Source organism: Algoriphagus hitonicola, from assembly GCF_900113375.1.
Classification (GTDB): Bacteria; Bacteroidota; Bacteroidia; order Cytophagales; family Cyclobacteriaceae; genus Algoriphagus; species Algoriphagus hitonicola.
Genome location: NZ_FOPC01000006.1, coordinates 204,473 through 262,143 on the forward strand (window position 1 = coordinate 204,473; position 57,671 = coordinate 262,143).

The 57,671-nt window shown below is 42.1% G+C and carries 53 protein-coding genes (2 of these 53 running past the window's edge); 20 read left to right on the forward strand and 33 right to left on the reverse strand.

Features of this window, described 5'->3' with window-relative positions; genetic code table 11:
* On the reverse strand, positions 1-497 hold the 5' end (the start) of the coding sequence (locus BM043_RS10170; protein WP_245753015.1) for a BamA/TamA family outer membrane protein. 916 nt of this gene lie to the left of the window's left edge; 497 of the gene's 1,413 nt are visible here — the first part of the coding sequence; it begins with the start codon at positions 495-497; its stop codon lies beyond the left edge, outside the window.
* An 89-nt stretch (positions 498-586) separates the two neighbouring features.
* On the opposite strand from BM043_RS10170, the gene yidD reads away from it, so the two are divergent.
* On the forward strand, positions 587-811 hold the full coding sequence (gene yidD, locus BM043_RS10175; protein WP_092791283.1) for a membrane protein insertion efficiency factor YidD: 225 nt from the start codon (positions 587-589) through the stop codon (positions 809-811).
* On the opposite strand, the gene BM043_RS10180 is transcribed toward yidD, so the two are convergent.
* The 5 genes from BM043_RS10180 to BM043_RS10200 are packed head-to-tail and all read right to left on the reverse strand — an operon-like array spanning position 808 to position 6,020.
* On the reverse strand, positions 808-1,914 hold the full coding sequence (locus BM043_RS10180) for a prolipoprotein diacylglyceryl transferase (protein ID WP_092791284.1): 1,107 nt from the start codon (positions 1,912-1,914) through the stop codon (positions 808-810). The two genes, yidD and BM043_RS10180, sit on opposite strands and share 4 nt — an antisense overlap.
* Positions 1,915-1,924: 10 nt before the next feature.
* Positions 1,925-3,754: an NAD(+) synthase gene (nadE, locus tag BM043_RS10185; protein WP_092791424.1), complete on the reverse strand. Its 1,830-nt coding sequence runs from the start codon at positions 3,752-3,754 to the stop codon at positions 1,925-1,927.
* An 11-nt stretch (positions 3,755-3,765) separates the two neighbouring features.
* On the reverse strand, positions 3,766-4,506 hold the full coding sequence (gene rnc, locus BM043_RS10190) for a ribonuclease III (RefSeq protein ID WP_245753016.1): 741 nt from the start codon (positions 4,504-4,506) through the stop codon (positions 3,766-3,768).
* A 7-nt stretch (positions 4,507-4,513) separates the two neighbouring features.
* Positions 4,514-5,764 (reverse strand): beta-ketoacyl-ACP synthase II, encoded by a 1,251-nt coding sequence (gene fabF, locus BM043_RS10195; RefSeq protein ID WP_092791286.1) that lies wholly within the window; start codon positions 5,762-5,764, stop codon positions 4,514-4,516.
* Positions 5,765-5,783: 19 nt separating this feature from the next.
* Positions 5,784-6,020 carry an acyl carrier protein gene (locus BM043_RS10200; protein WP_092791287.1) on the reverse strand — a complete coding sequence of 79 codons (237 nt, stop codon included), beginning with the start codon at positions 6,018-6,020 and terminating at the stop codon, positions 5,784-5,786.
* Positions 6,021-6,171: 151 nt separating this feature from the next.
* Between BM043_RS10200 and BM043_RS10205 the strand changes: the two genes are divergently transcribed.
* The 6 genes from BM043_RS10205 to BM043_RS10230 all read left to right on the forward strand — a co-directional run bounded on the left by BM043_RS10205 (position 6,172) and on the right by BM043_RS10230 (position 12,865).
* Positions 6,172-6,600: an IPExxxVDY family protein gene (locus BM043_RS10205; RefSeq protein WP_092791289.1), complete on the forward strand. Its 429-nt coding sequence runs from the start codon at positions 6,172-6,174 to the stop codon at positions 6,598-6,600.
* A gap of 3 nt (positions 6,601-6,603) precedes the next feature.
* Positions 6,604-8,028, forward strand: coding sequence for a pyruvate kinase (gene pyk / locus BM043_RS10210; RefSeq protein WP_092791290.1), 1,425 nt, complete (start codon positions 6,604-6,606; stop codon positions 8,026-8,028).
* 256 nt (positions 8,029-8,284) lie between these two features.
* Positions 8,285-10,591 (forward strand): fasciclin domain-containing protein, encoded by a 2,307-nt coding sequence (locus tag BM043_RS19365; protein ID WP_143189511.1) that lies wholly within the window; start codon positions 8,285-8,287, stop codon positions 10,589-10,591.
* Between the two features lie 135 nt (positions 10,592-10,726).
* Positions 10,727-11,755, forward strand: a complete 1,029-nt coding sequence (locus BM043_RS10220) for a sensor histidine kinase (RefSeq protein ID WP_092791292.1) — start codon at positions 10,727-10,729, stop codon at positions 11,753-11,755.
* Positions 11,730-12,500 carry a LytR/AlgR family response regulator transcription factor gene (locus tag BM043_RS10225; RefSeq protein ID WP_092791293.1) on the forward strand — a complete coding sequence of 257 codons (771 nt, stop codon included), beginning with the start codon at positions 11,730-11,732 and terminating at the stop codon, positions 12,498-12,500. Before BM043_RS10220 ends, BM043_RS10225 begins: the two co-directional genes overlap by 26 nt.
* Positions 12,501-12,502: 2 nt before the next feature.
* Positions 12,503-12,865 (forward strand): hypothetical protein, encoded by a 363-nt coding sequence (locus BM043_RS10230; protein WP_092791295.1) that lies wholly within the window; start codon positions 12,503-12,505, stop codon positions 12,863-12,865.
* On the opposite strand, the gene BM043_RS10235 is transcribed toward BM043_RS10230, so the two are convergent.
* Genes BM043_RS10235 through BM043_RS10255 form a run of 5 tightly spaced genes read right to left on the reverse strand, consistent with a single transcriptional unit; the run spans position 12,866 to position 16,619 of the window.
* On the reverse strand, positions 12,866-14,443 hold the full coding sequence (locus BM043_RS10235; protein ID WP_092791297.1) for an NFACT RNA binding domain-containing protein: 1,578 nt from the start codon (positions 14,441-14,443) through the stop codon (positions 12,866-12,868). It lies immediately after the preceding gene.
* The gene (locus BM043_RS10240; protein WP_092791299.1) at positions 14,443-15,207 is read right to left on the reverse strand and encodes an MBL fold metallo-hydrolase; all 765 of its coding nucleotides are present in this window, start codon (positions 15,205-15,207) and stop codon (positions 14,443-14,445) included. Before BM043_RS10240 ends, BM043_RS10235 begins: the two co-directional genes overlap by 1 nt.
* Entirely contained in the window at positions 15,204-15,482 is a 279-nt protein-coding gene (locus BM043_RS10245) for a hypothetical protein (RefSeq protein WP_092791302.1), read from the reverse strand. Before BM043_RS10245 ends, BM043_RS10240 begins: the two co-directional genes overlap by 4 nt.
* Before the next feature lie 4 nt (positions 15,483-15,486).
* Positions 15,487-15,867, reverse strand: coding sequence for a response regulator (locus BM043_RS10250; RefSeq protein ID WP_092791304.1), 381 nt, complete (start codon positions 15,865-15,867; stop codon positions 15,487-15,489).
* Positions 15,864-16,619, reverse strand: a complete 756-nt coding sequence (locus BM043_RS10255; protein WP_092791306.1) for a response regulator — start codon at positions 16,617-16,619, stop codon at positions 15,864-15,866. The genes BM043_RS10250 and BM043_RS10255 overlap by 4 nt, the downstream gene beginning before the upstream one ends.
* A gap of 44 nt (positions 16,620-16,663) precedes the next feature.
* Here BM043_RS10255 and miaA point away from each other — a divergent pair, with 44 nt between their 5' ends.
* Positions 16,664-17,572, forward strand: a complete 909-nt coding sequence (gene miaA, locus BM043_RS10260) for a tRNA (adenosine(37)-N6)-dimethylallyltransferase MiaA (RefSeq protein WP_092791428.1) — start codon at positions 16,664-16,666, stop codon at positions 17,570-17,572.
* Here miaA and BM043_RS10265 read toward each other — a convergent pair.
* Positions 17,560-17,895: a hypothetical protein gene (locus tag BM043_RS10265; RefSeq protein ID WP_092791308.1), complete on the reverse strand. Its 336-nt coding sequence runs from the start codon at positions 17,893-17,895 to the stop codon at positions 17,560-17,562. The two genes, miaA and BM043_RS10265, sit on opposite strands and share 13 nt — an antisense overlap.
* Before the next feature lie 4 nt (positions 17,896-17,899).
* Entirely contained in the window at positions 17,900-18,874 is a 975-nt protein-coding gene (pfkA, locus tag BM043_RS10270; RefSeq protein ID WP_092791310.1) for a 6-phosphofructokinase, read from the reverse strand.
* Between the two features lie 358 nt (positions 18,875-19,232).
* Here pfkA and BM043_RS10275 point away from each other — a divergent pair, with 358 nt between their 5' ends.
* Both BM043_RS10275 and BM043_RS10280 read left to right on the forward strand, forming a co-directional pair.
* Positions 19,233-20,123, forward strand: coding sequence for an aldo/keto reductase (locus BM043_RS10275; protein ID WP_092791312.1), 891 nt, complete (start codon positions 19,233-19,235; stop codon positions 20,121-20,123).
* Positions 20,124-20,196: 73 nt separating this feature from the next.
* Positions 20,197-22,374, forward strand: coding sequence for an acylase (locus BM043_RS10280; RefSeq protein WP_092791314.1), 2,178 nt, complete (start codon positions 20,197-20,199; stop codon positions 22,372-22,374).
* 32 nt (positions 22,375-22,406) lie between these two features.
* Here BM043_RS10280 and BM043_RS10285 read toward each other — a convergent pair whose 3' ends face one another.
* Entirely contained in the window at positions 22,407-22,925 is a 519-nt protein-coding gene (locus tag BM043_RS10285; RefSeq protein WP_092791316.1) for a hypothetical protein, read from the reverse strand.
* A 266-nt stretch (positions 22,926-23,191) separates the two neighbouring features.
* On the opposite strand from BM043_RS10285, the gene BM043_RS10290 reads away from it, so the two are divergent.
* Positions 23,192-23,875, forward strand: coding sequence for a head GIN domain-containing protein (locus tag BM043_RS10290; protein WP_177188458.1), 684 nt, complete (start codon positions 23,192-23,194; stop codon positions 23,873-23,875).
* A gap of 60 nt (positions 23,876-23,935) precedes the next feature.
* On the opposite strand, the gene BM043_RS10295 is transcribed toward BM043_RS10290, so the two are convergent.
* The gene (locus tag BM043_RS10295) at positions 23,936-24,922 is read right to left on the reverse strand and encodes a bestrophin family protein (protein ID WP_092791320.1); all 987 of its coding nucleotides are present in this window, start codon (positions 24,920-24,922) and stop codon (positions 23,936-23,938) included.
* 61 nt (positions 24,923-24,983) lie between these two features.
* On the reverse strand, positions 24,984-25,643 hold the full coding sequence (locus BM043_RS10300; RefSeq protein ID WP_092791321.1) for a metal-dependent transcriptional regulator: 660 nt from the start codon (positions 25,641-25,643) through the stop codon (positions 24,984-24,986).
* A 143-nt stretch (positions 25,644-25,786) separates the two neighbouring features.
* On the opposite strand from BM043_RS10300, the gene BM043_RS10305 reads away from it, so the two are divergent.
* Entirely contained in the window at positions 25,787-28,069 is a 2,283-nt protein-coding gene (locus BM043_RS10305) for a TonB-dependent receptor (protein ID WP_092791323.1), read from the forward strand.
* Here the strand turns inward: BM043_RS10305 and BM043_RS10310 are convergent.
* The 12 genes from BM043_RS10310 to sdaAB all read right to left on the reverse strand — a co-directional run bounded on the left by BM043_RS10310 (position 28,066) and on the right by sdaAB (position 43,890).
* Positions 28,066-28,512: a CHY zinc finger protein gene (locus BM043_RS10310; RefSeq protein ID WP_092791325.1), complete on the reverse strand. Its 447-nt coding sequence runs from the start codon at positions 28,510-28,512 to the stop codon at positions 28,066-28,068. The two genes, BM043_RS10305 and BM043_RS10310, sit on opposite strands and share 4 nt — an antisense overlap.
* A gap of 52 nt (positions 28,513-28,564) precedes the next feature.
* Entirely contained in the window at positions 28,565-29,137 is a 573-nt protein-coding gene (locus tag BM043_RS10315) for a DUF3347 domain-containing protein (RefSeq protein ID WP_092791327.1), read from the reverse strand.
* Positions 29,138-29,176: 39 nt separating this feature from the next.
* Complete coding sequence (locus BM043_RS10320) at positions 29,177-30,943, reverse strand: efflux RND transporter periplasmic adaptor subunit (protein WP_092791329.1); 1,767 nt, start codon at positions 30,941-30,943, stop codon at positions 29,177-29,179.
* Positions 30,940-32,400 (reverse strand): TolC family protein, encoded by a 1,461-nt coding sequence (locus BM043_RS10325; protein ID WP_177188459.1) that lies wholly within the window; start codon positions 32,398-32,400, stop codon positions 30,940-30,942. The genes BM043_RS10320 and BM043_RS10325 overlap by 4 nt, the downstream gene beginning before the upstream one ends.
* A gap of 46 nt (positions 32,401-32,446) precedes the next feature.
* Positions 32,447-36,277 carry an efflux RND transporter permease subunit gene (locus tag BM043_RS10330; protein WP_092791333.1) on the reverse strand — a complete coding sequence of 1,277 codons (3,831 nt, stop codon included), beginning with the start codon at positions 36,275-36,277 and terminating at the stop codon, positions 32,447-32,449.
* A gap of 95 nt (positions 36,278-36,372) precedes the next feature.
* The gene (locus BM043_RS10335; RefSeq protein ID WP_092791335.1) at positions 36,373-36,789 is read right to left on the reverse strand and encodes an HYC_CC_PP family protein; all 417 of its coding nucleotides are present in this window, start codon (positions 36,787-36,789) and stop codon (positions 36,373-36,375) included.
* A gap of 92 nt (positions 36,790-36,881) precedes the next feature.
* Positions 36,882-37,091: a heavy-metal-associated domain-containing protein gene (locus BM043_RS10340; protein WP_092791337.1), complete on the reverse strand. Its 210-nt coding sequence runs from the start codon at positions 37,089-37,091 to the stop codon at positions 36,882-36,884.
* Positions 37,092-37,209: 118 nt separating this feature from the next.
* Positions 37,210-39,459 carry a heavy metal translocating P-type ATPase gene (locus BM043_RS10345; protein ID WP_092791339.1) on the reverse strand — a complete coding sequence of 750 codons (2,250 nt, stop codon included), beginning with the start codon at positions 39,457-39,459 and terminating at the stop codon, positions 37,210-37,212.
* 82 nt (positions 39,460-39,541) lie between these two features.
* A complete protein-coding gene (locus BM043_RS10350; RefSeq protein WP_177188460.1) occupies positions 39,542-40,111 on the reverse strand; it encodes a helix-turn-helix domain-containing protein in 570 nt (189 codons plus the stop codon).
* Between the two features lie 435 nt (positions 40,112-40,546).
* On the reverse strand, positions 40,547-41,857 hold the full coding sequence (locus BM043_RS10355) for an efflux RND transporter periplasmic adaptor subunit (protein ID WP_092791341.1): 1,311 nt from the start codon (positions 41,855-41,857) through the stop codon (positions 40,547-40,549).
* A 3-nt stretch (positions 41,858-41,860) separates the two neighbouring features.
* Complete coding sequence (locus BM043_RS10360) at positions 41,861-43,204, reverse strand: TolC family protein (protein ID WP_092791343.1); 1,344 nt, start codon at positions 43,202-43,204, stop codon at positions 41,861-41,863.
* Between the two features lie 8 nt (positions 43,205-43,212).
* On the reverse strand, positions 43,213-43,890 hold the full coding sequence (gene sdaAB, locus BM043_RS10365; RefSeq protein WP_092791345.1) for an L-serine ammonia-lyase, iron-sulfur-dependent subunit beta: 678 nt from the start codon (positions 43,888-43,890) through the stop codon (positions 43,213-43,215).
* Positions 43,891-44,053: 163 nt separating this feature from the next.
* Here sdaAB and BM043_RS10370 point away from each other — a divergent pair, with 163 nt between their 5' ends.
* The 5 genes from BM043_RS10370 (at position 44,054) to BM043_RS10390 (ending at position 51,579) form a co-directional block, all read left to right on the forward strand.
* Positions 44,054-44,854, forward strand: a complete 801-nt coding sequence (locus BM043_RS10370; RefSeq protein WP_092791347.1) for an aminotransferase class IV — start codon at positions 44,054-44,056, stop codon at positions 44,852-44,854.
* 127 nt (positions 44,855-44,981) lie between these two features.
* Positions 44,982-46,625: a sodium/sugar symporter gene (locus tag BM043_RS10375; RefSeq protein ID WP_092791349.1), complete on the forward strand. Its 1,644-nt coding sequence runs from the start codon at positions 44,982-44,984 to the stop codon at positions 46,623-46,625.
* A gap of 2 nt (positions 46,626-46,627) precedes the next feature.
* Positions 46,628-48,130, forward strand: coding sequence for a xylulokinase (locus BM043_RS10380; RefSeq protein ID WP_092791431.1), 1,503 nt, complete (start codon positions 46,628-46,630; stop codon positions 48,128-48,130).
* Between the two features lie 38 nt (positions 48,131-48,168).
* Entirely contained in the window at positions 48,169-49,482 is a 1,314-nt protein-coding gene (gene xylA, locus BM043_RS10385; protein WP_092791351.1) for a xylose isomerase, read from the forward strand.
* 192 nt (positions 49,483-49,674) lie between these two features.
* Positions 49,675-51,579: a sialate O-acetylesterase gene (locus tag BM043_RS10390; RefSeq protein ID WP_092791353.1), complete on the forward strand. Its 1,905-nt coding sequence runs from the start codon at positions 49,675-49,677 to the stop codon at positions 51,577-51,579.
* Positions 51,580-51,582: 3 nt separating this feature from the next.
* Here BM043_RS10390 and BM043_RS10395 read toward each other — a convergent pair whose 3' ends face one another.
* Together BM043_RS10395 and BM043_RS10400 are read right to left on the reverse strand one after the other, a co-directional pair.
* Positions 51,583-52,653: an alpha/beta hydrolase gene (locus tag BM043_RS10395; protein ID WP_092791355.1), complete on the reverse strand. Its 1,071-nt coding sequence runs from the start codon at positions 52,651-52,653 to the stop codon at positions 51,583-51,585.
* A 5-nt stretch (positions 52,654-52,658) separates the two neighbouring features.
* Positions 52,659-53,246, reverse strand: a complete 588-nt coding sequence (locus tag BM043_RS10400; RefSeq protein ID WP_092791357.1) for a hypothetical protein — start codon at positions 53,244-53,246, stop codon at positions 52,659-52,661.
* Between the two features lie 147 nt (positions 53,247-53,393).
* On the opposite strand from BM043_RS10400, the gene BM043_RS10405 reads away from it, so the two are divergent.
* Positions 53,394-53,960, forward strand: coding sequence for a hypothetical protein (locus tag BM043_RS10405; RefSeq protein WP_245753017.1), 567 nt, complete (start codon positions 53,394-53,396; stop codon positions 53,958-53,960).
* A gap of 18 nt (positions 53,961-53,978) precedes the next feature.
* The gene (locus BM043_RS10410; protein WP_092791359.1) at positions 53,979-54,476 is read left to right on the forward strand and encodes a hypothetical protein; all 498 of its coding nucleotides are present in this window, start codon (positions 53,979-53,981) and stop codon (positions 54,474-54,476) included.
* On the opposite strand, the gene BM043_RS10415 is transcribed toward BM043_RS10410, so the two are convergent.
* From BM043_RS10415 to BM043_RS10425, 3 genes are all read right to left on the reverse strand, one after another.
* Positions 54,473-54,799: an antibiotic biosynthesis monooxygenase family protein gene (locus BM043_RS10415; RefSeq protein WP_092791361.1), complete on the reverse strand. Its 327-nt coding sequence runs from the start codon at positions 54,797-54,799 to the stop codon at positions 54,473-54,475. The genes BM043_RS10410 and BM043_RS10415 overlap by 4 nt on opposite strands.
* Positions 54,796-55,389: a DJ-1/PfpI family protein gene (locus BM043_RS10420; protein ID WP_092791363.1), complete on the reverse strand. Its 594-nt coding sequence runs from the start codon at positions 55,387-55,389 to the stop codon at positions 54,796-54,798. Before BM043_RS10420 ends, BM043_RS10415 begins: the two co-directional genes overlap by 4 nt.
* Positions 55,390-55,676: 287 nt before the next feature.
* Positions 55,677-56,891, reverse strand: coding sequence for a serine hydrolase domain-containing protein (locus tag BM043_RS10425; RefSeq protein ID WP_092791365.1), 1,215 nt, complete (start codon positions 56,889-56,891; stop codon positions 55,677-55,679).
* 309 nt (positions 56,892-57,200) lie between these two features.
* Between BM043_RS10425 and BM043_RS10430 the strand changes: the two genes are divergently transcribed.
* On the forward strand, positions 57,201-57,671 hold the 5' portion of the coding sequence (locus BM043_RS10430) for an NAD(P)/FAD-dependent oxidoreductase (RefSeq protein WP_092791367.1). Its footprint extends 777 nt past the window's final position; 471 of the gene's 1,248 nt are visible here — the first part of the coding sequence; it begins with the start codon at positions 57,201-57,203; its stop codon lies off the right edge, out of view.

Here is a 57,671-nt window from a genome sequence, read left to right on the forward strand (position 1 = left end):
AGTGCTTTGGTAAATCCCAACTGCCCTGCAAATTTTAATTTTTCATTTCTTCCACCCACATTGGCGTGAGAGATTCGGGCTCCGTAATTGACCCGGGAAAAATCCCGCTGTTGATTGGTCCACCACTCAGAGAAGTTTCGGTCAGCTAAAGCAAAAATGATTGAAGGCACCACGTACCATCGCTCCTTTACTGCAATCAAAACTTCTACTTCATCAGTTCCAGTCAAAAGCGGGGTGATTTCCACCGTAGTAAATAGCCGGAGATTGTAGATTTTTTGGCGATCCGATTGGATAATCTGTAAAAAAGTATCCCAATCATAATAGAAGTCTGTAGTAAAATCGAGTTCTCGGAGAATGATATCCTTTTGGGTTTTTTCATTTCCGATAATAAAAATATTATTGACCTTTATGCTGTCAGGCGTATCCAGTTTCATCGGGGCATAACTAGTATCTTGTCCCAGTACTTGCTGGGAAAAACCGACCCAAATGAGTCCCAAAATAAATATATGTTTGATCCTGACTTTCAATTGGAATTTTGTCTCAAATCCTTTGGTTTATTTCTTGAGTGTCATTAGTCAAAAACGGTATGTTTAAATCCTTTTTTAGAAAATTAGCCATCTTTCCGATTTTGGTTTATCAATACACCATTTCACCACTTTTTCCATCTACTTGTCGCTATACGCCTACTTGTAGCCAATATACGAAGGAAGCCATTCAAAAGTATGGACCTATCAAAGGTGGATGGTTGGGGATCAAGCGAATTGCGAGTTGTCATCCTTGGGGTGGTCACGGTCACGATCCTGTTCCTTAAACGTTTTGGGGAGGTTTCAACCCGGATTTCAAAGCTCTGACTACCAGAAATACCCCTCCGATGACTAAGGGTATACTCAAGATCTGTCCCATATTATAAGTCATCGTCTCTTCAAATTCTACCTGATTTTCTTTGAGAAATTCCCAAATAAAGCGCATTCCAAAGACCGAAATCAGGAAAATACCCAAAAGTAATCCCTCTGGAACGCGATCTTTATATTTCAACCAGATTGCCAACAAAATCAGGAAAATCGCAAAATAGGAGAGTGACTCATAGATCTGTGTGGGGTATTTAGCTCGACCAAAAGTCTCTACTGTAGCAATGAATTTATCGGATTGTTCCTCAAGAGTCAATCTCAACTCGGACTCAGGTTCTTCTGCAAAGTACGTTTTGGTGGAGTTAAATTGGGTCAGCGCGTATTTGATATCACTTCGAAGCGTGGATTCTAAGGTTTCTTCGGTAAAGTTACCTTTGGAAATTTGAAGTTCTATATTGACAGGTACGATTCCATTTCCCTGAAGTTCTTCAGTGCGATCTTCCGGTTTGTACGCTTCGATGGATTCAAGTGGCACCTTGAGTGACTGCAAGACCTCCTCTGCAGAATAGGCATACACAAAACCAGAATCTGTCCCGGTGTCTTTTCCTCCGATTTCTGAGTTCATCAAGTTACCCAATCTAATCAAGGCTCCTGTCAGAGCAGTGACAATGACGATCCGATCTACGACCCAAAGGTAGCTCTGCCCGGGTGTGCGTTTGGCATAGAGCCACAAAGCAAATAAAATTGCGATAGCCGCTCCGTGTGAGGCTAGACCACCTTCCCAGACTTTTAGAATGTCGATGGGATTGCTGAGATAGCGCTCCGGTTCATAGAATAACACGTGTCCCAATCGGGCTCCGATGATCGTGGACAAAACCATGTATATGGTCAATTTGTCCACCAATTCCTCTTTTTGACCTTCTTTTCGGAAAAAATAAACCATAATCTGCTGGGAAATAATAAATCCCAAGGCAAACAATAAACTGTACCATCTCAATCGATCAAAGCCGGAAAATACTGCAGGATTTGGGTCCCACACGACATAATTCAAAAAAGAATCAATCATAATTTATGCGTCAAATTTGTTCTAGTTGTGCTAATTCCTCTGAAAATCCCCCGGAAAGAATGGGGAAACGACACCAGGTTTTCGGGTCTACGTTAAATTGATCCAAGTGGAAGGCTGGCGCATATCGCTCGCGTTTCCATTGGTTTCGAGCCCAAAGTTGAAAGAATTTTTTGATATACCCTTTCAATAATTGCTTTTCTATGTCCATCTCATCGCTTAGAATTATAAAAATATCCAAAGGAGAACGTCTGTCCCGAATTGCGAGCTTTTCGATTTCTAAAATCAAATCATAAGGCATTAAATCCTTCTCATCGGTTTGCGACCGCTCCTGAGGTCTTAGCTCTGCGGATGGCTGCAATGAGTTGACCCATGAGAGGCCTGGTCGATTCAGATTTTTCTCTGCCCATCTGAGCCAGTTTAAAATAAAAAACTTATCCACCCCTGCGATAGGAGAAATACTTCCGCTCGTATCTCCGTCCATGGTAGCATAGCCTACATCTCCTTCGCTTCGATTGGAAGTAGAGAGCAGTAGGGCATTATTGAGGTTTGCCAGCATCCAAATAATAGGGGAGCGGGAGCGGGCCTGAATGTTTTGCAAGGTAATATCGTCCTGCTCCCAAGTCAATTCCCTTCCCATTACTTTTTCAATCTTTTGGATGTAGGAATCCACTTCCTCATCTATGGTCCAATGGTGAAATTTTGCACCTAGACTTTCAGCCAGCATTTTGGCACTTTCAAACGTTTCCTGAGAAGAATTTTTGGTTCCTTGATAGGCCGTGGTCAACAGCTTATTGACCAGCTTCTTTTCATTTTGATGCTCAGAAGAAATAGTTAGCCTTCGGCAAAATTCATCCAAGCCCAATTCCTCGAGTCCTCTACGGACCATCTCAGCGACCAAAACCGCAATGGTGGAAGAATCCGCCCCTCCAGAAAGCGACAAGACGAATCCCCCGCTTTTGCTTTTGCGCAGGTAATCGTAAAGCCCTAACGAAGATGCTTGAACAAACTCCCATTCTTTTTCTAGCGTAGGAGCGATAGATTGCTCTTGGGGCGAAAGTTCAAAGTCGATGACTTGAAAATGTTGAAAAGAGAGCAGTTGATTTCGGCTTAGGATATTCCCTTTATTTGCTAGGACGCATTCACCGTCAAAAATCATCCGGCCCGCTTCATTTCCCAAAAGGTTGACATAGCAATAATAGCAGTCAAAAGTCTTGCTGCTGAATTCGATAAGTTCTCGACGTTCTTGGGTTTTGCCCATAGCAAAATGGCTTGCACTCGGGCAAAAAATCAAGTCTATTCCTCGTTTTTGAAGTCTATAGCCGGGCCTGCTTGTTCCTCTCCAGGCATCTTCGCAGATTTCAAAGCCGTATCTGATTGTTTTGTGGGTTAAAATCTGATCTCCAAAAGGTACTTTTTCTCCGAAAAAATCAAAATCAATCAAGCGATTGGCTTCCCAAGGGGTAAACCAGCGAAATTCATAATGAACTCCATCGAGGGCCATAAATTGCTTCGGTACAAATCCTATTAATTTCCCGTCTTCGATTATGGCCATGGTATTGTACACCTGGTTTTCGAGACGAACCGGCACCCCAACTGCCACCGTGATATCTTCGCAGTGAGGGACGAGTGCCTTTACTTGCTCCAGGGCTTTTTTAGGAAACCATATGCTCAGGAATAGATCTTCTGATCCATATCCAGTAATCGCCAATTCGGGTAAGCAAAGAATTTCGACTTGTCGTGAACGGGCTTCTTGGATGGCTAGGATTATCCGTGAAAGATTTCCTTCCCAGTCTAGGGGTGTTTGATTTACAGGAGCGCCGGCAATTTTAATAGCAGCCATCATTTTTTTTATTAGGTCGGGATATTTAAATGGATGCAGGCATTGCTGGAAGCTTCCTGCTCAGCTTTTTTCTTGGTTGGGCCTTTGCCTTGCGCTAATTCTACCCCATCCACTTCCAGAGCAACAACAAATTCCTTGAAACGTTGGTTGCCACTGACCTGTAATACTTTGTATTCAACCTGTTTGTTTTCTCGCTGAGACCATTCAATGATTTTTGACTTATAATTGGTGGTTGCAGCAATCATTTCATCCAAATCAAAGTGCAGGAGTATTCGTTTGAGAATGAATTTCTTGGTAAACGTGTACCCTTTATCTAGGTAAACTGCCCCGATAAATGCCTCTAGAATATCTCCGTAGAGTGATTTGTGCCCATGAAAATTTCGTTCTCCAATTACTTGATCGAGCACATTTCGAAGCCCGATTTTTATTCCTGCTTCATTGAGGCTTTCCCGGTTGACGAGTTTGGAGCGAGATTCGGTTAAAAAGCCTTCATCTCGAAAGGGATACTTTTGGAAAAGATGCTCGGCGATTACCGTTCCAAGCACCGCATCTCCCAAAAACTCCAATCGTTCGTTGGACATTTTGAATCCCTTGGAGTTTTCCTCGCCCAAGCCGGCAGGGGTGAGGGCAAGTTTGTAAAGGGAAATGTTAAAAGGCTTGCTACCCGTCATCATCTTGATGGAGGCAGCAAGCCTTTTTTCATAATTACTCAGGAATAGATTTTGAAATCCTAGTTTCTGAAAGAGTTTCAAACCCTGATCAGTTATATTTTTTGAAAATGAGGGAGCAGTTATGTCCACCAAATCCAAAGGTATTACTTAGCGCATAGTTTATATCGCGGGACTGCGCCTGATTGAATGTCAGATTCAATTTAGGATCAATCACTTCATCATCGGTAAAATGATTGATCGTCGGCGGAACCAAGCTGTTTTGTATAGCGAGAATACATGCGATAGCCTCAATAGCTCCCGTAGCTCCCAGCAAGTGACCGGTCATAGACTTGGTGCTGCTGATATTGAGATTGTAGGCATGATCACCGAATACGTTTTGAATCGCTTTGATTTCAGACAAATCACCCAATGGTGTCGAAGTACCGTGAACATTGATGTAATCGATAACATTCGGAGAAAGGTTGGCATCGCTTAGTGCTTCTGTCATCACGCTGCTCGCTCCAAGTCCTTCAGGATGTGGAGCGGTAATGTGATTCGCATCGGCTGACATACCGCCACCCACGATTTCTGCATATATTTTAGCTCCACGAGCTAGTGCATGCTCATATTCTTCCAAAATCAACGCACCGGCACCTTCACCAAGTACGAATCCGTCTCGATCTTTGTCAAAAGGGCGAGAAGCCGTAGCTGGAGAGTCATTTCGTTGAGAAAGTGCCTTCATGGCATTGAAACCACCAACTCCTGCTTCGGTAACCGTTGCCTCAGAACCCCCGCTGATGAAAATGTCAGCTTTGCCTAATCGGATGTAATTAAATGCATCGATCAGGGCATTGGTTGCAGAAGCGCATGCTGATACCGTACAGAAATTTGGGCCTCTAAATCCATATTTGATGGAAATAAACCCAGCACTGATATCAGCAATCATTTTAGGGATAAAGAACGGATTGAATCGTGGGACACCATCGCCTTTTGCAAAATCGGTGACTTCATCCTGAAACGTCCGTAATCCACCTATACCGGATCCCCAAATCACACCAGCACGGGCTTTGTTGATTTTTTCAAGATCCAGACCTGAATCTGTCATGGCCTCATCCACAGAGATCATGGCGTATTGGGTGAACGGATCCATCTTTCTTGCTTCTTTTCGATCAATAAACTGCTCGACATCAAGATTTTTGACCTCGCAGGCAAATTGAGTTTTGAATTTTGAAGCGTCGAATTTTGTGATTGGTGCAGCACCACTTACACCCGTAGCCAAACCTCTCCAGAATTCATCTGCAGTATTGCCTATGGGCGTAAGGGCACCTATACCAGTTACAACAACTCTTTTTAAATTCATAGAATGAATTTAGGGGTTATTATTTTACGTTAGCCTCAAGATAGGAAACGGCCTGTCCAACCGTACCGATTTGCTCAGCCTGATCATCTGGGATGGAGATGTTGAATTCTTTTTCGAATTCCATGATTAGTTCTACAGTATCCAAAGAATCAGCTCCCAAATCATTGGTAAAGCTTGCCTCTAGGGTTACTTCAGACTCTTCAACGCCCAGTTTGTCAACGATGATGGCTTTTACTTTTTGTGCAATTTCAGACATTTTGTGATCAGTTTAGTTAATAACACTCCGCAAAGAAATATATTTAATAGCTAATTGACAAAGAAATGGCAGAAGTAAATTTTTGAGCACTTGTTCTTTTCGTTGAGTTGAATTTTTATTTCTACCTTTGTTTTGCTCCATATCCGGCTCCATGAAGAAGGTAAAACTACAGATTGACCATACCTATGATTTCGAAATTTTAGGCCTCGTGTCTCCGGTTAAGGATTATAAAATGGCTTGGCTGGTCAATCGCGAATTAGATTTGGATTTGATGAAAACCGATGATCTGGAAATTGAGTTTGTTTCGGATCCATTGATGAAAATTTCTCAATATTTCCTTTCTTTACCACATGGATATGTCCAATTGCTGAAAAACAAGGCGGTCAATTCCACCCATCAGGTCGCTTATTTAATCCCCGAGCTGAAATACATGGATTATTTTCTATTAGTTCAGGACGGTACCTTTCAAATCAATATAAATACATTTGTTTCCAAATTGGCAAAAGTACCTTTTATCCAAAATGTCATGAAGCTGGATGTCACCAAACTAAAATCAAAAGAAAACCTATTAACCTATTAATCAATGAGTCATTTTAATAAAACCAAAATACTGGCCACTATAGGACCTGCTTCCAATAATTACGAGACGATCAAAAGTCTTGCAGCTGCAGGTGCGAATGTGTTTAGACTGAATTTTTCTCATGGCACCCATGATATTCATCGGGAAGTGGTTCAGATCATCCGAAGAATAAATAAAGAATTGGACATCAATCTGGGAATTCTTCAAGATCTTCAGGGGCCAAAAATCAGGGTAGGAGAAGTAGAAAATAATGGTGTGGAAATTAATCCCGGAGACCAAATCACCATCACCAATGATCCTGTGGTCGGTACCAAATCCTTGGTCAGCACCGTTTACCAAAATCTCCCCAATGATGTGGTCGAAGGTGATCGGATTTTGATTGATGATGGTAATCTCGAATTGGTGGTGAATTCCACCGATGGAAAAAATGTAAACTGCACGGTAATTCATGGGGGAATTCTAAAATCCCGAAAAGGAATTAACCTGCCCAATACGAAGGTTTCTGCTCCCTCTCTTACGGAAAAAGATTTGGAAGATTTAGAATTTGGATTGGAACAGGATGTAGACTGGATTGCGCTTTCATTCGTTCGCTCAGCCGATGATATTCACGACTTGAGAAACCGAATCCAGCAGGCTGGTAAATCGTGTAAAATTGTTGCGAAAATCGAAAAGCCTGAGGCGTTGGAAAATATCGATGCGATCATCGAAGCGACTGATGCGATCATGGTTGCCCGTGGAGATTTGGGAGTGGAAGTTCCCATGGAAATTGTCCCACTTTGGCAAAAACGGATGGTCGCAAAATGCAAGTTAGCCTGCAAGCCAGTAATCATCGCAACTCAGATGATGGAAAGTATGATCGTCAATCCAAGACCCACCCGTGCAGAAACCAATGATGTGGGAAATGCCGTGTTGGACGGTGCGGATGCCGTTATGCTTTCTGCGGAAACCGCATCGGGAAATTATCCCGTGCATGCGGTAAAGGCTATGAGTAGCATTATTAGGTACTTGGAAGAAAACGCTGATATCTATCATAATCTTTATAAAATCAATGAATCTGAGGACACATTTTTAAGTAATAATTTAATCCTGATGGCTGCTCGACTTTCTAGAAATGTCAAGGCGAAAGCTATCGTGGGAATTACCTCCTCAGGTTTTACCGGTTTTAGGATTGCCTCTCATCGTCCCAAGGCGAGTATATTTTTGTTTACCCGAAATGACAAGTTGATCACCCAAATGTCTTTGGTTTGGGGGATTCGTGCTTATCATTACTCCAGTCAAGTGTCTACAGACGCTACCTTTGAGGATATAGAAAAAACCTTGAAAAAAGATGGTCATGTCAATTCAGGAGATATTATCATAAATACCGCAAGTATGCCACTCAAGGCGAAAGGAAGAACCAACATGCTGAAAATTCATATGGTGAATTAAGCATGACTAAAAACTTGAAAAAAAAGGCCCTGATTTTGGGTCTTTTTTTTTGCCTGGCAAGGAATGGCCTAGAATACCTCGAATACTCTGATTTTCAGGATCAGAGTTGATCAAATTATCCTGTCATTCATACTCGATCAATTGCAATACAACTACTGAATCCGACCGTTCAACCTTAAAAAACAACAGTTCAACAATTTAAATTAATCAAATGGTCTTGGTATTGGTTTAGACATCAAACTAACCAAAATAAGCTATGACCAAAATTTTCAAGTACTTGCTTATCGGGACCTTTTTTGTTTCACTCTTTGCCTGTGAAAACGAGGATTATCAAGGACCGATACCTTACCCCACTTTAATGGAAGCAGCAGAGGATGCTGGACTTACCACTTTAGTCACTGCAGTTCGTTCTATCCCAGGATTGGAAGCGACACTTCAGGACCAAAATGAAATTACTGTTTTCGCACCGACCAATGAAGCATTTGCCAATGCACTAGTTGCATTTGATGCCGGTGACTTGGATGAATTGGTGGAAAATATCGGTGGTCCTATGAATTTGGAAACCGTTTTGGGATTTCACGTAGTACCCACTGTTATTTTTTCAGAACAACTCGACGAAACAAATGTGGTAACAACTTTATCAGGTCAGCAACTTACTGTTAATCGTGCACCTGGTGTGGTTACTGTGATCGATGCCACAGGTGCTACTGCTACAGTAGTGCAAGCAGATGTGGAAATCGAAAATGGCGTGGTACATGTGATCGACCGGGTATTGATCCCATCTATCGAGCTACCTAGTCCTAATTTGGTAGAAGCTGCTACCGAAGCTGGCTTGACAACTTTACTCGAAGCGGTAACTGCGGTTGACGGATTGGCGGACAATCTTCTTGCTGCTGGTGAGATTACGGTATTCGCTCCTACCAATGAAGCTTTTGCAGCAGCATTGGAAGTTTTTGGTGCGGCAGATTTGAATGAATTAATGCTGAAAATCGGTGGTATTGAAAACCTGGAGCGTGTGCTTGGATTCCATGTAGTTCCAGCCGTAGCTTTTTCCTCAGATTTAGAAGCAAGTAATACTTTTACGACACTTGCTGGACAGGATATAGTTGTTGAAGTTGCCGGTGGAGAAGTAACAGTAACAGATCAATTGGGCCGAACTGCTCGAGTGGTTGCAGCTGATGTAGAAATCGCCAACGGTGTAGTTCACGTTATTGATGGTGTGATGTTGCCGGACTTGATGCTTCCGAATGTGGTAGAAGCGGCAACTGGTGCTGGTTTGACCACTTTAATTGATGCAGTAACTGCTGCAGATTTAGGAGATGCTCTATTGAATGCAGATGCCATCACCGTTTTTGCTCCGACCAATGAGGCCTTTGGTGCTGCTTTAGAAGCATTCAATGCTGATAACCTAGATCAATTAGTCGCTCGAATCGGAGGTGTCGAAAATCTTCAGACTGTACTTGGTTTCCATGTCGTACCGGCTGTTGCATTTTCTTCTGATCTGGAAGCTACCAATACATTTACAACCTTAGCTGGTCAGGAATTGACCGTAGAAGCTGGTGACAGTGGCGTGACAGTAACAGATGCCTTAGGAAATACCTCTAATGTAGTTACAGCTGATGTAGCGATCGAAAATGGAGTGGTTCATGTGATTGATGGAGTTTTACTTCCTGAATTTACCTTGCCAAATGTAGTAGAAGCTGCTACTGCAGCCAACTTGACTGTTCTGCTTGATGCGGTTACCGCAGCAGGATTAGGTCAGACCCTTTTGGATGCCGAAGAAATCACTGTTTTCGCGCCAACCAATCAGGCTTTTGTAGATCTGTTGGGAGCTTTGAGTCTAAATTCTCTTGAGGAATTGATTGATGCAGTGGGCGTAGAAGAGTTAGTTCGAATTCTAGGTTTTCATGTGGTACCTGCTACTGCTTTTTCTTTTGACCTTGCTGATGGCGAGCAGACCGTACCGACTTTGGCAGATGAAGAATTAACCGTAACTCGATCAGGTGGCGCTGTTACAGTGACTGACGCAAGAGGAAATACATTTGATGTCGTGGCTGCTGATGTGGCTATCGATAACGGCGTGGTTCACGTGATCGACGGAGTACTATTGCCATCTGAGGATTTACCAAATGTAGTAGAAGCTGCCACAGATGCTGGTCTTACAGTATTGCTTGATGCAGTCACTGAAGCCGGTCTAGGTCAGACACTTTTGGACGCGGAAGCAATCACTGTATTTGCGCCAACCAATCAAGCTTTTGTGGACTTGCTTAATGAACTTAGTTTAGGTTCATTGGACGAGCTAGTTGACGCGATTGGAATTGAAGGATTGCAGAAAGTATTAGGATTTCATGTCGTTCCTTCTGTTGCTTTTGCTGCTGATCTTCAGGAAGGTGAGCAAATGGTGCCTACGCTTGCTGACGAAATGTTAACTGTAACTAGAACTGGTAACTCGGTAACCGTTACGGATGCTGAGGGCAACGTTTATAATGTCGTGACAGCTGACGTGGCTATTGAAAACGGGGTAGTCCATGTGATTGATGGAGTACTTTTACCAACACTTTAAAAATGTCATAGTGATTTAACTACCACTTTCAAGGGAGGGCAAGTTCTCTCCCTTGAATTTTATTCATTTTTTAGGGCGGCAAAGTAACGCAAATGGCATAACTATCATCTATCAGTGTAGCAAGTTTCGTAGCGAATGTTTGGGCATAGATATAAGTTTTTGTTTCCTGGATTGCTGGGGCTTTATTCATTTTTCAATATTCTGATATTGGATGGAGATCGGTTATTTCAGGCCTCTTTACCAGAGAGTCAGCTCTTTGTTCTGATTATTATTCTATCTTACGGAATCTGGATGATCAATTGGGCGATAGAATTATTGCTTATAAAAAACTTCCCAAAAACACACCCTCTTGTAGTGCAGTTTATCGCTAGTGCAGCTGCAATGGCTATGTTGGCCCAGTTATCAATGGGGCTAAGCGGAGTGTTGTTTGGTGGGCCATTTGGTTTGAGTTCAAAAAATTTCCTGTTGACTTTTGGGTTTCTTTCCCGATTAAATCTGTTTCTCAACTGCCTAAATGCCATTTATTTTTTCAGCCAAAAATTAAATGAAAAGCAACTTGAAACCGAAAAACTGAAGCTTTTGGGAGCTGAAGCAAAATTGGAGTCCATCAATTCCCAATTAAACCCCCATTTCTTTTTCAATAATTTGAGTGCTCTATCGGTTTTGATTCATCAAAATGTCGATCAAGCAGATCAATATCTTCAAAAACTCAGTTTAATTTATCGCTATATCCTCAATAATAAGATCAATGAATTGGTGAGTTTGGAGGAGGAGCTTTCCTTTTTGCAAAACTATCTGGATTTGCTTCAAATCAGATTTCAGGATTCGTTGAGTTTTTCCATGTCTATTGATCAAGCGGTGCGAACAAAAATGATTCCTCCGGCAGTTCTTCAGATTTTGGTCGAAAACGTGGTCAAGCATAATTTCTTTACGTTGAAAAATCCCCTTCAAATTCAAATTCAAGCGGCTCAGAATACCTTGTCGGTAAAGAACAATATTCAACCCAAAAAACCTATCGAAGGCTCCACGGGAATTGGTCTTCAAAACATTTCAGACCGCTATAAGTTTTTGAATCAGTCTATTATAATCCATTCGCAAGGTGGTGTTTTTGAAGTTGTATTACCGTTAATTGATGGACATGAAACTACTGTTAGTCGAGGATGAGCTGTTGGCAAGACAAAGAATCGATTCGATCATCTCGAAGTATTCAGCAGATTGGGTGATATCAGAATATGTGCAAAGCGTCACGGAATTCAAATCCGCCTTAGCGCATGTTCAGGATTTTGACTTGATTCTATGCGATATTCATTTGGCTGATGGATTGAGCTTTCGAGCCTTACAAGAGGTCGAGCTTTTCATTCCCATCGTGTTTATCACGGCCTATGACCAATATGCATTGGAAGCTTTTGATCACAACTGCATTGATTATGTATTGAAACCGATACAGGAAGACCGATTGATCAAAGCGCTGGACAAAGCAAGTAAGTTTAGTGGGAAAGTTCAGAAAAATTCAACTCCACCTGAATTTTTTGGAGAATTGTTGAGATACTATTTGCCAAAAACGTACAAGAAGCGATTTTTGACTAAAGTCGGTAGTAAATTTGTTTTTGTTCCGGTAGAAAAAGTCGCTTATTTTTATTCTGAGGAAGGAATCACCTATCTGGTCGAAAGTGATTCATCCATGCGGTATATTGTGGATCATTCCTTGACCGAATTACACCAAGAACTCCTAGATCCTTTGAAATTCTATCGCATCAATCGCTCTATGATCATTAATTTGGACGGGCTGATCGAAATCAAACCTTATCAAAATGGGAGATTGGCACTTTTACTAAATGTCAAATCTGAGGAATTGGTAGTGGTGGCTAGGGAAAAAGTCACTGAATTTAAAAACTGGATCAATCAATAAAAATGCTTCGTTTTTTCCTTTTGCAATGCTTGTTTATAAGCGCCTTTGCTTCAGTTTCCTTTGGACAAACTGCTGATTTAGATTCACTTAAACAAACAATTCTTCAATTCGACGAGGATTTGTATCAAGTCGAACTCAATCTTCATCAATCTCAAAAGCAACTTAAAACAGGAATTTTTATAGCCACTGTCGGCTACACGGTCACGATTGTAGGAGGACAACTTTTGGGAAGAAATCCATCCTTAGGAGAGACCTTGCTGTACGCAGGCGGAGCAACTGGAATTGTAGGCACTTTTGTACTCGTAGATGGATTTAAAAAAATATCCTTGAGAAAACCAAGTCGGCGATTGCTGGGAACTCCCTAGTCAATTTGCACTGATCTGTTCATCGGGCCCCATCGGTGCTACCATCAGGACAGATTCCCGATCGACCATGACAGAGCCAGGAGCGCTTCCTTTTACTTTCCGAACATATTTTGCCTCCGTGTAGATGATCGGTGCCAAGCTTTCAGTTTTAAATTTAGAATAGTAAGCAGCTAACGACGCAGCTCGCTCCAAAACAGGATCAGGAATGACCTGATTTCCTTTTTTTCGGATGATCACATGAGAACCTGCAACTTGTCTAGCATGGAGCCAAAGGTCATCTTTGTGAATAAAATTACGAAGCATTTCGTCATTGTCCTTTGCAGACTTACCTACCCAAACCGAAAAACCCTCAATTTCAAATTGTTTAAAAGGCAATCCCTCAGGAGCTTTTTGAAGGACTTTGTCTGACTGATGCTCTTTCTTGAATTTTTTCAAATCTCTAAAACCAGTCATTTCTTGCAGTTCCAAAAGAATGGCTTCTAGGTCTTCTAGTTGGCTTTTTTTAGCGGAAATGGTATTTTCTAACTGCTGGATTTCCAATTGCCTGTTTTTACTTTTCCGATACAGTTGAGCAGCCAGTTCCTGAGGTTTTTGATTGGGTTTTAAAGCTACTTTAATCTGCTCATTCGAGTAGAAATTGAATAATTCGGCTGCCTTGACTCCATTTTGAAATTCGTGTAAATTGGCCATGATCACATCCGCAAGTTGAGATGGAGGAGGACTCTGGATCAAATCCTCTAGTTTCTGACTGGATTTTTGGATGTAATTTTTCGCTTTTTTGAATTGGTCCTCATAAGTTTTGGACAAGGATTTTTTCTCCTTTTCAAAACTTCCAACTACCAAGGCCCTGTGAAATAATTCATTTAATGCCTCAATCGGGTCTGCAAAAGTTTGAATCACCTGTGAATCGGGCAGAAGAGTCAGGTAAACATCAGAATCTCGCTGCGCAATAGAATAGAGCGGCGTGTCCAACATATCCATTACTTCTTGCATAAGTTCCCACTTGGATTCGAGATCGGCTTGGATATAGCCTTTTTCCTTCAGCCATTCCCGGGGGACTTTGCCCAATGTAGGAAGAAACTGAGAAGCATTTCCCTCGAGTTCTAAAAACAGGTTTTTGCTCAGGTCAAAAGATTTTTCCAGCGCTGTCCAATCCAGCGTTTTATCCTCTTTCAATTCATTCCTGAAAACGTAAAGGGGGGTGGTTTCGCCTTTTTGATAAAATAAAATATTACTTCGATTTCCGTGCAGTTTAAAGAGCAGCTGATCACCGGAGAAAAAATGGATAAAAAATGCCCGCTCAAAATTTAGGACTTGAACGCTTTTTATTTTCTGCCCGATCAATTCGGGAAAGAGGTCGATACTGTTTCGCTTGGCACGTTGGAATCGTTCTGGAAAGCTATAAAATACCTGAGGGGCTAAAAGATGCGCCCGAATAAATCGACATTCATCTTGCTTTTCAAGTGCTATGATTAGCTCATCTTTATTCTGGGAAAAACATGCCGTGACTGAATACCCCAAAAGCACATCACTCAATCGGGGACAGAGGAAAGTAAGAAAATGAAAATTTAGATGCATTACGGCAAAGATAACTCAAGCCCGTCATACGCCAGAAAAATGCCTTTGGGAAGTTCTTCTTCGACTTCCTGATGTCTGCCTAATCTATGAGAAATATGCGTGAAATAGGTTTTCTCTGCGCCCAAAGTCTTAGCCATATCCACAGCCTCATCTAAAGTGAAGTGGGAGATATGGGAGGTTTTTTGTAGGGCGTTGAGCACGACGATTTCAGATCCTCGGACCAAATCGATGGTGGAGTCAGGAATATGATTGGCGTCTGTTATGTAACTAAAATCCCCGATTCTAAAACCGAGTACGGGAAGCTTGTAATGGAGAATAGGAAGCGGTGTGAATTGGATTCCTTCGATGTGGAATGGTTGTTCGTCGATCTCAACCGGCTCTACTTGGGGTACTCCCGGGTATTTTTGACTGGCAAAAATGTAGGAAAATTCCCGCTTGATTTGCTCGAGAACCTGTTTTCTTCCAAAAACCGGCATGTCCTTTTTCTGCATGAAATTAAAAGGGCGGATATCATCCAAACCTGCCGTATGATCCTTGTGCTCATGGGTATAGACGATGGCATCTACTTTTTTGATCGAATTCTGAAGCATCTGAGCTCTGAAATCCGGTCCTGTATCGATTACGACACTCAGATCTCCTATTTGCAGATGGACTGAAGATCGAAGTCTTTTATTTCTAAAATCCAGTGATTTACATACCTCACAGTCACAACCGATCACCGGAACACCTTGAGAAGTACCTGTACCTAGAAAAGTGATTTTCAAAATTTAAGTTGAGTTTGTTTCAGTTCTTTTAAAAACTCCTGATCGGATTTTTTCTCAAAATCCTGCGGGTTAAATTGGAGCTCATTCAAAATGTCGATCAAGGCATTGATTTTTCCTTCGAGTGGAAAATACTTATTGACAATGACAATTTTGGTTTCGTTCAAAACACAATAGCCGGACTTAAAATTCCCCTTTTCATAGCGTAGGATATATTCTGAAGCTGCGAATAGATTTTCGAGCTTATCCAAAAAATGCTTGGTGAATCGGATCGCCATATCCTTACAAACTCAGATGCTTTTTTACGGTGGCTAGAACCTTGTCAAAATCCAGGGGTTTCTGAATGAATTCGTCAAATCCTGCCTTCCTAAAATCATCTAGGGTATAGTTATGGATGTTTCCAGAAATGGCAATAATAGGAATTTTAGATTTTCGCTCATCTTCTAGAGCCCGGATGGCCTTGGTACACTGTATACCATCCAAAACCGGCATATTAATATCCATTAGAATGAGGTCGAAATCTTCCTTTTCCATAAGGTCGAGGACTTGTTTCCCGTTCCTTGCTGCTGTCATTTTATAATTTTCAAATGCAAGGACATTTTTCGTTAAATTGATGATGACTGATGAATCTTCACCAACCAGGATTTTTTTAGCTTCACTCATGGTATAAAATTAATTTCTTCCTTTATAAAATCTCGAAAAATCTGAATTTCATTTTCAAGATTCTCCAATTTTTTTGACAATGAATGGATGGCTTTCTCCTTGCTGAGTTTCTCAATTTCTAAGGCTTGGGCAAAAATCCGGTTTGCTCCTAAGGTACCTGAATTTCCCTTGATAATGTGAATAGTATTCGAAAAACCATCCAAATCCTTATTTTCTTGCTTTACTTTGGCCTGTTGGATCAATGTATCGCATTCTTTTAAAAAATCCTCAAAAACCGACTTGATGATTCTAGGACTATTGTATTTCATGAGTTGATTTACAATATTGATATCCAGTATTTTATCTGGGTTTTCTTCAATGGATTTAGGAATACTATTTTCAGGTGAATCACCTTCAATTAACCGCTCCAAAATCTGGAGAAATTCTCGTGGTCGAATCGGCTTGGTAATAAATTCGTCAAATCCTTGCTTCAAAAATGATTCGCGATCTCCGTCATCCGCATAGGCCGTAATCGCCACGATCGGAGGAGTATGTCCATTAAGGGTTCTGATTTCCCTCATAGCTGAAATGCCATCCAATTCAGGCATCTGAATGTCCATCAGAATCAAATCAAAATGGGCTTCCGTTGCCTTAATTACTGCCTGTCGACCATTGATGACACTTTCGAAGCTCCATACCTGACCTACTAAATTCTCAAAGAGTTTTCGATTCAGATCATTATCTTCTACGATCAGGACTCTTTTGGTTTTCATAGCTTAACTTTGGACTTTTGAACTCCAGATCAAAAAATCATCTCTTGACCCAGACTTCATTTCTCATTTTGGTAGTTGGTCCCACTGCTGTGGGAAAAACAGATTTATGTCTAAATCTAGCCAAAAAATTCGATACCGAAATTTTATCAAGTGATAGTCGGCAATTTTATCGGGAGATGGAAATCGGGACAGCCAAACCCAGCCCTGAAATTTTAAATCAGGTGCCCCATCATTTTATCAACTCACTTTCGATTTGGGAAGATTATGATGTTAAAAGATTTGAACAGGATGCGTTAAAACTACTTGATCAGCTGTTTGACAAAAAGAAGGTGGTGATCATGACCGGGGGGTCGGGATTATTTGCAGATGCCATTACGGAGGGCTTGGACGAAATACCGGAAATCCCCAAAGAATTTAGAGAGGAAGTAATCCGAGATTTTGAACAGAAAGGATTGGAGTTTTTGCAAGAAGAACTAGCCCGATTAGACCCGAAGTATTTTGCTCAAGTGGACCAAAAAAATCCTCAGAGACTCATGCGGGGAATAGAAGTGGTCAGAGCGACAGAAAAACCTTTTTCGAGTTTTCGACAGAAAGCTAAAGTTAACCGACCTTTTCAAACCATTAAGATCGGATTGTATCGGGATCGTGCTGAACTTTACCAGCGAATAGACCAGCGAATGGACGAAATGCTCAATCAAGGTCTTGCTGATGAAGCCAGAAACCTTTTTCCCTTTAAGCATCTGAACGCACTTCAAACCGTGGGATATCAAGAAATCTTCGGATATCTGGAAGGAAATTATTCCTGGGATGAGGCAGTCCGGTTATTGAAAAGAAATTCTCGTCGCTATGCCAAGCGCCAATTGACCTGGTTCAGAAAAGATCCTGAAATTCAATGGTTTATTCCAGAACAGGAAGCCGAAATCGAGGAATTTATCGCAGCTCAGATTTTCTGAAACCCAGCGATTTTGGCCACCCAGTTATAAGGAGCTTTTTTAATCAGTTGATTGTAGTGTAATCGGTTGATCTGCAATTCACGGATAACTTTTAGGCATTCTTCTTTTTGGCTTTTTTTCAGCTCTGCTGTTTTTATTTTTTGAAGGATGATCTCTGGGTCTGTAATTTCTCCGGCTACCAAGCCAAGTTGCGGAATAGCCAAACTCAAATTTGCAATCAGTTCTCGCTGGAGATTATGCCGTTTTTGAAGGGAGTTTTTTACAGTCAGAAAAAAGAGGAGGCAAGCGCCTCCTACGGTCAGAAATAAGGGGATAAAGCCCATGTGATTAAATACTTAAAATGTCGATAAGTTTGAGATGATCTTCGATCAAGGGTTTGGTTTTTCCGATACAATCCGTAAATGGGGTATACACCACTTCTTGATTCATCACTCCGGCCATGCAGGAGGATTTCCCGATAAGAAGTCCTTCTACTGCAGCCATTCCACACCTACTGGCTAAAACACGATCTCTGGCCGTAGGGTTTCCTCCTCGTTGAATATGTCCTAAAGTAGTTACTTTAAACTCTTTACTTTCGTCCTTGATCTTAGATTTAATCTTAGCCATAATTTCTTCCGCATTTCCTTCATCATCACCTTCGGCTACAACGATGATGCTGGAAGATTTGGATTTACGAAGGTTTTTGAGGGATTTGACCACGGCATCCAGATCGGTAGCGGTCTCTGGCACCATGACAAACTCAGCTCCACCACCGATACCCGATTCCACCGCCAAAAATCCCGCATCTCTTCCCATCACTTCTATAAAAAATATTCGATCATGAGCGGCTGCAGTATCCCGGATTTTATCGATCGCCTCCAGAGCCGTATTGACTGCAGTATCAAACCCTATGGTGTAATCGGTTCCATAAATATCATTGTCTATAGTTCCGGGACAGCCGACTACAGGGATACCAAATTCCTCATTAAAAATTTTTGCTCCCGTAAAAGTTCCGTCACCACCGATGGCAATCAATCCCTCAATCCCTAAGGCTTTTAAGTTTTCAAATGCTTTTTTTCTTCCTTCTGGAGTTTTAAATTTTTCGGATCGGGCAGATTTTAAGATTGTACCACCCCGCTGTACAATATTACTGACGGAGTAAGAATGCATACGTTTGATTTCTCCGTCAATCATTCCTTCATATCCCCGGTATATTCCATATACTTCCAGTCCTTTAAAAATCGCCGTTCGGACTACTGCCCGAACGCAAGCATTCATTCCTGGACTATCACCGCCGGAGGTAAAAACAGCAATTTTTTTCATCTGTTTATAATTTGTTTTTAGAGGTCAGATGGAATCTCGCACATTTTACAATCATTCCCCTGTGTGTCGCTTGCGTCGTGCTCGATTTCATGTGTCTATCATTGAATTTTAAAGGTCTCATAGCCTGTCCCGTCCCGATTTATCGGGTTACGGCAGAATCTCGCAGGGTAGCCCCGATAGATCGGGACATACCAGTGTGTGACTTTTTAGTCATGCTCGATTTCATATCTATAGGTTTTTAAGCACCCAAAAATAGGGATTAAACAAGGAATGCCGTAGTTTCTTGATTGAATTAACTGTAAAATTTCTGTATTGATCTGTTAATATAAAATTCGAGTTTTAATCTACTGAATATCAAATGAATACCCGAACTTTAAAAAAATCTGGATTTGAAGTTTCCGAAATTTCCTTGGGATGTATGTCTCTTCCTTCGGAAAAAATCAAGGCCGAAAAAATTATTAAAACCGCCTTGGAAGGTGGAATAAAGTTATTCGATACAGCTGACTTGTATCAAAAAGGGCAAAATGAATCGCTGCTTGGAGAAATTCTGAAATCTTCCCGGAAAGAATTGATTTTGGCCACCAAAGTGGGAAACCAATGGCGTTCGGATGGAAGTGGCTGGGATTGGAATCCTAGAAAAGAATATATTCTTAGAGCTGTGGAGGAAAGCTTAACACGACTAAAAACCGACTACATTGATCTGTACCAGCTTCACGGTGGTACGATGGATGATCCTTGGGAAGAGAAGCTTGAGGCATTTGAACTATTGAAAAGTCAAGGAAAAATCCGAGCCTATGGGATTTCCTCCATTCGGCCCAATGTCATCCGAAAAGTTATGACTTCTTATCCCCCCGCTACTGTAATGATGCAATACAGTCCACTGGACCGGAGGCCTGAGGAAATGGTTTTTCCGGCTTTGGAGCAATCCGATACGCGGGTATTGGTTCGGGGCGCTTTTGCCAAAGGTTTTTTACTAGATAAACCAGCTTCAGCGTATTTGGGATACAATCCTAATCAAGTAGCTAAATTTCAACAGGCCATCCAACAAACAGGGCTAAGACCGGAAGCGGTATTGATTGCTTTTGGACTTGTTCAGCCGGCAGTAGCGTCTCTAGTGATCGGGGCAAGTTCGCCGGAGCAGGTCAGCAAAATCATTCGCGGCTGGAAGGAAAGTAAGGGTATTGACGAAAATTTGATCAAGAATTTAAGGAGAAAATTACCCACTAATCACTATCAATCGCATCGTTGAATAATGTTTTTGCCCCTGCAGTTTAATTCTTGTATTTTTCTGCTCGAAGATCACCCAAAAGAAATATAACCCTATGAGAAAGATTAAATTATGGCTCCTCCTGTGCGGATGGAGCTTTTTGGCGATGGCCTGTCAAAAATCAGAAATCCAAGCTTGGGAAGAACAGGCCAAACAGGTAGAGATTATAAGAGATGACTTTGGTGTACCACATATTTATGGCAAAACTGATGCGGACGCGGTATTTGGACTACTCTATGCCCAGTGCGAGGATGATTTTAGGAGAGTAGAACGAAATTACATTTGGGCTATCGGTAGATTGGCTGAGTTGGAAGGGGAGGGGGCTATTTACTCTGACCTGAGAGCAAAAATGTACATGACTGAGGAGGAAGCCAAGGAAGCGTATGAGTCGGCGCCCGATTGGCTGAGGGAGCTTTGTCAGGCCTTTGCCGATGGGGTGAATTATTACCTGCATACCCATCCTGAAGTCGAGCCAAAGGTCATTACCCGATATGAGCCTTGGTTTCCTATGTACTTTTTTGAAGGGTCAATCGGAGGAGATATCGAGCGGATATCTACGAGAAGGATTCAGGCTTTTTATGAAAATGAAGAGGCTTTGGCTTTAAGTAAGTATGGAGATGGACTTCATCATCCTGATCCTTATGAGGAGCCAAAGGGCTCTAATGGTATTGTGGTTTCTGGAGAATTGACCGAATCGGGAAATGCTATGCTATTGATCAATCCGCATACCTCCTTTTATTTCAGACCGGAAGTGCATGTGGTCAGTGAGGAGGGGTTGAATGCTTACGGTGCCGTGACTTGGGGTCAGTTCTTCGTTTATCAAGGGTTCAATGAAAAAACAGGGTGGATTCATACTTCAACCTTTGTCGATTTCATTGATGAATTTGAAGAGGAAATTGTCCAGGAAGGAAATAAACTTCATTATCGATATGGGGATGAGGTTCGCTCGGTTGATAGTGTAAAAGTAAGTTTGGATTACTTGGTTGGAGATAGTTTGCAGTCTCAGGATTTTACATTTTACCGAACCCATCATGGACCGATTACGCATAAAATCGACGATAAATGGGTCGCCACCAAAATCAACTGGGATCCGGTCAATGCCCTAATTCAGAGCTTTACAAGGACTAAACTTGCTAATTATGAAGAGTTTAGAGAAATGATGGATATCCGAACCAATTCCTCTAACAACACTGTTTTTGCAGATTCGGAAGGAAATATTGGCTATTTCCACGGAAATTTTATTCCAAAGCGAAGTCCAGACTTTGATTTTTCCCGTCCCGTCGATGGATCTGATCCCAATACTGACTGGCAGGGTTTGCACACCGTGGATGAAAGTATCACGATTCTCAATCCGGCAACCGGGTGGATTCAAAACTGTAACTCGACTCCGTTTACTGCGGCAGGTCCCTACAGCCCTAAACGAGAAGATTACCCTCCTTACATGGCTCCAGATCAGGAAAACTTCAGGGGAATCCATGCTGTTGTGTTATTGGAAAATGCCAAAAATCTGACTTTGGATTCCTTTCGGGAATTGGCCTATGATCCATTTATTCCGGCATTTGCGCGATTGATTCCCGCGCTGATCACAGCCCATCAAAAGCAAGGAGGTAATCCGGAAACCCAGAAAGCGATTGCAATTTTGAGCGATTGGGATTTCCGCACCGGAAAAGAATCTGTTGCGACAAGTCTAGCGCATTTTTATGCCAACAATTACCAACGAGAATTCAGAGATTTGAACCAGTTGACGGAGAATGAAAAATTGGAAGCTCACTCAGACCCCCAAGTGCAAAAAAATATGGTTGCTGTGCTTGAGGAAACCCTCCGTCAAATGGAGGAGGATTTTGGAACATGGGACACGCCTTGGGGCGAAATCAACCGCTTCCAGAGGTTATCGGGCGATATTGATTTGAAGTACGATGACGATCAACCGTATATCCCTGTGGGAATGGCCTCAGGACGCTGGGGAGCTTTGGCTTCTTTTGGAGCTTCGACCAAGGAAGGAACCAAACGATTGTATGGAAGCTCGGGCAATAGCTTTGTGGCAGTGGTGGAGTTTGGAGAGAAGGTTCGAGCCAAAAGTATTTTGGCAGGCGGTCAAAATTCCGATCCTAAATCTCCTCATTTCTTAGATCAAGCCCAACGCTATGCCGATGGGGATTTTAAGGATGTCGCTTTTTATTCTGAGGATGTTCAGAAGCGGGCGAAGGAAAAATATCATCCGGGGAAAAGATAGCAATTCTGCATCCAAAGCGGGAAAACGTAAAGTTAACCCGCTTTGGTTTTTTTCATAAGATCAGAGAAAAATGATTTCAACTTTACTCCGTCTTCATTACTGATTCGATGATTTTTGAGCACCTGACCAATCATTTGGTGAAGTTCATCAAATGGTTTTTGATCTTTGAGATGTTCGTTTTTTTGAATCCACTGGTTGAGCTTAAAAACCTCATAAGTATTGACTTCTCCGCTTGCAAGTATTCCTTCAAAAAGTCCGTGAAGGAAAAATAAATTGAGTTTTTCATCCTCATGAGCTCCGGTTTTTTTCAAGAAATCATTCAAAATGTCTTTAAGGTCTGCGATTTCTTCATTGGTTACAATTCCCGATTGAATGATGGGGTTGACCTGTTCGTGCAGCACCTTAAATTCCTCTTGTTCACACAGGTGCTCATGATTTTCGCACCAGGTTTTTAATTTGTCAAATTCATTTTTATTGACATGCCCATCAAGGGAAATCCCATAGATCAGCCCTGCCAATTCATAGGCTACATTTTGGATTTGAGTTTTCATTTTGGTTAGATTAAATAATTGAAGATCAATAAAATAGTAAGTGTAAATTAATGAAATTGTTGGGATGTTCACTGGATTTATCTTCTAAATCTGCAATAAAGTCTGCAGCTATGTTTAATTTGGTTTGTCCACTTTCGAACAAAAAATGTTCGCTATTCTTAGGATAAAATCTAGAAAATAGCTCATAACGTCCTTCTGGACCTGTTTTTTGGATTGGCACACTCTATGAATTATTCTTATGAAAAAAAACAAAAGCTATGTTAAGAATGAAAACTACCGCCATAATTCTCTTGCTATTTTTGATGGGCTTTACAGCCCAAGGGCAAGGAACCGAAACCAGAACTCCGGGTTCATTTACCAAAATCGAATCAGGTGGAAGCTGGGAGGTTTACGTTGCACTAGGTAATCAAGATGAAGTCCGAATAGAATCCGGAAATATTGATCTGGACAAAATCTTGACGGAAGTGGATGGGGAAACTCTGAAATTAAAATTGGAACGAGGAAATTACCGAAACGTGGATTTGAAGTTCTATGTAACCGTCCGAAACCTTGAAGGTCTGGGTAGTTCAGGTTCGGGAGCGATTTTTCTCGATGATGATATCAAATCTGATCAATTGAGTTTAGGAGTATCTGGCTCGGGTTTGATCCGTCTCAAAAATGTATTTGCATACAAACTCAGTGCTGCAATCAGCGGTTCCGGTGATATCATCCTAGATGGTGGAAAGGTGGAGGAACTTAAAATCGCCCAATCCGGATCGGGAGATTTTGAAGGAATTGAATTGAATGCAAAGGAGGTTTCGATTTCAAAAAGCGGCTCAGGAGATTCCTATATTACTGCCGAGGAAAGCCTCAAGGTTTCTTCTTCAGGATCGGGAGATGTGATTTTCCGGGGAAATCCAGCTACTCAGACGGTTTCGATGAGTGGTTCATCAAAGCTGATTAAAGACTGAAGAAAAATCAATTCTTAAATAAACCGCAAACCCGAGCTTTCGCATAGACTCGGGTTTTTTTTAGAGCAAAAATCCATTTTCTACCGGGTAGGGAGGAGGAATGTCTTTTTCATCGAGCATTTCCAAAAGATCAATTTCTATTCCTCTGGAAATGGAGGAAATCGGCACGTCATTATATGCTGCCTCAAAGGGGTTTTCGGAGTAATCTCCGATTCGATCTACCAATAAAAACACCCAAATGATTATTGCCGAAAAGGGAACGGTCAACCAATAATGTAGATCAGAGGTCTTTCCAAAAATATCCAATAAGCCAAAAGGAATCAGCATACAGAAGATATAAGTAATCCAAAGTCCCGTAGAGGCATATTGTCTAGGAAAAGGGAAGTTTTTTATGCGTTCGCTTTTTCCTTGCAGGTCATAGAGTTTTCCGATCAATCCATGCAAATACACTTGCTTATAATCCGAAAGCTTATCCTCCAAGTGGATTTTTTCCAGTTCCAGAGATTGGTTTTTCAGAAGTTGAGTCGGCAAATTGGTATAGCGCAAGAGTATATCAAGCTCAACCGGATTGAGGTATCGCTGAATTTCAGGCACCACGCCATCTTGACATTCCTTTTGGAAATGTGGCGTAAAAACTAATTTCTCTGTGGGACCATTGTGCTCCCAGGATTTGCCTTTTCGCATGGCATGTTTTAGAGCCAAAACCCAAGCTAAGTGACGATAAATCATTGACTGCTTCCATTCTTCTTTTACCCAAGGATCCGGAATGGATAAAATAGCAGTGGCAAAAGTTCTACTTTCATTGATGACTGCTCCCCAAATCTTGCGGGCTTCCCAAGCTCTATCGTAGGATGAGTTATTTTTGAATCCTAAAAAAAAGGCAACTGCAATACCGATTACAGAAATCGGCTGCCAAGGAAGAGAAAAAGGAATTCCGGTAAACTCATAAGCAAGAACAATGATGGCCGAATATATAAATCCATAAATCAGAGATTTTCGGGACCATCGTACGGTCATCCAAAGGGAATAATGTCGTTTGACATACATGGCTAAAAACTAATAAGGCTTGGCATTTTCGTTCAATATCTGAAAATTTCCGGTTTAAACCTTATTCCACTGAGCGAACTAGTAATTTTTCGCAGACCTTCTCGCTCAGCGTTTCGGATTGCTGATTTTCATAACTCACGATCATACTTTGGTCATAGGTTTCCTTGGATAAAATCTTCAACTCCATTCCTAATTTCAACTTGCGGCTATTCAAAAATTCCAAAAAATCGCTAGATGAATCCGCTAAAGCCACTAAAATCACCTGATTTCCGGGCTTTACCTGAGATAGGTTTTTGTAATGCAATTCCTGCATACGGCCGTGCTTATCGGGAATCGGAGAACCATGCGGATCCACAGTCGGAAAGCCAAGCATTTCGTCCATTCGTTCAAAAAACTTTGGTGCATGAATATGTTCTACTTGCTCGGCGATTTGATGCACTTCTTCCCAGCCAAATCCCATTTTATTGACCAAAAACATCTCGGTCAGTCGATGTTTTCTAACGATCAAAGCCGCTGTTTTTTTTCCTTTTTCGGATAAAGTGACAGGCTTGTATTTTTCGTAGTGGACCAAGTCGCTCTTTTGGAGGTTTTTGATCATGCTGTTTACCGTAGGCATACTTACGCCTAGTTGGCTAGAAAGCTCGGAAATATTGACTTCTCCTTTTTCATGAGTCAGGTTAAAAAGGATTTTCAGGTAGTTCTCTTCAGTACTGGATGCCATGTATTAATTGTTGAAGCGTCTAATATCGAAATTATTTTTGTAAACAATATTTGTTAGATAGATCTAACTTTGTACTTTTGTTCGTATAATAATTCGATAAATAAGTCTTTAAATGATTTGGTCATTTTCTCAAATCAAAATTTATGAATAGAAAATTTATAATAATCTTTGGCATTATTGGCCTTTTGAGTTTGGGAGGCTATGGGAATCTTTTTGGTCAGAATTTATTAAAGGGTAAAATTGAATCGAAGGGTGTGCCTATAGAGTTTGCCAGTATCCTGATAAAGGATTCGAATGCGGGTACAATGAGTGACAGTTTGGGGGTTTTTGAAATTAGTGTTCCAAAGGAGGAAATGATTACCCTTCAGATATCCCGGATCGGCTTTAAGACGATTCAAAGGCAAATAAGGAATGCAGCGGAATTTTTGAGAATAGAAATGGAAGAATTGGATTCCAGTTTGGACGAAGTGGTCATCAGCGGGACTTTGGAGCAGGTTTCAAGATCTGCAAGTCCAGTACCCGTGGAAGTTTACAAGGACAGTTTTTTTAAGGCAAATCCGACTCCTTCCATTTTCGAATCCTTGCAGACGGTCAATGGGGTCCGTCCACAGATCAATTGTAATATCTGCAACACCGGAGATATCCATATAAACGGTCTAGAAGGGCCCTATACCATGATTTTGATCGATGGAATGCCGATTGTCAGCGGTTTAGCCACAGTCTATGGATTGACGGGAATCCCCCAATCCTTGGTTGATCGGATCGAAGTCGTCAAAGGTCCAGCTTCCACGCTATATGGCTCTGAGGCTGTCGGAGGTTTAATCAATGTCATCACAAAAAATGCATTAAATGCGCCTTTGGTCAGTTTGGATTATTTTGGAACTTCCTGGGGAGAGCACAATCTGGATTTGGGCGTCAAGTCACAGTGGGGAAATAATATTCAGTCTTTGACGGGCTTGAATCTTTTCAATTACAGCAACCCGATTGACAATAACGGTGATGGAATGACCGACTTGACTTTGGCCAAAAGGGCCTCACTTTTTCAAAAAATTAATTGGTTGAGAAACTCAAAAAAGGAATTTAACCTGGCCGGTAGATTTGTCTATGAAGACCGATGGGGAGGAGAGACGAATTGGAACAGAGAGGCAAGAGGAGGAGATCAGATTTATGGAGAAAGTATTTACACCAAACGTTGGGAGCTTTTTGGCAATTATGAATTGCCGGTAAGGCAAGGGATGAATTTTCAGTTTTCTGTCAATAGCCACGACCAAAATTCCGCCTACGGAGATCAGCTTTACTTGGCGAAGCAGTCTATTGCTTTTGGGCAGCTTACCTGGAATCAGACTCTAGGAAATCATCAGTTCCTATCAGGGTTGGCCTATCGCTATACCTTTTACGACGATAATACACCCGCAACCCAACAATTCGGATCTGATGAAAACGAGCCCTCAGAGATTCATCTGCCGGGGATTTTTGTCCAGGATGAAATCAAGTTTTCGCCGGCAAGTACGCTTTTGTTGGGACTCAGATCGGATTTCAATTCCATCCACGGAGTAATTCTTTCCCCGCGGATGAATTTGAAAATTCAATCCCAAGATCAAAGTTCTATTTTCAGATTTTCGCTGGGAAATGGTTTTCGCGTAGCAAATGTGTTTACCGAAGATCATGCTGCGCTCACTGGAGCTAGGGAGGTTGTATTTATGGAAGAATTGAACCCGGAGCGATCTTGGAATAGCAATATCAACCTGATCAAAAAATTCTACACCGATGGAGGGGATTTTATCAGTTTTGATGCATCTGCCTTTTACACTCAATTTTCTAACCGGATTGTGCCGGATTATGAAACGAATCCCAATCAAATCATTTATTCAAACCTCAGCGGACAGGCAATTTCAAAAGGGGTTTCATTAACCTCTACTTTGGCGCTACGCAATGGGTTTGAGGGATCTATTGGGATGACGCTGATGGATGTAAAGCTGGATCAAAATGGAGAGCGTTTGCAGCAATTATTGACCGAGCGGTTTTCGGCTGTTTGGAATCTGGGGTATCAATTTCAGCCTTGGAAAATGTCGGTCAATTATACCGGAAATCTATATAGTCCTATGCGTCTGCCTTTGCTAGGGGAATTGGATTCTAGAGCCGAATTTTCACCGTGGTGGAGTATTCAAAATGTTCAGTTGACCAAGCAGTTGGGGGATCGGTTTGAACTTTATGGTGGGGTGAAAAATCTACTCAATTTCACACCCCCAGCCAATAGTATTGCTCGAGCTTTTGATCCTTTCGACCGGGGAGTGGAGTTTGGTTCGGACGGTTCGGTAATTCCAACACCGAACAATCCTGAGGCATTGACCTTTGACCCGACTTATATGTTTGCGCCGAATCAAGGAATCCGCGGCTTTTTAGGCGTTCGATATACGATTTTCTAATTTATCCCGCCCGATTTGGGCTCAGTCTCAAAATACAAATGATAGTGCTTGCTGCAGCCGGGATTAAATTTGGCTTCGCAATGAGGGCAAGTATTGTCTGATGCCATGTATTCATTGATCCCCAGCTCATTTCCGCAAACTCCGCAGAGGATGGCTTTCTGATCAAATTCAGATTTAGGCCAAACCTGATGCTCATGGTCTGCCTCTTCTTCATGGCAGGAAAAACAGGGATAATATTTATCGCAGCACTTGAATTTGATCGCGATGATATCCAGCTCCGAATGCCAATGGACACAGCGAGTCTGATTATCTACCGGTTTCCCATAAACATTGATTCCACGGATTTGGGAAACTTTGATCGGCTCGAGGACTTTTTCCTGAGCAAAAGAAAATGCAGGAGAAAGCAAGAATATAGCAAAGGCAATCAGTAAGCTCTTTTTCATCTTTTGGACAATTACAAAGCGGATAGAAGACACTTCCCGCTTGCGAAATTAATTAATTTATGGACAAAGTTTCTTCCACACTGCCACAGTTAAGCATGGTACTTCCGAAAAGTGGATTTTTGATTTCATCGTTTGCGCTGAGCCACATGCCACCTTGGTTTCCTTTGTACATCGGGCAATATTGATGGTAAAGTGTGCGGTCAGCTCCCGCGATTTTTATGAAATCAACCAATACGAGACTGAGGTCCTGAAAATTTTCTCGTTGTATAGCGATGTCCTCACTTTTTAATTTTTCTGAAAGAGCAATAGCTTCTTGCTGGAGTTTTGCAAGTTCCCCAGAATTATCCTCCACAGCATCGAAGTCAAAATTTTCTAATGCATGTAGCAGCTCATCGGTACTTGAGCGAACAATCGGGGCATTATCTGCAACCAAAGCATCTTTGACTACCAAATACGAATCGATTAAGGATGAGGTGGCTTGAGTTTTGGCAATAGAAATCGAGTTTGATGAGTCAGGAATATCGGATGTCTGTGTTTCTTCCTTTGCTTGGTCAGTGGTGCTATTTTCTCCGCAGGAGAAAAACACGAACGAAATTATAGAGGCATATAAAATGGACTTTTTCATAGTTTTAAGTAGTTATTCGATAGGTTTTATTTGATAAAATCAATGATTATGAGCAGCAGGAGGGGATGAATTTTCGGAAAGGTTCATGACCGGTTGACCTTTAAGATAGGTTTGTCTGATTTCTCCGCAAGTTAACATAGAGGATCCAAAATAGGGGTTGGTGATGTTTTTTTCCTCACTTAGCCAATAAGCTCCCTCATCTCCAAAGGCCATTGGACAGTAGTCTTTGTAGACCACTTCTTTGTTGAGTCCAAAAGTCTCCGTCATTTCTAAAATATGAAATGAGAGCATAGAAAAATGCTTCCGCGCTTCTTCAAGTTCATCAGCAGAAGCCATTTTTTGTTGAGCATCATTCATTCCTTCCAGTATTTTCATCCATCGGTCGTGAGCTTGATCTTTCACCAATTTCATATTTACGGCTGAAAGTCTCTCCTCAAACGACCCCAATGATTTCTTGGTCTCATTCAGATCATCTTTGACGAGTCCATTTTTCACTTGAAAATAAGCTTCTGCGACAGCCGTGATTTGCTCTCTAAATTCTTCAGAAACTTCGATAGATTTGGTCTCTGGACGATTCATCATGCTGTAATTTCCTGAGAGCTGGGCTGCAGCATCTATGGCAAAGACACCGTTAGTTACGATTTCTTCCCCTGCCAATATCCCGGATTTGATCTCCTGATTTTCTCCCATTCGGTCTCCCAGTGTGACTTCACGCATTTCGAATGTAGGAGGATTGGTTCCGGGTGTTTTCACATAGACCACCGATCGTTTGCCGGACCAGAGAACAGCGGTTCTGGGTACCATCAATGCCGATGCTCCGGATTTGCTTTTAATGTTCACTGTGGCATTTACAAACATTTCGGGTTTGAGATTTTGACCTGTGTTGTTTACTTCAGCACGGATTTTGGCCGATCGGGTGTTTGGATCGATTACCGGATCAATAAAGGTGATTTTTGCCCTGAAATTTTCTCCGGGAATTCCCGCCACAGAAAAATTAATTTGATCTCCTATTCGTAAGAATGATAAATCTGTTTCATAAGCGTCCAAAAGAACCCAAAGCTTATCCAGATTGATTACATTAAATAAGACTGAGCCGGTACTGACATAATCACCTACCGAAACGTTTCGCTGAGTAACTACCCCGGATTGGTCCGCCAAAATATCAAATTGCTCCTGTACTTTTTCTGATTTTTCAATCGCATCGATTTGCTGATCAGAAAGCTTCCAAAGTCTCAATTTGGATTTTGCGGCCTCGTAAAGTTGCGGAAAATCGGATTTGCTTTTGGCAGCCTCCAAGAGTTCCTGTTGGGCACTCATGAGTTCAGGGGAATATAGCGTAGCAATTCGCTGTCCTTTCTCTACTTTTTCACCAGTGAAGGTGATAAATAGACGCTCGACTCTTCCGGGAAATTTGCTGGTGAGTGTTGCGATTTCCCGTTCATCTCCCTGGATTTTTCCAGTCAAGTTTAATTCACCTCCAGTATTACCTCCTCCGACTTTGCTGGTTTGGATTTGAGCCATAGCTACCGCTTCGGAGGTCATTTCAAAGACCATTGGATTGCTGGAGTTTTTCGAAGCTTGGGAGGCAGGTATTAGGTCCATCCCGCAAATGGGACAGTCACCAGGCTCTCCCAGTTTGATCTGAGGGTGCATAGAACAAGTCCAGGTTGTATTCGAGTCGGTCTCCTCATGCTCATGCCCTTCGTGGTTCTCCTCTGCTCCGGGTTTCAGGAGCCAGCCTACAACTAGCCCAAATACCAGTGCTAGGGTGACCAAGGCAAATTTGTTATTTAATATTTTTTTCATTTTGATTCGAATTGAATTTGAAGAGAATTAGCCGCAAGCATTTCCAGCATGGAAAGGCTTTGATACTGGAGATTGATGGCATTGACGCGTTTGAGTTTGTATTCCAATAAGCGCTGCTGGGTTCGTAGCACGAGATCCAGTTCGGTTGAATTGGATGAAAAGGCGGTAGTCAACAATTGGATTTGCTGCTCTACCAGTTTGATTTGAGCTTCGTATAGTTCCAGTTGACGGTTGGCATTTTCCCAATTGCGGAATGCATTGGACCATTCCATCGCCAAAAGATTTTTGGTTTCTTCCTGCCTGTGAAAAGCAGATTTTTTGAGCAGTTCGGTTTCTTTGATTTTCGAATTGATTTTTTTTCGATAGATCGGAAGCGTCATGCTCACCATTGGCATGACCATATTTTGTCCGCCCATTTGCATTCCACTTTCGGGTCTTGGGCTGAAAAGCATGTAATTCACTCCGGCACCTAGCATGGGTTTTCCTTCCAGTTTGGCCATTTTGGCTTGCTGATCCAAAGCGGACAACTCCGCATCGTACATGGAGATCATTGGGTTATTTCGATAAATACTGTCTAAAACCTGCTTTCTATCCAAGTTCAATTTGACTGTTTCTAATTCTTCTGGAAGTGGGATTTTCGCTTCCTGCTCTCGGTTTAAAAGCTGGTTGAATTTGATCTGTAGCGGCTCGAGATCAGCAGTCAATTGCTCGATTTGATTTTCCAATTCCTCGATTTCTATCTGAATCTGAAGTACCTGGTTCATTCCCTCTGCCGAGCTCATTTGGGAAGAAGCCATGACTTCAGATTGAGGTTTGGCCATGCTTTCATCGGAGGTTTTTCCTCCCATAGTTTCCATGGAGGATTGGGATGCACTTGAGGTGGCTACAGGTTTTTCTGCCATTTCAGTGGGGGAGGATGAGTTACTTTGACCCACTTGGTATTTTATTAGGGCCAACCGCTTGTATTTTTCCAAGTAATTCAGGTTTTCCTCCGAAATAAAAATTTCCTCTTGCAGGCGAATCAGTTCATACCAGGTAGATTTGACTTGATAAAACAATTGATTTTTTTGCTCCAAAAACAATTGATAGTCTACCTGTGCCATTTGCCCCAATTCCTCCTTTTGTGTCGAAATCATCCCAAACCAGGGAAACATCTGCATCACCCTTAGGTCTGCGGATTGATTTCCCATAAAGCGCTCCATAGGTTTGAGGAAAATTCCAGCTTGTAGCTCAGGATCTGGCAAACTGGGCTGGTTGATTCGCTCCATACTGGCTTCATATCGAGCGTAGGATGCCCTCAGGCCGGGATTATTTTCAGCTGCTTGGATCAGGTAATCATCTAAGGTTTGGGACTTTGCTTCCTTAGGAAATGAGAAGAAAAGTAACAATAGACCAACCAAGGTCATAAACCTAATCTGGTAGATTTGAGACGACCATGAAGTGATTTGATCCTTCATAGACCACCTATTTTTTGATATTTTCAAAGTCTTATTTATCATGACTTTATACGTTTGACTCTTCAGTAAATACCTCAGAATTTTGTTTCAATTTTCGTTCAGCCCACCAGCAATACAGCGTGGGCACTATAAATACTGTTGTGATTTCCAGAATCATTCCACCCAAGGCAGGAATTGCCATAGGAATCATGATATCAGAGCCCCGACCGGTCGAAGTGAAAATCGGTAGTAAGGCCAAAAGAGTGGTTGCGGTAGTCATCATACAGGGCAACACTCTCCGTTTTCCGGCTTCCATTACTGCATCCCTAATCGCCCGGGACGTGGAAGGTTTATTTTCCCGGAAACTCTGATCCAGGTAGGAACCCATTACCACCCCATCATCTGTGGCAATACCAAACAAGGCGATGAAACCTACCCAAACTGCCACGCTGAGATTGTAAACTTTCATCTGGAATAAATCCCGGATGTTGGTTCCAAACAAACTAAAGTCGAAAAACCAATCCTGTCCAAAAAACCAAAGCATCATAAATCCTCCTGAGAAGGCCATGGCAATTCCGGAAAACACGAAAAGCGTGGTAGAAACGGCCCTAAACTGGAAATAGAGAATTAGGAAAATCAGGATTAGAGAAATGGGGACGACGATTGAAAGGCGTTTTTCTGCTCGGACTTGGTTTTCGTACGATCCGGAAAATTGGAATCGAACGCCATTTGGGACTTTGAGCTCACCGGATTCGATTTTTTGATCAAGATAACGCTGGGCATCTTCCACTACTGTGACTTCGGCAAATCCGGGCATTTTATCAAGTAAAACATAACCTACCAAGAAGCTATTTTCTCCCCTGATCATATCCGGGCCAGGCCGGTAGTTGATGGAGGCCAGCTGCCCTAGAGGAATATAGTTCCCCTGTGGAGTTGGGATCTGAAGATTTTCGATCGCATGTGGGTCGTCTCTGAATTCCCTCGCATAGCGAACTCTAATGGGGAATCGTTCACGGCCCTCGACGGTGGTACTGACTTTCATCCCACCGATGGCGGTTTCGATAAAATCCTGAACATCCATCACATTCATTCCGTATCGGGCGATTTGTTCGCGATTGATGTCCAGCTCCAAATAGGGTTTTCCGACGATTCGATCGGCAAAAACAGCTTCTTTTTTTACTGAAGGAACTTCCTTGAGGTATTTTTCGAGTTCGAGGCCAAAGGATTCGATGGTTTTAAGGTCAGGCCCGTACACTTTGATTCCCATAGGCGCTCGCATGCCTGTTTGAAGCATAACTAAGCGGGTTTCAATCGGCTGAAGTTTTGGCGAGGAGGTCACCCCGGGAAGGTTAACTACGCTGATGATTTCATCCCAGATATCATCTGGAGAATTGATATGAGGTCTCCATTGCCGGAAATACTGGCCATTGTTATCCGGAATTAGGTTTTTGGTGTCGATTTGATCCGGAGTCATGGTTTCTGGATCATAAAAGGATCCATCTTTTAGTTCAAATTTTCCATCTTTAACCTTGAAGCGCAATCGGGTACCATTGATATCGGTCAAGTATTCAGACTTGTAGTTGATGGTATTTTCAAACATGGACATAGGAGCGGGATCGATGGCTGTCTCTGCCCGTCCGGCTTTTCCTACGACCATATCCACTTCAGGAATGGCGGTTACCAGCATATCGAGCTTTTGTAGGACTTCCTTGTTTTCCTGTACTCCCGAGTGCGGCATGGTCGTGGGCATGAGTAGAAAAGATCCTTCATTTAGGGAAGGCATAAATTCCTCTCCCAAGCCGGGAAATGTATGAGTCAAACCCGACCAAACTCCAGTAGTCCGAACATTAATTCCTAGCTGATCAAAAGCCTTAGGGACCACCCCAAATACCTGAGCAAATCCCAACCAAACGCTGATTCCAATTAAGATAACAATGACAGGAAAAAGTAAAAATGTCCCTTTGTTTTCCAGGCACCAATGGAGGATTTTGGGATAGACTTTGATAAAAACCGAAAAGCCCCCTAAAACCAATCCAAGAAGAAACAGAATGAAAATAAAGTTGAGAATCGTGCTGACAGAAACGCCGAGCGGCATCCATTCTGTTGTCAATAACCAAGAAATAAACAATAAGGTGATGCCTATGATCAACTTGTCTTTATACATCCCAACCTTTTCAGGGTACTGATTTGAAAGCGTATTAATCAATCCATATCCAAACAATAACCATCCTCCCCAACTCCAAAGTGTAAGTGCTACAATGGGGCCTAGAATGATCAGTCCATAGTTAACATATCGACTGATTTTGCCTTTTAACTTTTTGATGGAAAAAATCCAATGGGAGAATGCTGGCATAATCAGTAAGGTGAAAAGCACCGCTGAGATAAGGGCAAATGTTTTGGTATAGGCTAAGGGCCCAAACAATTTTCCTTCGGCAGCCTCTAATGTGAATACAGGCAAAAAACTAATAATGGTTGTGCTGACTGCAGTAATAATTGCTCCTGAAACTTCAGCTGTTGCTAGGTAAACGGTTTGAATTTTGGATTGTCCTTTGGGAGCGATTTCCAGATGTCGAAGTACATTTTCATTGAGAATGATGCCTAAATCCACCATGGTTCCAATGGCGATCGCTATCCCTGATAAAGCGACAATATTGGCATCCACGCCGATATATTTCATGAATATAAAGCAGATCAAAACCGCCATGGGTAGTAAAGCCGAGATCAGAAGCGAGGCTCTGATATTATACACCATGACCAAAATGACGATAATCGTCACCAAGATCTGTAAACTGATCGCATCATATAATGTGCCCAAAGTTTCGTAAATCAGCCCGGTTCGGTCATAAAAAGGAACAAGGGTAACTTTGGAAACTGTGCCATCTGCCAGGGTTTTAGAAGGTAATCCCTGAGAAAGCTTCTCGATTTCGGCTTTTACTCCTTCAATTACTTTAAGCGGATTGTTTCCATATCTAGCAATTACCACCCCGCCTACAGCTTCTGCTCCGCTTTTATCAAGAATACCTCCCATATTTCGGGGTTGCGGCCCGATATTCACACGTGCCACATCTTTGATTCTGATGGGAACATTATCGGTGACTTTGACTACCGCTTGATCCAAGTCACTGAGTTCTTCTACATACCCCAAGCCCCGGATAAAGTAATCCACCCGGTTGATTTCAATGGTATTGGCAGAGACATCCAAATTGGATTTTCTGACCGCTTCCATGACATCCATCAAGGTGACTTCATAGGTTTTTAAGGCTCCCGGATCCACATCGATTTGGTATTCTTTGATATAGCCACCTACCGAAGCCACTTCAGAAACACCCTCAACCGCTGTGAGAGAATAGCGGACGTAATAATCCTGAATCGTTCGAAGTTCATGTAAATCCCATCCTCCAACAGGATTTCCCTCCTCATCACGCCCCTCGAGAGTATACCAAAAAACCTGACCCAGTGCCGTGGCATCTGGTCCTAATTTGGGCTGGACATCCTCTGGCAGCAAATCCGTGGGAAGTGAATTGAGTTTTTCGAGTACCCGGGATCGACTCCAGTAAAACTCAGTATCCTCATCAAAAATGATGTAGATGCTGGAAAATCCAAAAGCAGAACTGGAGCGCACACTTTTCACTCCGGGTAGTCCCAACAGGGAGGTGGTAAGAGGATAGGTGATTTGATCCTCGACATCCTGTGGAGATCGACCCATCCACTCGGTGAATACGATTTGTTGGTTTTCGCCGATGTCGGGAATTGCATCGACCGGAACAGGATCTCTTGGTAAAAAGTCCAAATTCCAATTGAAGGGAGCAGTCACCAATCCCCAGCCAATGAGCAGAAGAAGAAAGATGACGGTAACGAGTTTATTCTCCAGAAAGTACCGGATGATTTTATTGATCATTTTATTCTCAGATTGATAGATAAGAATGTAATAGACTGAAAATCAGCCATTAGGTTTCATTCTTGCGACTAAGCCTCAAGAAAATCCATCAAATCCTAGATTAAAAAGGATTGGAATAAAATGAACCGTTCGGTTTTTGAAGGGGGTGGAGGGGATTCGGTAAAGTGGGCTGATTCGCTTGATTCCGTGAAAGGAGAAAGCCAAAAAGAAATTACTAAAGAAGATACAAAAGTGGAAGAGATTAGTTTTACCTCTGACTTATCGAGACCTGTCTCGGCCTCAGTTTGAAAATGCTCATACTCATCATCACAACAATCATGAGGAGGAAGATTTTCTTGCTCTGTTTCATGGCAGGAAGGTTTTTTCTCCAGCATTTGGCAATCCAAATGAGCTTTTTCCCAACCTATTTTCACAGCAGTTTCTTCCCCCATGCAAAGATGCACGGCTTTGGCCACTCCAATGTTTGAAAGGAGGATCAAAGAAGCTAGCGCTATGGAAATCAGTTTGTTCACTGCTGTAAAAATAGGTTAATTTTTCAAATTACCCCGAAAGCCTACTAATTATTATAGAGATCAAAGGGGTATACGGGGATTTCTGTTGGTAGTTATACTGGTTTTGCGATAAATCCTGCTTTTAATACTGTCTTGAATACCTCCTCCTCGGTAATCGATTCAGATTGGACGGTTAAAATTCGATCATCGCTTTGCAAATCTACCGACCAATTTTCGATTTTAGGCTCTTCATTCAATTTAGGTTCTACTTTAGCAAGACAGTTGTGACAATTGATATTGGTTTTAAATTTTAAGGTTTTCATGATCAAGAAATTAGGAGTTAATAAATATGACTGGTTTTACTAAGTGTTTTATTCTTCGAATCTTGGTTATGCTGGTAATGAATTGATTGAAATTTTTTTCTGTGATAAATCGAAAATATCAAAGCTTTCTAGCTTTCAGCCTCAAGCTATTCATCACCACCGAAACGGAACTAAAGGCCATGGCTGCACCGGCAATCATCGGATCGAGAAGGAAACCATTGATCGGATAAAGCACTCCTGCAGCGATTGGAATCCCGATTAGGTTGTAAATAAAAGCCCAGAAAAGGTTTTGCTTTACACCATTGACTGTGAGGTGCGAAAGCCGGAATGCCTGAGGGATTTTTTCGAGGTCAGAAGTGATCAGCGTGATTTTGGCTACATCCATAGCAATGTCTGAGCCTTGCCCCATGGCGATGCTGACATCAGCCTGTGCCAAAGCTTCCGAGTCGTTGATTCCGTCTCCGACCATGGCGACTATTTTGCCTTTTTCTTGGAGTGATTTGACAAATGACGATTTGTCCGCTGGCATCACTTCTGCTTCGTAATGATCGATCCCTACTTGTGAAGCCACCACTTTTGCCGTTTGTTGATTGTCCCCAGTGAGCATATATACTTCCACACCGGATTTTTGTAAATTTTGGATCGCAGTTTTAGAGCTCGGTTTAATCTGATCTTCGATACCGAGAATAGCCAAGCTTTTTTTCTCCTCGGCAAACCAGATCACGGTTTGGGCTTTTTCGCTCCATGATTTGGCTTGAGATTTTAACTCTTCTGAAATAGAAACACCATTTTCTTCCAGTAATTTCTGATTTCCAACAAAATAATTTTTTCCTTCAACTTCCCCTTTTACTCCTCGGGCCGTAATGCTTTCGAAATTTTTCAGATCTAGTGGTTGAATACCTTTTTCCTTTAAAAATTTAACGACTGCATCAGCCAATGGATGCTCGGATTTGGATTCGAGAGCTAATACTATTTGTAAGTAGTTAATAGTAAATGCAGAATGGTTTAATAAATCACTATTTTTCTCTGACCACTGTAAATTCACTACCGTTGGTTTACCCATGGTAATCGTCCCAGTTTTGTCCAAAATTATGGCATTGACCTCATGACCGAGTTCCAGACTTTCTGCATCCCGAATGAGGATTTGGTTCTCTGCTCCCTTGCCTACACCGACCATAATTGCCGTTGGGGTGGCGAGTCCCAACGCACAGGGACAGGCTATTACCAGCACGGAAACCGAGGCTAAAAGTGCGTGAGAAAAGGCATTTTCTCCTCCAAAAATCATCCAAATTCCAAAGGTCAGTAGAGCGATAAGAATCACCGTGGGTACAAATATCCCTGCAATCTTATCCACCAACTTCTGCACCGGCGCTTTGCTTCCCTGTGCTTCTTGCACCCGAGCGATAATTTGCGAAAGTAGGGTGGAGGCACCAACTTTTTCAGCTAAAATCTCCAAACTTCCCTTTTGATTGATGGTTCCGGCGAAGACCTTATCCTCCTGTTTTTTCTCCACAGGGACAGGTTCCCCACTGATCATACTTTCGTCAATGAAACTATTTCCAGAAACAACTACCCCATCTACCGGGATTTTTTCTCCGGGTTTGATCAGAATTCGATCGCTTATCTGTACCTCTTTAATTTGGACCTCCTGTGACTGTCCGTTTTGGATTCGAGTCAAAGTTTTGGGTTGAAGTCCGATTAGCTTTTTCAAAGCTGTACCGGTTTGAGATTTGGCCCGCTCTTCTAGCAGTTTTCCAAAAGAAATGAAAACGATGATCACGGTGGCCGCTTCATAATATACGTGGGGATGAATTCCCCTAGCATGCCAAAAATCCGGGAAAAAGGTATTGAATGCGGAAAATAGAAAAGCAATTCCTGTACTTAGGGCCACTAGCGTGTCCATATTGGCTTTGCGGTGACGGGCTTGTTTCCAGGCATTGACATAGAAATGCTGTCCAAAATAAAATAAGACAGGGATACTAAGCATGAGGCTAATCCATTTCCCCGGCTCCCAATCCATAAAAAACATCCCCAGCACAAATACCGGGACAGTCAGTAAAGCCGCTCCAATGGTTCGCTTTTTTACGTTTTGATACTGTTCTTTTTGGAAAGTTTCTTGAGCTTCTTCCGGATTGTCTTGAGTTAAAATAAGCCCATAGCCAACATCTTGGAGAGCCTTATCCAAAGCTTCTGGACTGAGATGATCCTCATATTTCACCAAAACACTGTTGGATGCGAAATTCACAGAAGCAGACTTCACCCCCTCGGTATAAGATAAAATAGTTTCTACACTTGACGCACATGCAGCGCAGGTCATTCCCGTAACAGGGAAATTTTTCTTTTGGATTTTCGCTTCACTTATTTCCATGCTACAAAGATGGGCTCAAGTCTCCCCTTATTTGTTATGAAATTTTGTAAAAAAACTATAAGATTTTACAATTCAGCGCTTCCTAAACTTCATCGAGGCTTTTTCTTTTACCGGAGTTTTGCTTGAATTGAGAGGGTTTCATCCCCGTTTCTTTTTTAAAAATTGCGGAAAGGTAAGCTGCTGAACTGTAGCCGAGTTGGAAGGCAATTTCGGCGAGTTTTTGCTCATTGTACAGGATCAATTCTTTTGCCTTCTCGATTTTGAGCCGGGTGATGTATTTTTCGATGGTAAGTCCTTCGACTTGGGAGAAAAGCCGACTTAGCTGTACGTAGTCTTGCTTAAGTTTCGCTTCCAAAAAGTCAGAGTAATTGGTTTCTAGGGTCTGATTGGAGTGATGGATCTGTTGGATCAGCGTATTCTTAATCGATTCGATCAGAGTGGCATTTTTTGATTCCAAAAGTTCAAAACCGATTTCTTTCAAACCTTTGCCAAGGAGTTCTTTTTTTTCGGGAGAAGGGATCTTTTTCAAATGGATAATTCCCAAATCCACGGATTCATACGGGATTTGCTGTCTCTCCAACTCCTCTTTGACTGCTTGAATGCAGCGAGGGCAAACCATGTTTTTTACTCGGATTTGTTGAAGATTTTCCACGGTTTAAAAAGAAAAGAATCAATCAAATAGTTCAATTCCAAATCCACAAAAAAATGAGGCTGTCTCATAAATCGCTAGAATGTAAGCCTGAGTCTTAAATATTCTTCGAACATACAAAAAGGAGATGACGAAAATTATGGTTTGAATCAAATTTTTGGTCACGCTGAGCACTTGAGAGACGGGAGTCTCGAAATCGAAGCATCCTCGTACCTTCAGACTCCCGTCTTTCGGGTGCTCGGACTGACCCCAATTTTGTGATATTAAGCATCTTTGTCATTGGTAGCACCTGACCAACTAGAGTTGGGCAGTACGAAGGCTATTTCTATCATTCTAGCCCACATTTCGACTTCCTGCCTTTGCCGGCGAGGCTGGCGCTGAATGTGACAAACTTCACTTTTGAGACAGCCTCATCTGATTATTTAAGAAAAGGAAATTTTATTGATTTGAGCTCGATAAAGGAGTACTTGCTTTTTCTACTTTATCACCTTCCTCTAATTCCTTGCTTACTGTATAATAAGGTCCAGAAACTACCTCTTGATTTTCGGAGAGTCCTTCAAGCACTTCAATGAATTGAAAATCAGAAATTCCAGTTTTGATTTTAGTCATTTTTGCTTCACCGTTTTCTACTAAAAATACCAATTCTTGTGGTCGGGTAGTGCCATCAGCTAGAGTGTCCACTTTGTTTTCCCGAGTAGTAACTGCAGCAAGTGGAACCGAGAGCACATTATCTTTTTGATTGGTGATAATCTCGACAGAGGCAGTCATGCCAGGTCTAAATGGGTATTTGTTTCCCGCATCCACGAGATCCTGATAGGAGCTATTGAGAATTCTGATCTTCACTTTAAATTCTGTGACCGCATCGGAGGAGGCTTTCGTATTTGCGGTGTTGGCGATGCTGGTGACGATTCCTTTAAAGGTCTTACCAGAAGTGGAGTAGGCGTCCACTTCGATTAGGGTGGTGTCACCCATCGCCAGGCGAACAATGTCGTTTTCGTTGACATCCACTCGAACTTCCATCCGGGTGAGGTCCGCTATAGTGAGCATTTCGGTTCCTGCCATTTGCTGGGTTCCCACCACTCGTTCTCCTTTTTCTACCAAGAGATTGGAAACTATCCCGCTGACCGGGGAATAGACATTGGTCAAGCGGAGGTTTTCCGCGGCTTCATTTACGGTAGCTTGTGAACTTTTGACCACGAACTCTGCGGCAATGACACTTTGTTTGGCTGCTTCTAGATCCTTTTGGGCAGTGATGTAATTGGCCTCGGCTTGTTCAAAATCCGCATCGGAAATAGCCTTTTGCTCATAGAGCGTTTTTTGACGTTTATATTCCAGTTCACTACGGGTAAACTGGGCTTCGGCACGCTGCAAACTCGCTTTACTCTGAGCCAAATTGGCTTGTTGTTGATTGAGATTGGCGCGGCTTCTGTCAAGCGCTGATATGAAATTGTCAGGTCGGATTTTCACCAGAAGTTTGCCCATTTCGACCGAGTCACCTTCCTGGATATTCAATTCGATGATTTCACCAGCCACATCAGGGCTGAGATTTACCTCTATTTCAGGTTGAATTTCACCTGAGGCACTCACTTTTTCGATGATCGAGTTTTTGCCGACTTTTGCAATTTCTACTTGAGTTACATTTTCTCCTCCGATCCAGCCCAGTGATCTTCCGATGATTGCGAATACGATTAGTGCACCCACTATGCCGAGAAGGTAATAGAGTAGTTTGTTTGATTTTTTTGTAGCCATGGTTTAGTTGAGGTTGATGGGGTTGCCGAGATAAAAGTCAAGAACCTTTACTCTGAAAATGTAGGTGTATTTAGCATTGATCAGATCGGCTTGAGCATTAAAGAAATTTGCTTGAGAAACTTGAAAATCTACGGAATTGATTGCTCCTAAGTCAAATCGTTGCTGCGCGATGCGGAAAGTTTCTTCGAGACTTTTGACTCGAGAAAGTGATGCCTGATAAGATTGTTCAGCCGCCAAAGCATTGTTGTAGGCGGTTTCGATATCCTGCCGTAATTGGTTTTCAGCTTCTTGTTTTGAAACCTCCGCTAATCGCTCTTGGACCCGAGCCCGCTGGAGATTTGCTTTATTGGTAAACTGGGAAAAAACCGGAATGCTGAGCTGAATATTGACCGATTGAGACAGGTTGTTTCTGATTTGTCGGGAAAGGGGATCAGGTTCAAAACCAGGTGCGGCTCGATCGACATAGTTTGAGAAAAGATTAGCCCCTACACCCAAAGTCGGATAGTATTGACCCCGAGCGATTTTGACACCTAATCGAGCGCTTTCCAAGGAAGTCTTGGCCGCTTTGATTTCTGGCATATTGTCTATTGCCGTCGCAAAAATAGAAGCTGCATCTTCGGAAATAATCAAGTCTTCATTGATTTCGAGTTTGGGTTCGACGATTTCAAATCCTTCTGAATAGGGGATTTGAAGGGCTTGTGCAAGGTCAAGTTTGGAAAGGTTGAGTGCTTGATAAGCATTGATGACCTCCAACTCATTGGTAGCGACCTGCGCTTCCAGATCCAGCTGGTCTGCGAGTGGGAGAGAGCCTGCTTGGACTAGTCGTTTTGTTCTTTCGAGTTGCTCCTTGGTGGTTTCGAGTTGTCTTTCGGCAATTTTTGCCTGCTCCCGATTAAATACAATATTGATGTACAAGTTGATCACATTTAAGGTAATCGTGTTTCGTGTGGCCTCAATATTATAGGTGCCGGTTTCCAAGTCAATTTTTGCCTGATTGACAGTATTGGTAATCCGCTGTCCAGCAAAAAGGGTAGCATTTGAGTTTGCGGAGACATTGATGTTTCCGATCCGTTGGGTTTCAAAAAGGTTGGTCACCGGGTTGATCGATCGGCCCCATCGAAAACCCGAACTCGCTCCAGTAGAAAAGGAAGGGAGTCTGGATCCTTGGGATTGAAGTAAGGTAGCTTCGTTGGAAAGTTGGTTTAGTTCGCTTCGCTTAAGTGAAAGGTTGTTTTCTAGTGCGATTTTGACAGCAGTCTCTAAGTCTAAAGGTCCGCTAAAATCTTGGGAATAGGCACAAAAAAAACTGCCGACACTCAAGGCAAAGCCGAGTAAAAGCTTTTTCATGAAATAAATTATAAGTCGATATCAGGTATGTAAATTAATTCGTTTATCCAGGGTAAAGATTTTAAATATTCTAATGTAATCGGAGCAATTCCAGAATCCATTTCAATCACGTGACAGGCAATATCATTTTTTCCTTTTCTTGAAACCGACATAGTGGCAATGTTTGCTTTTTCCTGGGCGATTACAGAAGAAATAAACGCAATAGCCCCAGAAATATCTTTTGCTTTAATAATCAAGGTGTGATCCTGTGCCGAAAAATTGGCAACAAATCCGTCCACTTCGGCGATATTGATGAGTCCTCCTCCGAGGCTTTCTCCTACCACTTCCAGGCTTTTTCCATCCTTGATCAATTGAAGTTTGATGGTATTGGGGTGGTGAACCGAAGAATTCCCGATGGATTTGAAACGGTAGTTCAATCCTTTTTCTTTAGCAATTTCCAAGGCGTCTTTGATGCGTTCATCGTCCGTTTTGAAATCCATCAAGCCTCCAATAATTGCCCGATCACTTCCGTGTCCTTCGTAGGTTCTGGCGAAAGAATTATAAAATATGATGGAAACTTCGTCTGGAATGCCTCCCAAAAGTCGAATGGCAGCTCGGGCGATCCGAACCACACCAGCCGTATGGGAGGAGGAGGGGCCGATCATTACTGGACCTATCATATCAAAAACACTGCTTTTTCCTGCCATTTGCTTTATATTCCAATTTTGATGCTAAGGTAAGCTTACCTCAAAATTTCTCCTAAAAATGTTCAATAAAGAGCATATTCAGGTACTTTTTGATTTATTTCAACAAAAATTAACGAATTAGAATTTAGACAATTCTAAAAAACGTACGTATTCGGACGGTTCTATGAGCGATTTTGAAACAGGTTATTTCTCAGAAGGAAATTTGGGAGGATGGAAATTAGCGTCTGATCTACCTTTTCCCAACCGGGCCATGGCTTTTGGCGACGGTCTATTTGAAACGATGGTTTACGATGGCGAAAAGATCCGTTTTTTTGATCATCATATCGATCGGCTAAAAAACGGTATGCACCTATTGGGTCTGGATATGAGTGAGCTTAATCCCGAGGAGATTTTATCGCTTATCCATTCGGTAGAGCCAAAGCGAATCAAATGGACCGTCTATCGGGCAGGAGCTGGAAAATATTATCCGGAAAACTGCAAAATCCATCAAGTAGTGCAAATCGCTCCTTTGGCGAATATTCCTGATCATAATCTTCGGGCTGTATTTAGTCAGCGGGTATTTTTGACACATTCGATTATTTCACATTGCAAAACACTTAATTCGCTTCCCTATGTTTTAGCGGCTTTGGAGCGGAAAGAACGGGGAACTGATGAAATTATTTTATTGGATTCACAAGGAAATGTCTCTGAAGCAGGGGCATCAAATATTTATTGGGCTAGGGGAGAAAACGTTTATACTCCATCGCTGCAATCAGGATGTATAGCGGGTGTCAGTAGAAGAGTTATCCTCCGGCATTTTCGGGAAAGCGGAATTCCGGTTGAAGAGGGACTTTTTAAACCTCAGGATCTTCTCCAAGCCGATCGGGCCTGGATTTCAAACGTGACAGGTATAAGATATTTAAAATCAATCGAAAACACGGAATATATGGATGAACCTTTCCCGGTTCTCAAGAGATTGTTTTGATTTTTTTTTCTAAAAATAAATCCACTTCACTCCACCTTCCTTCTAAAATCTTATATTTAACGGTTTGTATTTTATGAATTAGTCCTATACCAAAACCCTTTGCCCAAAAACTAACCTATTATTCTATATGCTCTTAGAACCTTTAGATTTAGTAGTATTTATTGGATACTGCTTGCTCATTATTGGAATGGGTCTTTTTGTCTCTCAGGAGAAAAAAGGCCACGTCAAAAATTCCTCTGACTACTTTCTGGCATCCAAGGCCTTGCCTTGGTGGGCAGTTGGAGCCTCGCTTATCGCCTCAAATATCTCTGCCGAACAGTTTATTGGTATGTCAGGATCGGGATTCGCCTTAGGTTTGGCGATTTCCACTTATGAATGGATGGCTGCGGCAACTTTATTGGTGGTAGCTATATTTTTCTTGCCCATTTATATCAAAAAGGGGATTTATACGATGCCGGGATTTCTCCTGGATCGGTATGATACGCGGGTAAGAACTACCATGGCGATTTTCTGGCTGTTACTTTATGTATTTGTCAATTTGACTTCGGTACTTTATCTGGGCGCTTTAAGTTTGAATACGATCTTAAATGTGCCCATGGTATATGGGATCATTGGATTAGCACTTTTTGCTATGATCTATTCGATTTATGGTGGGTTAAAAGCTGTAGCATGGACAGATGTGGTTCAGGTAGTGTTTTTAATTGCGGGAGGTTTGGCTACGACCTATATCTCCTTACAAATGGTCGGTGGCGGAGACGCTTGGGAAGGCTTGGGATTGCTTCGTCAGGAAGTACCCGGACATTTTTCGATGATTCTATCCAAAGGTGAAATGATGATTTCGGATGGGAAAGGGGGCACTTACGATGCCTATCAAGATCTTCCGGGGATTTCCGTTTTGGTCGGAGGAATGTGGATTACCAATTTGAGCTATTGGGGATTCAATCAATACATCACTCAGCGAGCTCTTGCCGCTAAAAGTCTTGATGAAGCCCAGAAAGGGATGATTTTCGCAGGTTTCTTGAAATTATTGATGCCTCTCATTGTAGTTATTCCTGGGATTGCAGCTTGGGTCATTGTCAAAAACGGGATTGATGTTCAGTTTATGGAATCTATGAAAGATCCAGTTACTGGTTTGATCAAATCGGATAGAGCTTATCCAACTTTATTACAACTACTTCCCGTAGGTCTCAAAGGTTTGGCTTTCGCTGCTTTGACTGCTGCGATCGTTTCCTCATTGGCTTCCATGGCCAATAGCACCTCGACGATTTTCACCATGGATATTTATAAGAAATACTTTGGTCAGAATGCCTCCGAGACGAAGCAAGTAAGAGTAGGACGAATTACTGCTGCTGTGGCCTTTGTGGTTGCCGCAATCGTAGCCCCTGCATTGGGGCAGCTGGATCAGGCCTTTCAGTTTATTCAGGAATACACAGGCTTTATTAGCCCTGGCGTATTTGCGATTTTCTTCTTTGGGGTATTTTGGAAAAAAACCACTTCCAATGCCGCCTTGGTTGGTGCGGGACTTAGTATTCCACTTTCCATCGTGCTTAAAGTGTTTTTCCCCGCACTACCGTTTATCGATCGAATGGGAGTGGTGTTCTTGATTCTAGCCTTGTTGATGATCGTGATTTCATTGGTTGAAGGCAAAGGCAAAGATCATCCAAACAGTATTACAATCAGTAAAGATCTGTTTAAAACCAGTACTGCCTTTAAGATCGGTGCCTTTATCATCTCGGGAATTATTGCAGCACTTTATATTGTATTTTGGTAATGATGAGAAAGCTTTTATTAGGGTTGGATATTGGGAGTTCGAGTGTGAAAGCTTCCATTTTAAATGCAGATACGGGAAGAGCCATTGCTTCGAAAGCGTTTCCTGAAGAGGAGATGCCTATCGATGCACCTGATGATGGATTTGCCGAGCAGGATCCGGAAATGTGGTGGAAATATGTGCAGCAAGCTTCAAAATTTGTGCTTTCCCAGGCCTCTGTAAAAAAAGGAGAACTCAAGGGAATCGGCATTGCTTATCAAATGCATGGGTTGGTTTTGGTGGATAAAGATCAGAAAGTGCTTCGATCTTCCATCATCTGGTGTGATAGCCGGGCGGTGTCTATTGGTGACCAGGCTTTTAAGTCTTTGGGGGAGGAATATTGTCTGAAGAATCTTCTAAATTCCCCGGGAAACTTCACGGCATCCAAGTTGAGATGGGTGATCGAAAATCAGCCGGAAGTTGCCGCAAAAATTTATAAAATCATGCTTCCGGGAGACTTCATCGCGATGAAGCTGACGGGAGAAATCAAAACCTCGGAAACCGGACTTTCCGAAGGGATATTTTGGGATTTTAAGAAAAATGCCCTGAGCAAAAAAATCCTCGATCATTATCAAATTAACCAAACCTGGATTCCTGAAATCGTTCCTTCGTTTTCTCTCCAAGGATCGGTTACCTCAGAAGCATCAAAACATACGGGAATTGAAGCAGGTGTACCAGTTGCTTATCGAGCGGGGGATCAACCTAATAATGCCTTTTCTCTTCAGGTGCTTAAGCCGGGAGAATTGGCAACTACGGCAGGTACTTCTGGTACCGTTTATGGGGTTTGTGATACACCGCTTTTTGATCCATTGTCTAGGGTAAATACCTTTGTCCATGTCAATCATCAGGAGAAAAAACCATCCTATGGGGTACTTCTTTGTGTCAATGGAACCGGGATTCTCAACAGCTGGATCAGACGACTGATGGGTGGCAATCGAATCGGGTACGATGAGATGAACAACCTGGCATCTTCAGCAGGAATCGGGTCGGAAGGATTGACCTTTATTCCGTTTGGAAATGGAGCAGAGCGGATCATGCAAAACCGTAAAGTAGGAGCTCATCTCCTTGGTCTAGATCTCCTCAAGCACAATAAAAATCATATGGTGAGAGCGGCGCAGGAAGGAATCGTATCAGCTTTGACCTTTGGTTTTCGGATCATGCAGGAAATGGGCATGACCTTAAACACGGTCAAGGCCGGTAAAGCCAACATGTTTCTCAGTCCGATTTTCCGAAAGACCTTTATTCACATGAATCGGGTCAATTTGGAGCTTTATGATACAGACGGGGCACAAGGTGCTGCCCGGGGTGCGGGAATCGGAGCCGGAGTTTTCAGTGGAGAAGCAGAAGCCTTTGAAGGGCTGGAGATGCTGGAGACTTTTGAGCCCAACGAGAATTTCTTTGAACCATATGAGGAAGTTTATTCCCGCTGGAAAAATCATTTGGAGCAAATCCAAAAAATGAGTTTATAATTAGAACGCAAACCTTTTAAACCTAAAAAAACCAAATTATGTCGAAGACTTATTTTAAAGGTATCGATAAGATTCCCTTTGAAGGAAAAGAAAGTGACAATCCACTTGCCTTTCGTTTCTATGACGAAAACCGGATAATTGGAGGCAAAACGATGAAGGAACATTTCAAATTTGCGATTGCATATTGGCACTCCTTCTGTGGTACCGGTGGGGACCCTTTCGGACCAGGCACGATAAATCATCCTTGGGATGCAGATCCAGATCCTGTACAGCGTGCAAAGGATAAAATGGATGCAGCATTTGAGTTTATTTCTAAAATCGGGGCACCCTATTATTGTTTTCATGACATCGATCTTGTAGATGAGGGGCCGACTCTATCGGAATATGAACGGCGTATGCAGATTATTTCTGATTATGCCCTTCAGAAACAAAAAGATACTGGGATCAAATTGCTTTGGGGAACAGCCAATGTTTTCAGCAATCCACGCTATATGAACGGGGCATCGACCAATCCAAATTTTGATGTGCTGGCTTTTGCCGGGACTCAAGTGAAAAATGCATTGGATGCCACCATTAAATTGGGGGGTGAAAATTACGTTTTTTGGGGTGGTCGTGAAGGATACATGTCCTTATTAAATACCGATATGAAACGGGAAACAGAGCATTTGGCTAGATTCCTGACTATGGCGCGGGATTATGCGAGAAAGAACGGCTTTAAAGGTACTTTCTTTATCGAGCCAAAACCGATGGAGCCCACCAAACATCAATATGACTATGATTCCGCTACAGTGATTGGATTCCTCAGACATTTTGGATTGGACAAAGATTTCAAATTGAATATTGAAGTCAACCATGCGACTTTGGCGGGGCATACTTTCCAGCATGAACTTCAGGTGGCCGCAGATGCCGGTATGCTTGGCAGTATCGATGCCAATCGAGGTGACTATCAAAACGGCTGGGATACGGATCAGTTTGCGTTAAACCTGCAAGAATTAACTGAGGCTATGCTCGTGATGCTTTCTTCTGGCGGTCTTCAGGGTGGAGGTGTAAACTTTGATGCTAAAATCCGAAGAAATTCCACCGATATGGACGACTTGTTCTTGGCTCATATCGGCAGTATGGATGCTTTTGCGAGAAGCATGTTGATCGCGCAGGATATTCTTGATAAATCCGATTACCTCGAGCGTAGAAAGCAGCGGTATTCCAGTTTTGATCAAGGAAAAGGGAAGGCTTTCGAAGAAGGAAAACTGACCTTGGAAGACCTGAGATCATATGCCATGGAGGTAGGTGAACCACATCAGATCAGTGGAAAACAGGAATACTATGAAAATCTCCTGAATCGATTTATTTAATATGATTTGAAAGGAAATCCGGCTTAGAAATGAGCCGGATTTTTTTTGTCTGATCTAATGATCCAAAATTATCGAATTGAATTTGGCATTTTATTGGTATTTACCCGCCTTAGATCTTCAGGGTTTATTTTCAAGTAAAAAAGGATTAAATTCCTAAAATTCTCCTATCTCACCCATTTGCAAGTCATTATTATGAAGAATTTACTCTTTCTGTTAATTGTAATTTTTATCGGAGCATGTCAATCCAAAAAATTTGAATCTGAGGTAGAATTGCCAAAATTGATCTCTGATGGGATGATTTTACAGCGGGATCAGCCGGTGAAAATTTGGGGAAAAGGTATCCCCGGTAAGAATGTGCGCGTAAGTGTAGCTGGATCGATATCAAGTTCCAAAGTAGAAAAAGACAGCACCTGGATCGTTACCATGCCTTCCAACCCTGCGGGCGGCCCCCATCTACTTACTGTCAACCAAGAGGAATTTGACGATGTTTATTTTGGAGATGTCTGGGTGGCGGGAGGTCAGTCCAATATGGAATGGCCTTTGAAATCCGGGGTAGTTGGTGCTGAAGATGAAATAAAAGGGGCGAATTTTGACCAAATCAGATTTTATAAAGTCCCAAACTCCTACTCTGTGGTCCAGCAAAAGGATCTTTCGGGGGGTGAGTGGGTGAAGGCGGATAGCACTACATTAGCTGATTTTTCTGCCATCGCTTGGTTTTTTGCAAAGCAAAATCATCTGGAAAAAGAGGTCCCGGTGGGAATAATCGAATCCAATTGGGGAGGAACTCCGGCAGAAGGATGGACACCGACGCAGATTTTGGCAGGAATGGAGGATATGAGTTTTTCGGAAGAAGCGAATGAGATTTTGGCAGAGCCAGAAAAATGGGAAAGAGAAAATCTTGCCAATGAAAAACGTCGGGAAATGCGAGATCTGTTGGTTCATCATCCAGACTCCACGACAGCTGCCGCGGTATCTTCAGTTGGATATAATGATTCGCAATGGCGAAAGATCCAATTACCTCAAAACAATCCATTAGAACATATTGCCTGGGTACGGAGGGATTTTAATCTCAGTCAGAAATCCGAATTGAGTCTTTTTCTTCCGGATATTAATGAGATGGCCTATATTTTTATCAATGGTGTTCAGATTCATCACAAGGATTGGGGTGAAAGTATGCCTGAAGTAAAGGTGAATCCAGAGCTTTTATTTGTCGGTCAAAATACGCTGACTATCAGAGTAGTAAATAACTGGAATAATCAACCTCAAGTAGGTACAAAGGGATCGATGTATTTTTCACAAAATGGAAATAAAATAAATCTTGAGGGAATTTGGAGCTATTCGAATGACTTGGTAGAACCGCAGCTTCCCAAGGTAGACCGACTCAACTGGAAACCTGGAATGATGTATAATGCCATGATTCATCCGCTCACCAATTATGGTATTCGTGGAGTCATTTGGTATCAGGGCGAAAGCAATGCCGGACGAGCCGAAGAATATAATGAGGTATTTACTACCTTGATACAGAGTTGGAGACAGGCCTGGGACCAGGGAGAATTTCCATTTTTATATGTTCAGTTGGCTAATTTTATGGAGCCTGAAGATCTGCAACCGGAAAGCAACTGGGCAGCCCTGAGAGAAGCTCAGCGTAAGGCCTTAGTATTACCTAATACTGGAATGGCCGTAGCGATAGATTTGGGTGAGGCAGAGGATATTCATCCGAGAAACAAGCGTGATGTAGGAGATCGATTGTGGCGATTGGCTCGGAATATTTCATTTTTGGACAGTATAGTGAGTCAGGGTCCTATATTGGATTCGGTAGAAAAAGCCGGTTCAGAATTACGTTTGTTTTATTCCTCAGTAGGGTCAGGCTTGGAGATAAACACCGGTGAAGAGGTGATTGGGTTTTCGCTCCAAAATCAAGATGAGCAATGGCAGTCCTTTGCCGGAAGAATCATCGAGAAGGATCAAATCATAATAGATTTGGATTCTGAATTTGATCCCATAGAGCTTCGATATGCCTGGGCAGACAATCCGAAGGTAAATTTGTACAATTCGGAAAATTTACCTGCAGTGCCGATTCGCCTAAAAATCAGATAAGGGTTAGTTTCTGTTCCGGTCCAAAACTTCTTTTCCTTCCAGCATTTCCTCGATCATTTCTTTAAATTCTGGTCTGGGAGGAATTTGGACGACATTTTCAAGAAAGTTTATCGTTTCAAACAATACCCCTTCCCAATCATCGGAAGTGATCGAACTGGCAATGACATGGTCTCCGGAGTTGGGGAAAGCTTTCTCCTGTTTCAGGTTGGCTGGAGTACTGACTTGCTGATACATTTCGAGCATTTTCGGTACCGAAACCACAAAATCCTGCTCCTCGTCATTTTTGTAATAATATCCCAAAAACAAGGGCTGATTGATTTTTTTAAAGGTTTCCGCATTCATTTCACTGTAAAGCAAGACGGCTAAGCTTTCGTAACCATTGATATGGTAATCTTCGGACCAAAAAGCCGCTTTTTCACCTTTTCTGCTTTGGTGATTAACTCCATTTTTCATGGTGGTTTTTTCCGCTAGGAATTTCATCCAGGGTTGAAAAAAAGCACTCAGTCGCTCTCCGTTTTCCCGGATAGCAGGAGAGTACAATGCTATCGCTTTGATATCTGGCTGTTGACTGGCTAATAATAAAGTTAAGGCACCACCCATGGAGGTTCCTACAACGATAACTTCATCTCCGAGACTTTTTCCGATTTGATAGGCTTCTCCTGCGCCATCTGCTAGTTTTTGGGCGCTGAGGTACTCCATGCCGTTATCCCGTTTGATTCCATGTTCAGGGAGGCGGGTGACAAAAAGATTAGCTCCAAAATGCGCGGATAAAAATCGATGGACAGGATCTCCCTCCATAGGGCTTGCTCCAAAACCATGAATGTAAACAATGGAATAGGGGGTTTTGCGCTTGTTTGCCGAGTCTGCCCAGATGATGTAAGCCTCGTTTCCAGGCTTGAGGCCAAAAACACTATCTTCCCGGGACTTGAGATAGTTTTCGAGCTCAGATATGCGGGTAGGAATCTCCGGAAAATTGATGGTCAATTCTTGTTTTTCGACTTTTGGACCCAACAGATAAGTAATGGCCAATACTATTGCAAGAGCAAAAAAAACAAGGAAAATTTTACGAAGCATGAATTTTAGTCGGTTTGAAGGATGGGGCTACTGCTTTCAAGTTGGATAGAAGTACCATTTTTTAGAAATATGAAGGTACGGGTTTTTAATTGTGAATAATTTTCAGGGGTTGGTTTTAGGTACAAACCTAAAAATGGATCCATGCTGCTGAAATCCCTGAATTCTGCTAAGGTTTCCTTTTCATTTGATTCCAAAAGATAGGAGATATCTGTCCCAATAGGAAGTCCATTAAAAGGAGCGGTGAGAATGACTGATATATTTGAAATATTTTTAAAGTTGTACCGAGGTAAGCAGCTAAGCGCAAATGTTTCCCAAGGTAAAGCTGATTCGGGATTTGAAAGCTGAGTCAATCGCTCGGGAACGAATTCAAGCACCAAGAAAAAATCTTTGATATCGACAGTATCTGCGGCGTTAGAATAGCGTTCGTTTTCATAAGGACCGAAAAAAATTTCGGCTCCGATCAGGTTAGCATCTGAGGGACCTGGACATTGGGCATAGAGATCTGGCAATTGCTCATGGACACAGGCAACGGTAACCATCATTCCCAAATAGGAAAGAATAATCAGGCAGGTTAACTGAATTTTTCGAAGCATTTTTTTAGCCTTATTATCAATTAAATTTAACCATTACCGCTGAGTAATTCCAAGAGATTTCCACTGTCTTAAAGATAATTAGGAAATTGACTAAAAAGTGTATCATTTTTATCTTGAATCACGTAGTAATGGAAAACTTAAATTCTAATGAAAAAATTTTTAATTGCCTCGTTTTTTACCATGTTCCTTTTCCAGTTACACGCGCAGGATGGGGTTCCTTCAAAATCTGTTTACTTGGAAGTCGGTGGCCCAGGAATGCCTTACAGTTTTAATTATGATTTTCGTTTTGATTCTGAAAATATGAACTCCTGGGGTATGCGAATTGGTGCCGGTGGATATACTATCTCGGAGGGCGAATCTTTTTTCTCTTTGCCTATCATGGCGAATAAGCTTTATGGAAATGGACCGCATTATTTTGAATTTGGTATGGGGATGACCTTTTTTGCCTTCAATGAGGATCAAAATCAATATTGTCTTACCGGCTATTATGACCAAAACTCCGGACAATATATCTGTACCACCTATGAACAATATCCATTTAATTTTATCCTCGACGTAGATGGCTCACCCAGTGTGATGGGGATGTTGAATTTTGGCTATCGCAAAGTCCCCGTGGATGGAGGCTTTACTTGGAAAGTAAATATCAATCCACTTTTCAACAACAATGGATTTTGGCCTTTATTTGCCGGGGTTGGTTTTGGTTATGCATTTTAAATTTTTGAATTCAATTTCATGAAAAATTTCATTCTAATTTCGGTTTTATTTATTGGTCTTTCCAATCTCCAAGCTCAAACTACGGAACCACGCGAGCAGGGCAAGGCATTTTATTTAGAGCTTTTCGGAAACGGAATTACCTACTCCTTAAATTATGATCAGCGATTTCAGAAACGCATGGATGGATTGGGTTTCAAAGCTGGAGCATCTTTTTTATCCTTAGGCGGATCTTCAGTTGGGACGGTTCCTGTCGGACTGAATTATCTCTTGGGAAAAGAAGGGAAGTTTTTTGAAATGGGAATGGGGAGTACCCTGATTTTTGGAGGGGGAAATACAGACTTTGCTGTAGGAGATGGGGAGCCTTTGGATACTTATTTCCTTGGCACGATGACCTTTGGGTATCGGAGTGAACCTACGGATGGCGGATTTTTATTTCGAGCCAACCTAACCCCAATTTTTGGAGGGTTTGGCTTTTATCCATTTTTCGGTGGCATAAGTGTAGGTTACGCGTTTTAGGAATTTTCCAACCCAAAATCATAATCCCGCTCCACTAGGCAGATTCTAGTTTTAAAGGATTGATACCAGGTATCTTTTCCCAGTTTTTGGGCTATGAGATGCTGGGATTGGTTTTTCCATCGTTTGATGGCTTCCAAATCGCTCCAATAGCTCACCGTGATTCCTAGACTATCTCGGGCGCTTTCGTGTCCCAGATATCCCTCTTGTTCCTTGGCGAGCTTTTCCATGAGTTGGGCGGTCTCTTGATACCCATGCGTAATATTGGAAAGCGTATTGGTGAAAATCACAGCATAATACGGAGGCTTTGGGGTCTTTGCTATCATGGGTTTTGCTCAAAAGATCGGTATTCCATGTATTCAGCTACTGTTTTTGCATGGCTTTTACCCCAGGTTTTTTCAATTAGGTGAAGGGCTAGATCGATTCCTGCCGAAACACCCGCAGAGGTAAATAAGGTACGACTTGATTCAATGAATCTTTTTTCAGGCATTGGAGATCCATTTTTTACCAATTGTTTTAAATCAGAATAAACCTGATGATGGGTACAATAAGGCTTATCATCCAATAAGCCCAATTTGGCGGGGATCCGTGCTCCCGAACAAACGGTCATCGTCCATTTGGACTTTTCCATAAGTTGATTTAATCGTTCAAGAGAAGCCTGATTTTGGATGACGAGCTTGCTTCCATTTCCTCCGGGAATTACCAAATAATCGATGGCAGGGAGTTCATTGAATGCATGGGCAGGAATCACTTTTAATCTTCCGATAGTCTGAATGGGAAGAATGGTTTCAGAAAACGTGAAAACCCGCATATTTTCCTCCGGAAATAAATCCGCAAAGGAATTGAATACTTCAAATGGGCCTATAAAATCTAAAGGTTCGACCTGATCGAAAATGTAAATTCCTAAATTTTTCATAGTGGGTTTGGGTTTGACCTACATCAAGAAATACGATACAAAATAACAAGATAAAAATTCTTTACGTAATTTTGTATGCAAGACGAATAATAATTAGGTTAAATTCAGAATATAATTTGGCTGGCTGCGAGAAAGGATTGAATTATAAGGTTTAGGTTGAGTTAAGTTTTATAGGGTTTTATGGTTGATTGATTCCTTTCCCAGCTAGCCATTATTTATTTGAAGAGGAGATTAGAGATGGTTGTTTTGTCACCTGGAGCCCGGATTACTTCCGGGCTTTTTTATTTTTAGTTAGGCAAACTCTCCAATACCAATTGCACCAATTTGGCTTTTTCATTATTCGGTATCCAACGGGCCACGATCACCAAGTCATTTTCCTGATCCACATAGATCATATTGGTACCGGCACCGATATGAATAAATGCTGATTTTGGGGCGTCGGGAACCTGCTCTTCTTCATTATTGAGAAAATAATTCATAAATCCGTATCCCGGATTGGCAGGGGTAGGAATTCTGGATTTGTCGATCCACTCTTTAGGTATTAATTGTTCTCCATCCCAATTGCCATTGTGCAAGGTCAGATACCCAAATCTAGCCTGATCCCAAGCAGATAGCATCATGCCGCCTCCCCAATGCGATCCGCCTGAAACCGATTGGACGATTTCTCCATCCAAAATCACAAAGGAGTTTTCATATCCCGTCCATCTCCAGGTGTCGCTGGCGCCGATCGGATCCATAATTTTTTCCTTCAAAACCTTTGGTAGTGGTTTTCTCCAGACATTCAGTAAGGCCAAGGCCAAGACATTAACCCGGGTATCGTTGTATTCATAAACAGAGCCGGGTTCATTTTGGGGTCGGGCCCGCTTTTGGGCTACTCCTTCGGAAGGACGATCACCCCAATCGGGTTTTCCCCAAAGTGTACCTTCCCAGTCTGAAGTCTGACGGAGAAGATGAACCCAGGTGATTTTCCGATTATGTTCGGTATCAAATAAATTAAATACATCATCTTCCATCAAATGATCTGACTTGTTCATAGATCCGCGAAATGGTTCGTAGGGATAAATCGGAGCCATATAGGGATAGACCAAGTCATTTTCTGATTTAATCAATCCCTCTTTGACCGCTAGGCCTGCCGTGGTAGAAAGGAAGCTTTTGGCAACAGAAAAAGTGAGGTCAACCTCACTGGGATCGCCCCATTGGCCGACTACATAACCTTTGTAAATAATTAATCCGGTTGCGGGTCCACGGGTTTTCATCGGACCTACCGGAAAACCAAATGGCTCCCGACCAAAGGCAGACTCATAGTGTGCGATTTTCAAATTGGGGTTTTGAGTACTTTCTGTGGCTTTGCCAAAAGCAATGGCTTCATTAATTTTGTCCGAATTGAGACCAAGTTCTGATGGGGATTTTTTCTCCCAATTTCCTTTTTCCGGGAAATAGCTCTGTGCCCAACTGAAAGTGGTCAGGAGACAGGCGATTAGTAGGGTAATTGTTTTATTCATACGGATGGCATTTTAAATTTGCGTTTAAACCTATTTATTGGCATTCTGGCAATCTGATCAAGGATCACTTTCGAGAAATTGCTCGATCTGAGGCCCCTGTTTAGGCGATTTTACAGATTTTAAAATCCATAGGAATCTATGGTTGATTTCAGCTTATTTGTGGCTGGTGAATATTGAATTTAAAATAAAGATTAGTTATCTTTTATAAATATATGTCAAACCCTTTTGATCCTCAGCGGTTGATATTTTGATATATTCCAAATCTAAGAGGTTTGGTAGATTTCTTTGTCTTACCCAGCAAACAGTTTTATGAAAGAAGATAAAATTTACATAATCGGAGCAGGAATTTCAGGATTAATAGCTGCTCTTGAGCTAGAGCGAGCAGGATATTCCCCGGTGATATTAGAAGCATCGGATCGAGTGGGAGGGAGAATGAAGACTGATAAGGTCGACGGGTTTTTAATGGATCATGGTTTTCAAGTGCTCAATACCGCCTATCCTGAGGTGAAAAAATATCTGGATCTACAACTGTTGAAAATTAAAACCTTTGATCCGGGTGCCGTTATCTTCGACGGTAAAGAATCGTATTTGATTTCGGATCCCATGCGAAACCCTTTGAAAATCGTGGGGATGGCTTTTTCCAAAGTGGGAAGTTTTCTGGACAAAGTAAAAATGTTTAGTCTGACCCAAGAATTGAAAAAGAAAACCAATGAAGAAATATTCAATAGTCCGTCGGTTCCCACACTTCAATACCTCAGAGAATACGGATTTTCGCAGGCG

What these genes read in the sequence shown, in the direction of transcription:
- BM043_RS10265 (WP_092791308.1), bottom strand. Translation starts at nt 17,895, where the DNA reads ATGGGCTTTATCCCCTTATTTCTGACCGTAGGAGGCGCTTGCCTCCTC.
- BM043_RS10180 (WP_092791284.1), bottom strand. Translation starts at nt 1,914, where the DNA reads ATGATTGATTCTTTTTTGAATTATGTCGTGTGGGACCCAAATCCTGCA.
- BM043_RS10320 (WP_092791329.1), bottom strand. Translation starts at nt 30,943, where the DNA reads ATGAAAAAAATATTAAATAACAAATTTGCCTTGGTCACCCTAGCACTG.
- pyk (WP_092791290.1), top strand. Translation starts at nt 6,604, where the DNA reads ATGAGTCATTTTAATAAAACCAAAATACTGGCCACTATAGGACCTGCT.
- pfkA (WP_092791310.1), bottom strand. Translation starts at nt 18,874, where the DNA reads ATGAAAAAAATTGCTGTTTTTACCTCCGGCGGTGATAGTCCAGGAATG.
- BM043_RS10285 (WP_092791316.1), bottom strand. Translation starts at nt 22,925, where the DNA reads ATGAAAACTCAAATCCAAAATGTAGCCTATGAATTGGCAGGGCTGATC.
- BM043_RS10200 (WP_092791287.1), bottom strand. Translation starts at nt 6,020, where the DNA reads ATGTCTGAAATTGCACAAAAAGTAAAAGCCATCATCGTTGACAAACTG.
- BM043_RS10370 (WP_092791347.1), top strand. Translation starts at nt 44,054, where the DNA reads ATGAGCGATTTTGAAACAGGTTATTTCTCAGAAGGAAATTTGGGAGGA.
- BM043_RS10355 (WP_092791341.1), bottom strand. Translation starts at nt 41,857, where the DNA reads ATGGCTACAAAAAAATCAAACAAACTACTCTATTACCTTCTCGGCATA.
- BM043_RS10220 (WP_092791292.1), top strand. Translation starts at nt 10,727, where the DNA reads ATGTTTGGGCATAGATATAAGTTTTTGTTTCCTGGATTGCTGGGGCTT.
- yidD (WP_092791283.1), top strand. Translation starts at nt 587, where the DNA reads ATGTTTAAATCCTTTTTTAGAAAATTAGCCATCTTTCCGATTTTGGTT.
- xylA (WP_092791351.1), top strand. Translation starts at nt 48,169, where the DNA reads ATGTCGAAGACTTATTTTAAAGGTATCGATAAGATTCCCTTTGAAGGA.
- BM043_RS10380 (WP_092791431.1), top strand. Translation starts at nt 46,628, where the DNA reads ATGAGAAAGCTTTTATTAGGGTTGGATATTGGGAGTTCGAGTGTGAAA.
- BM043_RS10395 (WP_092791355.1), bottom strand. Translation starts at nt 52,653, where the DNA reads ATGCTTCGTAAAATTTTCCTTGTTTTTTTTGCTCTTGCAATAGTATTG.
- BM043_RS10425 (WP_092791365.1), bottom strand. Translation starts at nt 56,891, where the DNA reads ATGAATAAAACAATTACCCTACTAATCGCCTGTCTCCTGACCACTTTC.
- BM043_RS10400 (WP_092791357.1), bottom strand. Translation starts at nt 53,246, where the DNA reads ATGCTTCGAAAAATTCAGTTAACCTGCCTGATTATTCTTTCCTATTTG.
- BM043_RS10275 (WP_092791312.1), top strand. Translation starts at nt 19,233, where the DNA reads ATGAATACCCGAACTTTAAAAAAATCTGGATTTGAAGTTTCCGAAATT.
- BM043_RS10415 (WP_092791361.1), bottom strand. Translation starts at nt 54,799, where the DNA reads ATGATAGCAAAGACCCCAAAGCCTCCGTATTATGCTGTGATTTTCACC.
- BM043_RS10315 (WP_092791327.1), bottom strand. Translation starts at nt 29,137, where the DNA reads ATGAAAAAGTCCATTTTATATGCCTCTATAATTTCGTTCGTGTTTTTC.
- BM043_RS10375 (WP_092791349.1), top strand. Translation starts at nt 44,982, where the DNA reads ATGCTCTTAGAACCTTTAGATTTAGTAGTATTTATTGGATACTGCTTG.
- BM043_RS10250 (WP_092791304.1), bottom strand. Translation starts at nt 15,867, where the DNA reads ATGAGTGAAGCTAAAAAAATCCTGGTTGGTGAAGATTCATCAGTCATC.
- BM043_RS10310 (WP_092791325.1), bottom strand. Translation starts at nt 28,512, where the DNA reads ATGAAAAAGAGCTTACTGATTGCCTTTGCTATATTCTTGCTTTCTCCT.
- BM043_RS10345 (WP_092791339.1), bottom strand. Translation starts at nt 39,459, where the DNA reads ATGGAAATAAGTGAAGCGAAAATCCAAAAGAAAAATTTCCCTGTTACG.
- BM043_RS10305 (WP_092791323.1), top strand. Translation starts at nt 25,787, where the DNA reads ATGAATAGAAAATTTATAATAATCTTTGGCATTATTGGCCTTTTGAGT.
- BM043_RS10230 (WP_092791295.1), top strand. Translation starts at nt 12,503, where the DNA reads ATGCTTCGTTTTTTCCTTTTGCAATGCTTGTTTATAAGCGCCTTTGCT.
- BM043_RS10325 (WP_177188459.1), bottom strand. Translation starts at nt 32,400, where the DNA reads ATGAAGGATCAAATCACTTCATGGTCGTCTCAAATCTACCAGATTAGG.
- BM043_RS10410 (WP_092791359.1), top strand. Translation starts at nt 53,979, where the DNA reads ATGAAAAATTTCATTCTAATTTCGGTTTTATTTATTGGTCTTTCCAAT.
- BM043_RS10225 (WP_092791293.1), top strand. Translation starts at nt 11,730, where the DNA reads ATGAAACTACTGTTAGTCGAGGATGAGCTGTTGGCAAGACAAAGAATC.
- nadE (WP_092791424.1), bottom strand. Translation starts at nt 3,754, where the DNA reads ATGGCTGCTATTAAAATTGCCGGCGCTCCTGTAAATCAAACACCCCTA.
- BM043_RS10245 (WP_092791302.1), bottom strand. Translation starts at nt 15,482, where the DNA reads ATGGCGATCCGATTCACCAAGCATTTTTTGGATAAGCTCGAAAATCTA.
- BM043_RS10235 (WP_092791297.1), bottom strand. Translation starts at nt 14,443, where the DNA reads ATGCATCTAAATTTTCATTTTCTTACTTTCCTCTGTCCCCGATTGAGT.
- BM043_RS10290 (WP_177188458.1), top strand. Translation starts at nt 23,192, where the DNA reads ATGAAAACTACCGCCATAATTCTCTTGCTATTTTTGATGGGCTTTACA.
- BM043_RS10300 (WP_092791321.1), bottom strand. Translation starts at nt 25,643, where the DNA reads ATGGCATCCAGTACTGAAGAGAACTACCTGAAAATCCTTTTTAACCTG.
- BM043_RS10390 (WP_092791353.1), top strand. Translation starts at nt 49,675, where the DNA reads ATGAAGAATTTACTCTTTCTGTTAATTGTAATTTTTATCGGAGCATGT.
- sdaAB (WP_092791345.1), bottom strand. Translation starts at nt 43,890, where the DNA reads ATGGCAGGAAAAAGCAGTGTTTTTGATATGATAGGTCCAGTAATGATC.
- BM043_RS10360 (WP_092791343.1), bottom strand. Translation starts at nt 43,204, where the DNA reads ATGAAAAAGCTTTTACTCGGCTTTGCCTTGAGTGTCGGCAGTTTTTTT.
- BM043_RS10205 (WP_092791289.1), top strand. Translation starts at nt 6,172, where the DNA reads ATGAAGAAGGTAAAACTACAGATTGACCATACCTATGATTTCGAAATT.
- fabF (WP_092791286.1), bottom strand. Translation starts at nt 5,764, where the DNA reads ATGAATTTAAAAAGAGTTGTTGTAACTGGTATAGGTGCCCTTACGCCC.
- BM043_RS10330 (WP_092791333.1), bottom strand. Translation starts at nt 36,277, where the DNA reads ATGATCAATAAAATCATCCGGTACTTTCTGGAGAATAAACTCGTTACC.
- BM043_RS10255 (WP_092791306.1), bottom strand. Translation starts at nt 16,619, where the DNA reads ATGAAAACCAAAAGAGTCCTGATCGTAGAAGATAATGATCTGAATCGA.
- BM043_RS19365 (WP_143189511.1), top strand. Translation starts at nt 8,285, where the DNA reads ATGACCAAAATTTTCAAGTACTTGCTTATCGGGACCTTTTTTGTTTCA.
- BM043_RS10295 (WP_092791320.1), bottom strand. Translation starts at nt 24,922, where the DNA reads ATGTATGTCAAACGACATTATTCCCTTTGGATGACCGTACGATGGTCC.
- BM043_RS10405 (WP_245753017.1), top strand. Translation starts at nt 53,394, where the DNA reads ATGAAAAAATTTTTAATTGCCTCGTTTTTTACCATGTTCCTTTTCCAG.
- BM043_RS10420 (WP_092791363.1), bottom strand. Translation starts at nt 55,389, where the DNA reads ATGAAAAATTTAGGAATTTACATTTTCGATCAGGTCGAACCTTTAGAT.
- BM043_RS10340 (WP_092791337.1), bottom strand. Translation starts at nt 37,091, where the DNA reads ATGAAAACCTTAAAATTTAAAACCAATATCAATTGTCACAACTGTCTT.
- BM043_RS10280 (WP_092791314.1), top strand. Translation starts at nt 20,197, where the DNA reads ATGAGAAAGATTAAATTATGGCTCCTCCTGTGCGGATGGAGCTTTTTG.